We start from the raw sequence: 57448 nt of genomic DNA on the forward strand, positions 1-57448 counted from the left end.
TCAGTGAAATAAAGCGGTGCGGCGGCGCGCAAATCGTCGATTGCCAAGCGCAGTCCGTCGAGATGGGCGCCGAGCGCTTCGACGCTGGCCTCGCGGTCGTGGACGGCAATGGCCTCCACGATGGCGTCGTGTTCGGCGATGACCTTGGCCATTTGGCCGGGCACGGGCAGGGTCAGGCGCCGGCAGCGGTCGACCTGCACCTTCACCTGTTCCACCAGCACCCAGAAGCCGGGGAATCCCGCGATCTCGGCGAGCAGGGCGTGGAAGCTCTCGTCGGCCTCGTGAAAGCCGTCGCGGTCGCAGGCGGCGCAGAGGTCGCGTTGCTCCTCCAGCGCTGCGCGCAGCTGGGCGATGTCGCCAGGGGTGGCGCGGATGGCGGCCATCCGCACGGTGGCCTCCTCCAGCGCCTTGCGGATCACCCCGGCCTCCGGCAGGGCGGCGACCGGGATCAGGGACACATAGGTGCCCGACTGCGGGAAGACGTCGATCAGCCCCTCGTCGGCCAGCCGCAGCACCGCCTCGTGCACGGGGGTGCGGCTGACGCCGTAGGCTGCGGCGATGCGCGCCTCGGCGATGGGCTCGCCGGGTCGTCGGCGCATCCCCAGGATGTCGTTCCGCAGGTCGCGGTAGATGGGAGAGGCGGAGCGCGGCGCGGGCCGGACCGTGGCAAGCCGGCGCTGCCGCGGCGCGGCGGCGGTGAGTGTGTCCGATGGCATGAGCCACCTCGTCAGACAGGCGGGTCGCGCGGACATGGGCCGGCGCCCCGGTGAACGTGTGAAAGCTAATATATTAGTGTTTGCGCCCGGTGCTGAGTGGCAAAGTGTGGGACACCCTGGGCGAAGTGTCGCACGTCTCCGCTTCGGCCCGGCGGCGCGTCTCGCGGATCAGGATCAGCAGGCCGCTGGTGATGACGATGGCGGCCCCGGCCAGCACATGGGTTCCCGGCCAGTCGCCCCAGAACAGCCAGCCGAACAGGCAGGCCCAGAGGATTCCGGCGTAGTTGAACGGGCTGATGACCGCAGCGGGGGCCAGGGCGTAGGCGCGGGTGGCGAAATATTGCGCGCCGCCGCCGACCAGCCCCATCGCCGCCATCAGCGCGAAGCCCTCTGCCGTCGGCATCGTCCAGACGAAGGGCAGGGCGAAGGCGCTGAGCAGCGTGGAGAAGGCGGTGAAGTAGAAGACGGTGGTGACCGGCGCCTCCGTCCGCCCCAGCTGCCGCATCGCCATCATGGCGAAGGCGTAGGCGACGGCGGCGCTCAGCCCGACCAGCGCGCCGGTGTTCAGCATGCCGCTTCCCGGCTGCACGATGACCAGCACCCCGGCGAAGCCCACCGCCACCGCCCCCCAGCGGTAAGGGCCGACCCGCTCCCCCAGCACCGGCACGGACAGCGCGGTCAGGAACAGCGGGGCGGAGAAGGACAGCGCCACCGCGTCGGCCATCGGCATCAGGTGGTAGGAGAGGAACAGCAGGACCATCGAGGTCAGGCCGATCGCCGCCCGCCAGAAATGACCGCCGAGATGCTCCGTGCGCAGGCTGCGCCAGCCGCCGGCGCGGGCCAGCATGGCGGTGGCGGGCAGCAGGGCGAAGGCGTTGCGGAAGAAGGTCACCTCGGCCAGCGGGTAGTCCGCCGCGAGATGCTTCGCCAGCGCGTTCAGCACCGCGTAGAGGAACACCGCCAGCAGCATGGAGACGATGCCGCTGCGCGCCTGGAGATGGCTGGGGATGGGCTGGGCCATGGGTGCCCCGGGGGGTGAAGGAATGGGTTGACCTTGCCCCCACCCTGACCCTCCCCCGCTGACGCAGGGGAGGGAGAATGGTCCCCTCCCCTGCGGAGCGGGGGAGGGTCAGGGTGGGGGCAAACAACGCCGCTCAATGCGCCGTGCGGCGGCTCGGGCGGCGGTAGATGAACCAGTAGACGGCGCCGACCAGCACCGCTCCGCCGAACCAGTTGCCGAGCGTCACCGCGGCGAGGTTCAGCAGGAACTGCCCGACCGGGATCACCGGCGCAGCGCGGCCCAGATCGGCCCAGAAGGAGGCGGGGGCGCCCCATTCGATCAGCAGGCCCAGCGGCACGAAATACATGTTGGCGACGCAGTGCTCGAAGCCCGCGGCGACGAAGGCGCTGACCGGGAAGACGATCGCCATGATCTTGTCGGTCACGCTGCGCGCGCCGAGCGCCAGCCACACCGCCAGGCAGACCAGCACGTTGCACAGGATGCCGAGGAAGAAGGCCTGCCCGGCGGGCAGCCCGGCCTTGGCCGTGGCGAAGTAGAGCGCCGAGGCGCCCACCGCCCCGTGGCCGAAGGCGTACTGCCCGGACAGAAAGACCAGCAGCGCCGTGCCGGCGGCGCCGACGAAGTTGCCGAGCCACACCATGGTCCAGACCTGGAGCATCCGCCCGGTCTTCACCCGGCCGCTGGCCCAGGCCATGACCATCAGTGCGTCGCCCGTGAAGAGCTGCGCGCCGCCGACGATGACCAGGATCAACCCGAGCGAGAAGACCAGACCGCCGAGCAGCCGGGTCACCCCATAGGGCAGCATGCCCTCCGCCCCCGACATAGCGACGGTGGCGAACAGGCCGCCCAGCGCGATGAAGGCGCCGGCCAGGACGGCCAGGGCGAACAGCGTCGCACCGTCGTAGTTGGCCTTCTTGACGCCCAGATTCTCCGCCGCGAGCGCGATGGCGTCGGGCATCAGCGCGTCGAGGGAGGACGCGGGCGGGGCGGCGGCAGGGGAGATGGCCGGGGAGGCGTGTGGGTTCGCCTCCGGAAAGGAATGCGTGTCCATGAAGGTGCTCCTCGTCTCGTACGGCGTCTCACACGACCTTCAGGCCCTGCGTCCGGAAGATGCCGCGCACCCGCTCGGTCAGCTCCGGCGGGGGAGGTTCGGTGTTGGCCAGCGCGTAGGGCAGGCCGAGCTGCTTCCATTTGAACTCGCCCATCTTGTGGAAGGGCAGGACGTCCACCCGCTCCACCACCTCCAGGCCGGCGGCGAATTCCGCCAGCCCTTCGATCTCGTCGAGATGGTCGGTCAGACCGGGGACCAGCACGTAGCGCAGCCAGACCGGCTTGCGCATCTCGGACAGCCGCTCGGCGAATTCCAGGGTCGGGCGCAGCGGCACGCCGGTCACCGCGCGGTATGTGGCCTCCTTGAACGCCTTGATGTCCAGAAGCACCAGATCGACGTCGGCCAACAGATGGTCGTCGGCGTGGCTGCCGAGGAAGCCCGAGGTGTCCAGCGCGGTGTGCAGGCCGAGCTGCTTGGCGCCGCGGTAGATGGCCGCGCAGAATTCCGGCTGGACCAGCGGCTCGCCGCCGCTGATGGTCAGGCCGCCATGGGCGCGGTGCAGGAAGTCGGCGTAGGTGGCGATGTCGGCCAGCACGTCCGAGGACTGGGCCGGCGACCCGTCGTGCATGTGGCGGGTGTCGGGGTTGTGGCAGTACTGGCAGCGCAGCGGGCATCCGGCCAGGAACAGGACGTAGCGCAAACCCGGCCCATCGACCGTGCCGCCCGTCTCCACCGAATGGACCCAGCCGCGGACCGATGCGCCCGTCCCGGCGGCGTGCGCGGGTTGGGGGGTAATCGGGCTGAGCATGAGGCACCTCGTGAATGGGCGCCGGTGTCCGCTTCATTGCGACACCGGCGCTGTGTGCCATCCTATGTCAGGCCCCGGCGTCGGCCATGACCGGGGTCAATTGATCTGACCGGGACTCCTGCGCGTACTGCGAGTATCCGGCCCCCGAATGGATGGGCGGAAGAACGGGGCGCTCCACCCAGGCGATGCGCAGGATGTTGGTCGAGCCCGCCATGCCGAAGGGCACGCCCGCGGTGATGACCAGCCGTTGCCCGTCCTCCGCCAGACCGTGGGCGTAGGCGATGCGGGTCGCCTTGTGCACCATGTCGGAGAAGTTCTGGATGTCCTCGGTCAGAACGCTGTGCACGCCGTAGGCCAGCACCAGACGGCGCGAGGCGGCGACGGTCGCGGTCAGGCAGAGGATCGGCACCTCCGGCCGCTCGCGGGCGGCGCGCAGGGTGGTCGACCCGCTGGTGGTGTAGGTGACGATGGCCGCCGCGTGGATGGTGTGGGCGACCTGCCGCGCCGCCGCGGTGATGGCGTCGGCGGCCGTCTCCTGCGGGTCGGCGTGCTGGGCGTCCATCATCGTGCGGTAGAGGTCGTCGTGCTCGACCCGACGGGCGATGCGGTCCATCATCGACACCGCCTCCACCGGGTAGGAGCCCGACGCGGTTTCCGCCGACAGCATCACCGCGTCGGCCCCGTCGAAGACGGCGGTGGCGACGTCCGACGCCTCGGCGCGGGTCGGGGCCGGGGCGCCGATCATCGACTCGAGCATCTGGGTGGCGACGATCACCGGCTTTCCGGCCTTGCGCGCCTCGCGGATGATCCTCTTCTGGATGCTCGGAACGTCCTCCGGCGGCATTTCCACGCCGAGGTCGCCGCGGGCGACCATGACGCCGTCCGACAGCTCGACGATGCGCTCCAGATGCTGGATGGCCTGCGGCTTCTCCATCTTCGACAGCAGGGCGGCCCGCCCGGCGACCAGCTTGCGCGCCTCCGCCACGTCCTCCGGCCGCTGCACGAAGGACAAGGCCACCCAGTCGACCCCCTGGTCGAGCGCGAAGACGAGGTCGGCGCGGTCCTTCGCGGTCAGCGGCGACAGCGGCAGCAGCACGTCGGGCACGTTCACGCCCTTGCGGTCGGAGAGCTTGGTGCCGGCCACGACGACGGTGTCGGCGTGGTCCGGGCTGCAAGCGGCGATGCGCAGCCGCACCTTGCCGTCGTCCAGCAGCAGGTCGGTGCCGGGGCGCAGGGCGGCGAAGATTTCCGGATGGGGCATGCCGACGCGGGTCGCGTCGCCCGGTTCGGTGGAGAGGTCGAGGCGGAAGGGCTGGCCCACCGTCAGTTCCACCGCACCGTTGGCGAAGCGGCCGAGCCGCAGCTTCGGCCCCTGGAGGTCTGCCATGATGGCGATCGGCCGCTCCAGCTCGCGCTCCAGGGCGCGGATGGCGCGCACGCGGGCGCCGTGGTCGTCGTGGGAGCCGTGGCTGAAGTTCAGGCGGAAGACGTCCACGCCCGCCTCGAACAGCGAGCGGATCATGTCCGGCGAGGAGGAGGACGGACCCAGCGTGGCGACGATCTTCGTCTGCCGGAAGCGGCGGATCGGGGAGGTGGGGGCGGTCATATCGAAACGGGCTCCGCAAAAGAGGGCGGGGACGGTGGGCGCGGCGCGCGGGCGCTCATCGGTAAGACCGCCGCGCCAGGGCCGGCGTGACGGTGCGGCGCGCGGCGGTCGGTGCGGTTCTTGGGGATGCGCTCGCGGCGCGGGCGGGCTTGGGCCGGCCGGGCTGCGCGTCTGTCCTTCGCAAAATAAAATACTAGTATATCAGATTGAAAGGCAAGCCTGTTTCGCGGGGCGGGGCGGCCCTTCGGCCAAAATGCCGCAGGCACACCCGCCCAATGGATTGGCCGGCGTGTAGGGCTTTTTGCCGAGGGGGATGGTATTGGACCCCCTTCGATTTTGGATTATTTTACCGACACGACGTGCTTTAAGACCGCTTCGGTGTGTTGGCATGGAATAAGCCAAGGGATCGGCAAATCATCGGCCCACCCGGATGCATGGGACAAATTTGAGGAACGCCGGAACAATGACGATGGTGACCGAATGACGCGGGTGGTGCGGCTATGAACGGTGGCGTAGACTTGAGCAATTGCGACCGGGAGCCGATCCATCTCGTCGGGTCCATCCAACCGAGCGGATTCCTGATCGCGCTGTCGACGGATTGGATCGTCAAGCACGCCTCGTCCAACATCGGGGCGTGGCTGGGGGTGGAGCCCGACGCTCTGCTGGGGCTTCCCCTGAGCGAGGTGATGGACGAGGAGGCGCTGCACGCCATCCGCGGGCGGCTCCAGCTCTCCCTCATCAACGGGTCGGTGGAGCGCGCCTTCCGGGTGAAGCTGTCGGCCAACGCGCTGCCGCTGGACATCGCGGTCCATTTGTCCGGCCAGTCGATCATCGTCGAGGCGGAGCCGAGCGAGCCGGACAGCGAACTGGACGTCGGTTCCATGGTCCGCGCGATGATCGGACGGCTCCAGCGCACCCCCGATTTCGACTCCTGCTGCCGGGAGGCGGCGCGGCAGCTGCGGTCGCTGACCGGCTTCGACCGGGTGATGATCTACCGCTTCGACCGCGACGGCGCGGGGGAGGTGATCGCGGAATCCGCGGTGCGCGGCATGCCCTCCTATCTGGGGCTGCGCTACCCGGCCTCGGACATCCCGAAGCAGGCCCGCGCGCTGTACGAACGGAACTGGCTGCGCTGCATCAACGACGTGGACGCCCCGTCCGCGGCCATCCTGCCGCCCCTCGGACCGGAGGGCGAACCGCTCGACCTGTCGATGAGCGTTCTGCGCAGCGTGTCGCCCATCCATTGCGAATATTTGCGCAACATGGGCGTCGCCGCCTCGATGTCGGTGTCGATCCTGCGCCGCGGCAAGCTGTGGGGTCTGTTCGCCTGCCACAACATGGTGCCGCGGCGGCTGTCGCTGGAGCGGCGCACGGCGGCCGAGCTGTACGGACAGATGTTCTCCTTCCTTCTGGAGGGCGTCGAGCGCGACCGCGAGGAGGCCTACGAGGCCAAGGCGCATCTGCTCCACACCCGCATCATGGCGGTGATGGCGGACGGCGCCTCCTCCATGGAGAATCTGGAGCGGTTGCGCGGCGAGGTCGGCCACTACATCCGCAGCGACGGCTTCGCCATCGTGCTGGGCGGTCAGACCCTTGTGGACGGCAGCACCCCGACGCCGGAGGAGTTGCTCGGGCTGGTGCGCATGCTCAACCGGGCACACGCCAGCCGCGTCTTCGCCACCAGCGAAATCGCGCAGGTCCACCAGCCCGGCGTGGACTTCGCCGAGCGCGCCGCCGGCATGCTGGCCATCCCGGTATCGCGCAAGCCGCGTGACTACATCATCTTCTTCCGCAAGGAGTCGGTCCGCACCGTCACCTGGGCCGGCAACCCGGACAAGCCGGTGGAAGCCGGTCCCAACGGGCAGCGGCTGACCCCGCGCAAGAGCTTCGAGGCGTGGAAGGAGACGGTCCTCGGCCAGTCGGAGCCCTGGACGGAGGCCGACCTGCGCATCGCCGACTCCCTGCGGATCACGCTGATGGAGGTGGTGCTGCGGCTGGCCGACCAGGCGGAGGAGGAACGCCGAACGGCCCGCGAGCGGCAGGAGCTGCTGATCGCCGAGCTGAACCACCGCGTGCGCAACATCCTCAGCCTCGTCCGCGCGCTGCTGGTCCAGAGCCGGGCCGGGGTCACGCGTGTCGAGGAGTTCGCGGAGATCGTCGGCGGTCGCATCCAGGCGTTGGCGCGCGCACACGACCAGCTGACGGCGGAGAACTGGAAACCCTCCCCCCTGCGCCCCCTGATCGCGGCGGAGGTCGATGCCTATCTGGGCCACCGGGCGGAGCGGGTGGTCCTGTCGGGGCCGGAGGTGCTGCTGTCGCCGCCGGCCCTGTCGGTGATGGCGCTGATCATGCACGAGCTGGTGACCAACGCCGCCAAATACGGCGCCTTCGCCGACAGCGGCGGCCGGGTGAAGGTCCATTGGAGCCTGGACGACCGGGACGCATTGGAACTCTGCTGGGAGGAAAGCGGCGGCCCGCCCGTGCAGGCGCCGACGCGCCAGGGCTTCGGCACCACCATCATCGAGCGTTCGGTCCCGCACGAGCTGAAGGGCGAGGCGACGGTGACCTACGCCCTGGCCGGTCTGAAGGCGCGCTTCACCATACCGGCCATCCATGTCAGCTTGGCGCCGGAACGCCCGGCGGCGGTGATCGAAGCGGCGGTGACGCCCTGCGCGGCGGCAGACATCCCGCTGGGCGGGACGGTGCTGCTTCTGGAAGACAACATGATCATCGCGATGAGCGCGGAGGACATGCTGCTGAAGCTGGGCGCCGAGCGGGTGGAGACGGTGGCGAGCGTCCGTCAGGCGCTGGTCGCCATCGCCGACGACCCGCCGGGCATGGCGCTTCTCGACGTCAATCTGGGAACCGAGACCTCCTTCCCGGTGGCGGAGCGGCTGCGCGAGCTGGGCATCCCCTTCCTGTTCGCCACCGGCTACGGCGAGTCCGCGATCTTCCCAGAGGAGTTCCGCGACGTGCTGGTCCTGCGCAAGCCCTACGATTCGGAGCAAGTGCGGCGGGGGCTCCAGACGGTGCGGGGGCTGTAGCCGGTCGTCGGGAGGACTGGTCGTCGGGAGATTCGGCCCGCTCCGCACCGTCAGGCGGCGGTGCCGGTCTGGCGGGTCAGAGCCTCCTGGAGCAGGCGGGCGGTCACCGGCTTGAACATCACGCCGATCCCGTGCCGTTCGGCCTCCTGCATCACGTCGGGGCCGGAATCGCCGGTCAGCAGGACGGCGGGGACCGGCGCCCCGGCCAGTTCGCGGATCTTCAGGATGGCCTCGGTGCCCACCTTGCGCTCGCGCAGGCGGTAGTCGGCGACCATCACGTCGGGCCGCCGACCCGCCGCCCGTAGCCGCTCCAGCGCCTCCTCGGTGGATGAGGCGACGATGGTGTCGTAGCCCCAGTCCTGGAAGATCGAGCGCAGCCCCATCAGGACGATGGCGTCGTCGTCGATCAGGACGGCCAGCCGCCCGTGCTCCGTTTCGCGGGGTGGAAGCACCGGAGCCGGGCTTTCCGTGGCGTCGCCGAGGGGAACGGAGATGCGGAACACCGACCCCTTGCCGAGTTCGGAGCGCACCTCCACCGGGTGGCCGAGCAGGGCCGACAGCTTCTGCACGATGGCGAGGCCGAGGCCGAGCCCCTGGTTGCGGTCCCGCTCGGGGTTGCCGACCTGATAGAACTCCTCGAAGATCCAGGACATCTGCTCGCCGGAGATGCCGATGCCGGTGTCGCGCACCTGGATGCCGGCGTGACCGTCCAGGGGGTGGCATTCCAGGCGGATCACCCCGCGCTCGGTGTAGCGGATGGCGTTCTCCACCAGATTGCGGACCATCCGCCCCAGCAGGTTGCGGTCGCTGCGCACGGTCAGGTCATGGTGGTTCACCACCTGGAGATCCAGACCCTTGGCGGCGGCGACCGGGGCATAGGCGGACCCGATGTCGTCGAGCAGCGGCTTGACGGGAATGTCCTCGATCCGCGGCTCGATCACCCCGGCGTCCAGCTGCGAGACGTCGAGCAGGCTGTCGAGCAGGCCCTTCAGCGTCTCCATCCCGCGCTCCAGCATCGCCAGGGCGTCGCGCCCGCGCGGGGAGTGGACGTGGCTGTGCAGCGCCTCGGCGAAGAAGAACATGGACTGCATTGGCTGGCGCAGATCGTGGCTGGCGGCGGCCAGGAAGCGGCTCTTGGAGCGGTCGGCCTGCTCCGCCGCCTCGCGGGCCATGCGGCTGTCGTGCACGTCCACCGCGGTGCCGACCCAGGCGATGATCTGGTCGTTCTGGCGCATCGGGTTGATCCGGCAGACGTGCCAGCGGTAAACCCCGTCGTGGCGTTGCATGCGCACGTCGAAGCCATAGGATTCGCCCGCGGCGATGCCACGCTCGCGGCAGTCGAGCAGCCGGGGGTAGTCGGCGGGGTGGATGTAGGACCAGCGCTCCCCCTGCTCCAGGCTGCGCCCGGTGTAGGAGCGCCAAGCGGCGTTGTAGTACTCCCGGCCGCCGTCCGGCCGGTTGATCCACATCATCACCGGGGTGTTCTCGACCAGCTCGCGGAAGCGGGTCTCGCTCCGCCGCAGGGCTTCCTCGCCGGCCTTGCGCTCGGTGATGTCGGTCAGGGTGACGACGGCCAGCGTGATGCAGCCGTCGGGGTCGCGCACCGGCTCGGCGTCGGCCAAGCAGGTGATCGGGCCAGCGGGGGTATCGCGGCGCAGCTCCTCCTGCCGCACCACCGCGCCGTCGCGCAGGGCGCGGACCAGCGGCAGCTCCGGAGAAGCCTCCACAAGGCCGCCTGTGAAGGGGCGGGGATAGTCCTCGATGCGGTCGATCCGGCCCAGGGGCTGGCCGATCAGCCGTTCCGCCGCGCTGTTGTGCAGGATCACCCGCCCGGTTGGCGCCTCGGCCACCACCACGCCGGCGCGCAGATGCTCCAGCACCGCCTTCAGCAGCGACCGCTCCGTCTCGCGCTGGCGGGTCAGGCGCCCGATGGCCCAGGCGGTTCCGGTCAGGGTGAGCAGCAGGATGAGCAGGAAGGGGAACCACGACCACAGGGTGGCCACGTCGACGGTGCGCAGCGCGGCGGCCCGGTCGATCCCCACGGCGATGGCGAGACCGCTGCCGTTGGCGCCGGGTGGGGAGTAGGCGGTGACGCGGGGCGTCCCGTCCAGCCCCTCGGTCAGCGCCGTCGCCGTCTCCGCGCCGCTGAGGTACAGGCCGAGCCGCTCGGGAAGCGGCTGGCCGACGATTCCCTGAAGGTCCGGCACGCGGACGAGGACGGTGCCGGCGCGGTCGGCCAAAAGGACGGTCACGTTCGGCGGCAGGGGTTTGCGCGCCTGATACTGGCGCAGCCAATCGAGGTCGAGCAGGGCGGTGACGACCGCCGGTCCGCTCCCACCCTCCTTGCCGCTCTCGCCGCCGCCCCGTGCGTAGGGCAGGGCGAAGGGCAGGACGCGGTGGTGCGGTCCTTCGGTGGCGACATACTCCCCCACCGAGAAGAGGCCGGAGGACAGGGCCTGCCGGACCTGCGGCTGGTCGGCGCTTCCGGTCCCGACGGTCCGACGGTCGGTGGAGCACAGGACGATCCCCGACCGGTCGGCGAAACCCAGCGTCAGGTAGCTGGGCAGGCGCTGGCGCAACCGCTCCATCGTCTCCTGGCAGGCCGGGCCGGCGATGTCCGCTTCCGCCAGTGTGGCCAGGATGTGTTCGATGTCGTCGACGATCCGCTGCTGTTCGGTCTGGATCAGGTCGAGCAGGCGCAACGCCTCCTGACCGAGTTCGGCCTCCCGCTCCGCCCGCAGCCGGGTGTGGGAATAGACCTCGAACCCGATCAGCGGGGCCAGGGTGAAGACGAGCAGCAGAAGCCAGCGAACCATGGACACGATCGACCGTCCCGGCCCGGGGGCCGATGGGATGAAGGAAGCGATCGTGTGAACCCTAACATACCGCAGTATGTTGCAATGCCTGTCCTTCGGTCCTAACGCTTTCCTGCGCCCGGCTGCGCCGTCCTCAGCCCAAGGTCAGTGCTCCGCAATGGGGCGGGCGCCCGTCAGGAAGAGGGCGACGGCCCGTCCGATGTAACGCTCAACCTCCTCCCTGGAGAAGGATTGTTCCGGCAGGATCAGGCGGCGCAGCAGGATGTTGCCGGTGATCATGCCGATGAAGCCGCGGGCGGCGGCTTCCGGTTCCGCGACGGACAAGGCGCCGGCGGCGGTCTGCCGTGCCAGATAGTCGGCCAGCCGCCGCTGGGCGGTTTCCGGGCCGATGCGGAAGAAGGCTTCGGCGATGTCGGGGATGCGCCCGCCTTCCGACACCAGCACGCGGACGATGGCCATGGTGCGGTCGTCGAACAGCGCCGCGACGAGGTGCAGGGCGAAGCGGGTCAGCCCGTCCTCCGGTGCCGCGCGCTCGTCGGCCTGGATGGCGGCAAGCCCTTCCTGGATGCGGGCGCTGTTCTCCTCCATCATCGCGCGGAACAGCCCCTCCTTGTCGCCGAAATGCTCGTAGAGGGTGGCGCGGGAGCCGCCGGCCCGGCCGATGATGTCGGTCAGCGTGGTCTTCTCGAAGCCCTTCTCGACGAACAGCGCCGCCGCCGCGTCGAGCAGGGCCTGCCGGCGCGCCCGACCGCGCGGGCCGACCGTGGATGTGTCCTTGTCGATCAATTCCCTGGCGTTTCCCCGGTCCATCGGTTTTTTCCTTAGGCGCTGGCAGCCCTTGCCCCCACCCCGGCCCTCCCCCGCTGGGCGGGGGAGGGAGAATATGTCCCCTCCCCTGCGAAGCGGGGGAGGGTTAGGGTGGGGGCAGCCGCTGCCAGCGCGCGCATCGTCGCGGGAGCTATGACCCGTGCCGCCCCCGCTGGCAAGACGGCAATACGCCGCTCTCCCCACAATCACCGTCCACGGTCAGGGCCGCGTCCCTGCGAGGAACAACCGCACGGACTGACGGACGTAACGCTCCAATTCCTCCATCGAGACGGGTTCGTCCGGAAGGATCAGCCGCTTGGTCAGCAGGTCGCCGACCACCATGCCGATGAAGGCGTGGGCGGCCCCCTCCGGATCGTCGATGCGCAGGCGCCCCGCCTCGGACAGTTCACGGAAGCAGTCGGCGAGCCAGCCGATGGTCTTCTCCGGGCCGACCTGGAAAAAAGCCTGGGCGATGTCGGGGATGCGCCCGCCTTCCGACACCAGGATGCGCAGGATGGCGGTGGTTTCCGGCATGGTCAGCGTGCCGGCGATGTGCAGGCCGACGCGGTACAGATTCTCTTCAAGCTCCTCGGCCATCGCCGCCGGGCCGGCGGCGCGCATCGCCGACATCTCCTCCAGCACGCGGTCGCAGTGCCGCTCCATCACCGCGCGGAACAGCCCCTCCTTGTCGCCGAAATGCTCGTAGAGCGTGGTGCGCGACCCGCCGGCCTGCCGCAGGATGTCGGACAGCGAGGTCAGCGCGAATCCCTTCTCCACGAACAGCGCCGCCGCCGCGTCGAGCAGCGCCCGGCAACGCGCCTGGCCGCGCGGGCCGCAGCCGGGCGTGTCGAAGCTGTTGATGCCGAGGCTGGCGATTCCTCCTCCAGCGATTCCGCCCTGGAACGGTGTGGATGCCCCCTTGTCGGGCATTGCGGTTCCCCCTTGCGCGAACGGTCATTCTGAATGTATCGTCCGGTACAGTGTACTGTATGAGACAGTACGAATAAAGGGGTCATTTCGCACCGTCCGCACGCACCGGCCTTTTCCGCCGGTCCCGAAAAAAGCCGGGCGGAACGTGGGAGATTCCCGGCTCATTAGGACATTTCATCGCCGCATCACGGCGTTTTCACGAGGAACGGATGTTCAACAGGAACGCATTTCTGTCTCTTGCCGTGGCGGCCTCCCTGACCGTGGTGCTGGGCGCCTGCCAGGACAAGAAGCACGCCGCCGGGGGCCAGCCGGCGCCCGGTCCGGCGGAGGTCGCGGTGGCGACCATCCAGCCGCAGAGCCTGTCCGTCACCACCGAGCTGCCGGGCCGCACCGCGGCCTTCCGCGTGGCGGAGATCCGCCCGCAGGTCAGCGGCATCGTGCTGAAGCGCTTCTTCACCGAGGGGGGTGACGTCAAGGCGGGCGACCAGCTCTACCAGATCGACCCGGCCACCTACGAGGCCAACCTCGCCGTCGCCCAGGCCGACATCCAGAAGGCGGAGGCCAACCTGCAGGCCGCCCGCAACAAGGCGGCCCGCTACAACGACCTCGTCAAGAACAGCGTCGTCAGCAAGCAGGACTACGACGACGCCATGGCCTCGCTGAAGCAGAACGAGGCGCAGCTCGCCGCCGCCAAGGCCGCCCACAATCTGGCGCGCATCAATCTGGACTACACCAAGGTCTTCGCCCCCATCTCCGGCCGCATCGGCAAGTCCGCCGTGACGGAAGGCGCGCTGGTCACCGCCAACCAGGCGACGGCGCTCGCCACCGTCCAGCAGCTCGACCCGATCTTTGTGGACGTGACCCAGACCGCCTCGCAGCTCATGCAGCTCCGCCAGGACATGGAGAGCGGGCGCATCCGCCCGGCCGAGCCCGGCAAGATCCCCGTCTCGCTGTTCCTGCACGCGGCGGAGGCCCCCTATCCCCAGCGCGGCGAGCTTCAGTTCTCCGACGTGTCGGTCGATCCGGGCACCAGCTCGGTCCAGCTCCGCGCGGTGTTCCCGAACCCGAACCAGGAGCTGCTGCCCGGCCTGTTCGTGCGCGCCCGCGTCGAGCAGGGCGTCGCCCAGAACGCGCTGGCCGTGCCGCAGGAGGCGGTCCAGCGCGGTCCGGACGGTTCGGCCCGCGTCTGGGTGGTCGGCGATGACAACAAGGTCAACCCGCGCACCATCAAGACCGAGCGGGCGATCAACAACGCCTGGCTGGTCTCCGACGGTCTGAAGGCGGGCGAGCGCATCGTGGTCGAGGGGCTGCAGAAGGTGAAGCCGGGGGGTGAGGTCAAGCCGGTGCCGGCCCAGGCCGCCGTGGCGGCCCTGCCCGGACCGCAGGCGCGCTGAGACCGAGGACCGATCCATGTCGAAATACTTCATCGACCGGCCCGTCTTCGCCTGGGTCATCGCCATCGTCATCATGCTGGCGGGCGGTCTGGCGATCCTGGGCCTGCCCGTCGAGCAATACCCGAAGATCGCCCCGCCGACGGTGTCCATCACCGCCAGCTACCCCGGCGCGTCCGCGAAGACGCTGGAGGACACGGTCACCCAGGTCATCGAGCAGAAGATGACCGGGCTCGACCACTTCCGCTACATGTCCTCGAACAGCGATTCGTCGGGCAACGTCACCATCACCCTGACCTTCGAGCCGGAGGCCAACCCGGACATCGCCCAGGTCCAGGTGCAGAACAAGCTCCAGCTCGCCACGCCGCTCCTGCCGCAGGAGGTGCAGCAGCGCGGCCTCCAGGTGTCGAAGGCCGGCAATGACTTCCTGATGGTCGCCGGCTTCGTGTCCAGCGACGGACGGCTGAGCCAGGGCGACATCGCCGACTATGTGGCCTCCAACCTCCAGGACACGATCAGCCGCGTCGAGGGCGTGGGCGACATCACCGTGTTCGGTCCGCAGCACGCCATGCGGATCTGGCTGGACCCCGACGCGCTGAACAGCCACCAGCTGACCACCATCGACGTCACCAACGCCATCAAGGCGGAGAACGCGCAGGTGTCGGCGGGCCAGCTCGGCGGCGCCCCCGCCGTGCCCGGCCAGCGGATCAACGCCACCATCATGGCGCAGTCGCGCATGCAGACGCCGGAGGAGTTCGGCGCCATCCTGCTGCGCGTCAACCCCGACGGCGGCCAGGTGCGGCTGCGCGACGTCGCGCGCATCGAGATCGGGCAGGAAACCTACGAGATCACCGCCCGCTACAACGGCAAGCCGGCGGCTGGCCTGGGCGTCAAGCTGGCGACCGGGGCCAACGCGCTGGACACCGCCGCGGCGGTGAAGGCGCGCATCGCGGAGCTGTCGGCCTTCTTCCCGGAAGGGCTGGAGGTCATCTACCCCTACGACACGACGCCCTTCGTCGAGCTGTCGATCCACGAGGTTGTCAAGACGCTGATCGAGGCGATCATCCTCGTCTTCGCCGTGATGTACCTGTTCCTGCAGAACTTCCGGGCGACGCTGATCCCGACCATCGCGGTTCCCGTGGTGCTTCTCGGCACCTTCGGCGTGCTGTCGCTGTTCGGCTTCTCGATCAACACGCTGACCATGTTCGGCATGGTGCTGGCCATCGGCCTGCTGGTCGACGACGCCATCGTGGTGGTGGAGAACGTCGAGCGCGTGATGAGCGAGGACGGGCTGCCCCCGCGCGAGGCGACCCGCAAGTCGATGGGCCAGATCACCGGCGCGCTGATCGGCATCGCGCTGGTGCTGTCCGCCGTGTTCGTCCCCATGGCCTTCTTCGGCGGCTCCGCCGGCGCCATCTACCGCCAGTTCTCGCTGACCATCGTGTCGGCGATGGCGCTGTCGGTGCTGGTCGCCCTGGTGCTGACCCCGGCGCTCTGCGCCACCATCCTGAAGCCGGTGGCGAAGGGCCACGGCCACCCCAAGCGCGGCTTCTTCGGCCTGTTCAACCGCGGCTTCGACGCCAGCAGCCGCGTCTATCTGCGCGGCGTGCGCGGGGCGGTGTCGCGGCTCGGGCGCTACGGCCTCGCCTACGCGCTGATCGTCGGCGGTCTGGCCTACCTGTTCCTCCAGATGCCCTCCTCCTTCCTGCCGCAGGAGGACCGTGGGACCATGTTCGTGCTGTGGTCGGCCCCGCCAAACGCCAGCATCGAGCGCACGATGGAGACCACCAAGCAGGTCGAGACCTATTTCCTGGAGCAGGAGAAGGACAGCGTCGAGGGCCTGTTCACCATTGCCGGCTTCAACTTCGCGGGCCGTGGCCAGAACGCCGGCATGGCCTTCGTCCGGCTGCGCGACTGGAGCGAGCGCGAGTCCGCCGACCGTAAGCCGACGGCCATCGCTGGGCGCGCCATGGGCGCCCTGTCGAAGGCCAAGGACGCGGTGGTCTTCGCCTTCATGCCGCCCTCGGTTCCGGGTCTCGGCAACGCCACCGGCTTCGACCTGCAGCTTGTGGACCGGGGTGGCGTCGGCCACGACCGGCTGATGCAGGCGCGCAACCAGCTTCTGGGCCTCGCGGCGCAGAACGCCAAGCTGGTCGGCGTCCGCCCGAACGGTCTGGAGGACACGCCGCAGTTCAAGCTGACGGTGGACCGCGAGAAGGCCAGCGCGCTCGGCCTGTCGCTGAACGACGTCAACACGACCCTGACGGCGGCCTGGGGTTCTTCCTACGTCAACGACTTCATCGACCAGGGGCGCGTGAAGCGCGTCTATCTCCAGGCGGACGCCCCCTACCGCATGCAGCCGAGCGACGTCGACCGCTGGTACGTGCGCAACGGCATGGGGCAGATGGTGCCGTTCTCCGCCTTCACCACGGCGCAGTGGACCTACGGTTCGCCGAAGCTGGAGCGGTACAACGGCATGTCGTCGCTCAACATCCAGGGCTCCGCGGCGCCGGGCGTCAGCTCCGGCGAGGCGATGCAGGAGATGGAGGCGATGATGGCCAAGCTGCCGCCGGGCGTCGGCTATGAATGGACCGGCCTGTCCTACGAGGAGCGGTTGAGCGGGTCGCAGGCGCCGGCGCTCTACGCCCTGTCCATGCTGATCGTCTTCCTCTGCCTGGCCGCGCTCTACGAGAGCTGGTCGGTGCCGGTGTCGGTCATCCTGGTGGTGCCGCTGGGCGTCATCGGTGCCGTGCTCGCCGCCACGCTGCGCGGTCTGCCGAGCGACGTCTACTTCCAGGTTGGCCTGCTGACGACCATCGGCCTGTCGGCGAAGAACGCCATCCTGATCGTGGAGTTCGCCAAGGCGCTGTACGACGAGGGCATGGAGCTGAAGGACGCCGCCATCGAGGCGTGCCGCCAGCGCTTGCGCCCGATCATCATGACCTCGCTGGCCTTCGTGCTGGGCGTGCTGCCGCTGGCGACCAGCAGCGGCGCCGGCTCGGAAAGCCAGAACGCCATCGGCGTCGGCGTGATGGGCGGCATGATCTCCGCCACCGTGCTGGCGATCCTGTTCGTCCCGGTCTTCTTCGTCGCGGTCTACCGTCTGTTCGGCAGCAAGCGCGCCGGCGCCCACCCCCCGCAGGGTGCCGAGCCGATGCACGCCGGCGACTGACGGTTCGGCTGCGGCTGGAAGTGGAAAGCCCGGTCCCGGAAACGGGGCTGGGCTTTTTGCTGCGTGGGTGCCTTTTGCGTGGGGTCGCTGCGGCAGAACGGCACAGGACGTGCGGCACCCAGCAGAGCGCTTTGCCCTCAAACTAATATACTAGTATTTATTGCTCTCGGGGGTGACGGCTGAGCGCCTGCTTGTGGCGTTCCAGCCGCTCCCGCAGGGCGTCGCCTTTGCGCAGCGCCACGGCAATCGACAGTATGTCGCCGAGGACCAGATGGCTGATGCGCGACGTCATGGGCGAGTGGATGTCGAAGTCTTCCGCGACGTCGGCGAGCAGGCTGACCGTGGCGAACTGCGCCAGCGGCGAGCCGGAGCGGGTGATGGCGACGACCATGGCCCCGGCGGACAGCGCGTTCTGCACGGCCTCCAGCATGTCGCGGGTGCCGCCCGAACTGGACACGGCGACCACCGCGTCGCCGGGGGAGAGCGACAGGGCCGACACGAAATAGACGTGGGCGTCGCTGTAGGCGACCGTGGGGATGCCCAGCCGGAAGAAGCGGCGCTGGATGTCCTGCGCCACCGTGCCGGAGTTGCCGGAGCCGTAGAACTCGATCCGCCGCGCCCCGGCCAGCAGGTCGGCGGCGCGGTCCACCGCCTCCGCCGACAGGTTGTTGCGCACCTGCATGAGCGTCGCCAGGGTGCGGTCGAACACCTTGCCCGCGATGCCCGCCGCGCGGTCGTCCGGGCTGACCTCCTGGTCGATGAAGGGCATGCCGGCGGCGATGTCCTGGGCCAGCTTGATCTTGAACTCGCGGAAGCCGCTGCAGCCCAGCGCCCCGCAGAAGCGGGCGATGGTCGGCTCGCTGACTCCGGCGCGTTCCGCCATGTCGGCCATCGACAGGGTGATGACCTCGCCCGGCTGGGCCAGCACGCAGTCCGCCAGCTTCCGTTCCGAAGGACGGAGCCCGTCGCGCACCGCCATGATCCTCGCCAGCATCGACCTGTTCCCCCGTTCCATCCGTCCGCCACTGTAGCACGGATAGTAAAACTACATGGCCCGATAGAAGGGCGCTATCGTCGGCGCTGTCCCACATACCGGGACCGCCGACGATGCGGCGTTCCGTCACAGTAAATTCATCAAAGAACGTGGAAAATCAACCGCTTTTGCCTTGCGCGCCCCGTGGTTCCGGTTTATGTAGCAAAACTACAGAATGGCTTTTGGCCCTGCCGGCTTCACAGCCCGTTGCCAAACCGCCGCTTCCGCCCTGACCGGGCTCCGGCGGTCTTCCGACCCCTCCACTGGGGGGCCTCCAGGGCCGATCAGCGACGCGGCGCGTGCCGCCCAGACGCCTTTTCGTGAGGAGACATCATGGACACCCTGCTGAGAGACGGACTCGTCGAGACCCCGGAACAGCAAGCCGAGCGCCCCTGGCGCCGCTTCGTTCCGGGCGTCTGGCAGCAAGAGGTCAACGTCCGCGACTTCATCGTCCGCAACGTCCACCCCTACGCCGGGGATTCGCGCTTCCTGACCGGCCCGACCGGACGGACCAAGGCCCTGTGGGACAAGGTCACCGCCCTGCTGAAGGAGGAGCGCGCGGCCAAGGGCGGCGTTCTCGACGCCGACACGGAGGTCTTCGGCTCGATCACCGCCCACGCGCCGGGCTACATCGACCGGGAGCTTGAACTCGTCGTCGGGCTTCAGACGGACAAGCCGTTGAAGCGCGCGATCATGCCCTTCGGCGGCTGGCGGATGGTCAAGAACGGGCTGGAGGCCTACGGCTTCACACCCTCGCCCAAGCTGGAGGAGGTCTTCCCCGGCCTGCGCAAGTCGCACAACGACGGCGTCTTCGACGTCTACACCGAGGAGATGCTGCGCTGCCGCAAGTCGGGCGTCATCACCGGCCTGCCGGACGCCTACGGGCGCGGGCGCATCATCGGCGACTACCGCCGGCTGGCCCTCTACGGCGCGACCTTCCTGACCGAGGACAAGAAGGCGCAGTACAAGAGCCTGGAAGTCGACCGCATCGACGAGCACACGCTGCGCCTGCGCGAGGAGATCACCGAGCAGATCAAGGCGCTGAAGGAGCTGGCCGCCATGGCCAAGTCCTACGGCTTCGACGTGTCGCGCCCCGCCGCCAACGCCCGCGAGGCGGTGCAGTGGACCTATCTGGCCTATCTGGCCGCGGTGAAGGAGGCCAATGGGGCGGCCATGTCGCTCGGCCGCGTCTCCAGCTTCCTCGACGTCTACGTCGAGCGCGACCTGCGCGACGGTTTGCTGACCGAGGAGGAAGCGCAGGAACTGATCGACCAGTTCGTGACCAAGCTGCGCATCGTCCGCTTCCTGCGCACGCCGGAATACGATCAGCTGTTCTCGGGCGACCCGACCTGGGTGACGGAGTGCATCGGCGGCATGGCGCTCGACGGGCGCACGCTGGTGACGAAGAACAGCTTCCGCATGCTCCAGACCCTGAACAATCTCGGGCCGGCGCCGGAACCGAACCTGACCGTGCTGTGGTCGGAAAGCCTGCCGGAGGGCTTCAAGAAATTCTGCGCCGAGACCTCCATCAAGACCTGCTCGGTGCAGTACGAGAACGACGACCTGATGCGGCCCTACTGGGGCGACGACTACGGCATCGCCTGCTGCGTCTCGGCCATGCGCATCGGCAAGCAGATGCAGTTCTTCGGCGCCCGCGCCAACCTCGCCAAGACGCTGCTCTACGCCATCAACGGCGGCCGCGACGAGGTGTCGGGCGAGCAGGTCGGCCCGGCCTTCGCGCCGATCACCGGCGACGTGCTCGACCACGACACGGTGGTCGCCCGCCTGCTGCCGATGATGGAATGGCTGGCCCGCGCCTACATGAACACGCTCAACGCCATCCACTTCATGCACGACAAGTACATGTACGAGCGGTTGGAGATGGCCCTGCACGACCGCGACGTGCTGCGCACCATGGCCTGCGGCATCGCCGGCCTGAGCGTGGTCGCGGACAGCCTGTCGGCGATCAAGCACGCCACGGTCAAGGTGGTCCGCGACGAGCGTGGCCTCGCCACCGACTTCGTCATCGAGGGCGACTATCCGGCCTTCGGCAACAACGACGACCGGGTCGACGGGATCGCGGTGTGGCTGGTCGAGACCTTCATGGGTCTGCTGCGCAAGCAGAAGGCCTACCGCGACGCGGTGCCCACCCAGTCGGTGCTGACGATCACGTCGAACGTGGTCTACGGCAAGAAGACGGGCAACACGCCGGACGGGCGCAAGGCCGGCCAGCCCTTCGCGCCGGGAGCCAACCCGATGCACGGGCGCGACCGCAAGGGGGCCATCGCCTCGATGGCGTCGGTGGCGAAGCTGCCCTACGCCCACGCCCAGGACGGCATCAGCTACACCTTCACCATCGTTCCCGGCGCGCTGGGCCCGACCGAGGGCGAGCGGGTGGACAATCTGGTGGGCATGCTGGACGGCTATTTCGGCCAGGGCGGCCACCACATCAACGTGAACGTCTTCGACCGCGAGACGCTGCTGCACGCCATGGACCATCCGGAGCTGTACCCGCAGCTGACCATCCGGGTGTCGGGCTACGCGGTGAATTTCATCAAGCTGACCCGCGAGCAGCAGATGGACGTCATCAGCCGCACCTTCCATGGCGCGCATTGAGGCGTAGCAGAGCTGTTAAGTCGCGACGTGTTGCCCCCTCCCTCGACCCTCCCCCGCTTCGCAGGGGAGGGGATGAACTCCCTCTCCTGCGTCAGCGGGGGAGGGAAGGGGCCCACGGCGGAGCCGTGGGAAGGGTGGGGGCCCGCCACGACCACTTCCCCAAAGAATCCACCCTCCCACACAAGGCCATCCTCCCCCATGAGCGCCATCACCGAAATCCACGCCCGCGAGATCCTCGACAGCCGTGGGAACCCGACCGTCGAGGTGGACGTCCTGCTCGAATCCGGCGCCTTCGGCCGCGCCGCCGTTCCGTCGGGCGCCTCGACCGGCGCGCACGAGGCGGTGGAGCTGCGCGACGGCGACAAGTCTCGCTACGGCGGCAAGGGCGTGCTGAAGGCCGTGGAGTCGGTCAACGGCGAGATCTTCGACGCCATCGCCGGCCTCGACGGCTCCAACCAGCGCGCCCTCGACCTCGCCATGATCGAGCTGGACGGCACCCCCAACAAGGGCCGCCTCGGCGCCAACGCCATCCTCGGCGTCTCGCTCGCCGTCGCCAAGGCCTCGGCGGAAGAGGCGGCCCTGCCGCTGTTCCGCTACGTCGGCGGCGCCTTCGCCAACCTGCTGCCGGTGCCGATGATGAACATCATCAACGGCGGCGCCCACGCCGACAATCCGATCGACATCCAGGAGTTCATGGTCATGCCGGTCGGCGCCGAGACCGGCGCCGAGGCCATCCGCATGGGCTCGGAGATCTTCCAGGCGCTCAAGAAGAAGCTCAAGGACGCCGGCCACAACACCAACGTCGGCGACGAGGGCGGCTTCGCCCCCAACCTCGCCTCGACCGAGGACGCGCTGGGCTTCGTGATGAAGGCCATCGAGGCCGCCGGCTACAAGCCGGGCGACGACGTCATGCTGGCCATCGACGCCGCCTCGACCGAGTTCTTCAAGAACGGCAAGTACGAGCTGGCCGGCGAGGGCAAGTCGCTGGCGTCGGAGCAGATGGTCTCCTACTGGGCCGATCTGGTCGGCCGCTACCCGATCATCTCGATCGAGGACGGCATGGCCGAGGACGACTGGGAGGGCTGGAAGGCGCTGACCGACGCCATCGGCAGCAAGGTGCAGCTGGTCGGCGACGACCTGTTCGTGACCAACCCGGCGCGTCTGGCCGACGGCATCAAGAAGGGCGTGGGCAACTCGATCCTGGTCAAGGTCAACCAGATCGGCACGCTGTCGGAGACGCTGGAAGCCGTCGACATGGCGCACAAGGCCGGCTACACGGCCGTGCTGTCGCACCGCTCGGGCGAGACCGAGGACAGCACCATCGCCGATCTGGCGGTCGCCACCAACTGCGGCCAGATCAAGACCGGCTCGCTGTCGCGCTCCGACCGGCTGGCCAAGTACAACCAGCTGATCCGCATCGAGGAGATGCTCGGCGCAGCATCCCGCTTCGCCGGGCGCGGCATCCTCAAGGCGTAACGGCCCAACGGAAGGCGGCTGCGGCAAAGTGTCCGGTGATGCCGGATTTGCTGCGCCGCACCGCCTTTTCCGCTAATATATCAGTACACAAAAAGACGCTCACAGAAGAAGACGGCAAGACGCGCTTCCCCCTTCAGCAAGGCGCGCGCCGGGAGGGATCGGCTGAAACGGGCAGCATCATGCCTATTTCTCTTATCCGGAGTGTTCTGCAATGACTGCCAATGGTGAAACCAGCGGCGACCTCCCCGCGGCCCCTGTTGACGCGGCCCCGATCGAAAACGTCACCTTCGACGAGATCGTGGTCGGGCAGTCCGCCAGCATCGCGCGGCAACTGACCGTCATGGACGTCGAGCTGTTCGCCACCGTCTCCGGCAACATCGATCCGGTTCATCTGGACGCGAAATTCGCCGCCGACAGCCGCTTTCAAAAGGTGATCGGGCATGGCATGTGGTCCGGCGCGCTGATCTCCGGCGTGCTGGGGACCCGGCTGCCCGGCGCCGGCACCGTCTACGCCGGCCAGGATCTGCGCTTCCGCCGCCCGGTCGGGCTGGGCGACGTCATCACCGCCACCGTCACCGTGCGCGAGAAGCGGACCGACACGAACATCGTCGTCTTCGACTGCCTGTGCACCAACCAGGATGGCGAGGTCGTGGTGACCGGCACCGCGGAGGTGGTGGCGCCGACCCGCAAGGTCCGCCGCGCCGCCCACGCGCTGCCGCAGATCCAGATGATCCGCCACGACAAGCACGACGCGCTGCTGCGCAAGTGCGACGGGCTGGAGCCGGTCGCCACGGCGGTCGCCCATCCCTGCGACGAAAGTTCGCTGAAGGGCGCGGTGGAGGCGGCGGAAGCCGGCCTGATCGACCCCATCCTGATCGGCCCGGCGGCGAAGATCCGCGCGCTGGCCACGGCCCACGGGCTGGACATCGCCCGCTACCGTCTGGTCGACGTCGAGCACAGCCACGCCGCCGCCGCGGCGGCCGTCGCGCTGGCTCGCAGCGGCGAGGCCGAGGCGGTGATGAAGGGCAGCCTGCACACCGACGAGCTGATGGCCGAGGTCGTCCGCAAGGACACCGGCCTGCGCACCAGCCGCCGCATCAGCCACGTCTTCGTGATGAACGTGCCCACATACCCGCGGGCGCTGCTCATCACCGACGCGGCGATCAACATCTACCCGACGCTGGAGGACAAGGTCCACATCGTCCAGAACGCCATCGATCTCGCCAAGGTGCTGGGCGTCGAGACGCCGCGCGTCGCCATCCTGTCGGCGGTGGAAACGCTCAACCCGAAGATCGCCACCACGCTGGAAGCCGCCGCACTCTGCAAGATGGCCGACCGCGGCCAGATCACCGGTGGCATCCTCGACGGCCCGCTGGCCTTCGACAACGCCATCAGCGCCGAGGCCGCGCGCATCAAGGGCATCAAATCCCCCGTCTCCGGGCAGGCCGACATCCTGCTCGTCCCCGACTTGGAAGCCGGCAACATGCTGGCCAAGCAGCTCTCCTTCCTCGCCAACGCCGACGCGGCGGGCATCGTTCTCGGCGCGCGGGTCCCGGTCATCCTGACCAGCCGCGCCGACAACGTCCGCACCCGCCTCGCCTCCTGCGCCGTGGCGGCGCTGGTGGCCGCCGCGCGCCGTCCCGCCCTCGCGCTCAACGCCGTTGCCGCTCCCCTGGCTGCCCCCCTGGCTGCGGAGTGAGGATCACACCATGTCGCACCGTGACGCCTGTCTCGTCATCAACGCGGGCTCCTCCAGCCTGAAATTCTCGGTCTTCTGCGGCGCCGGGAGGCACGATCTGGAGGCCGTCCTGACCGGCCAGATCTCCGGCATCGGCACCGCCCCCCGCTTCGAGGCCAAGGACGCGGCCCGCCACGTCCTGGCCGACGGCATCCTGGACGAGGTCGGCCCCGGCGATCGCGCCGGGCTGCTCGGCTTCCTGCTGACCTGGATGCGGCACGAACTGCGCGACGTGCGGCTGGTCGCCGCCGGCCACCGGGTCGTGCATGGCGGCACCCGCTTCGACGCGCCGGTCCGGCTGACCCCGGCGGTGCTGGCGGAACTGGAGGCCCTGGTCCCGCTGGCCCCGCTGCACCAGCCGCACAACATCGCGGCGATGACCGCGCTGGCCGAGGTCTATCCGGAGCTGCCGCAGGTCGCTTGCTTCGACACCGCCTTCCACAGCACGCGGCCCTGGCAGGCCCAGATGTTCGCCCTGCCGCGCGAGCTGACCGACGAGGGCGTGCGCCGCTACGGCTTCCACGGCCTGTCCTACGAGTACATCGCACAGCGCCTGCCGCAGATCGCGCCGGAGCTGGCCGAGGCTCGCGTCGTCGTCTGCCATCTCGGCAGCGGGTCCAGCCTGTGCGGCATGCGCGCGGGCCGCAGCGTCGACACCACCATGGGCTTCACCGCGCTGGACGGCCTGCCCATGGGCACGCGCCCCGGCGTCCTCGATCCCGGCGTGCTGATCTATCTGATGCGCGAGAAGGGCATGGGCCCGGACGAGCTGGAGCGGCTGCTCTACCACAAGTCCGGGCTGCTCGGCGTCTCCGGCGTCTCCAACGACATGCGAGCCCTGCTGGACAGCGAGAATCCGCAGGCGGCGGAGGCGGTGGAGCTGTTCTGCTTCCAGGTCGCCAAGCAGGCGGCGGGGCTGGCTGCCTCCATGGGCGGGCTGGACGCGGTGGTCTTCACCGCCGGCGTCGGCGAGAACTCCGCCCCGGTGCGGGCGCGGGTGGCGGAGAAGCTGGGCTGGCTCGGCGTCCATCTCGACGGGGCGGCGAACCGCGCCCGCGCCACGCGCATCTCGGCCGCCGACAGCCGTGTGCCGGTCTTCGTCATCCCCACCGACGAGGAGCGGATGATCGCCAGCCACACGCTGGGCATCCTGGCGCATAGCGCGGTGCTGTCGCCCCTGGCGGCCTGAGCGGACGCCTCAAAGTCCGTCCAGAAAACTCCGGATCGCGTCGAGGACGAGCGCTTCCTGTTCGCGGTGCGGCACATGGCCGGTGTCGGGAAGAAGCCTTGCGGCTCCCCGCCCGGCCGCGATGCGTTCGGGGTGGGCGGCGGAGCCGTACTCGTCGCGGTCGCCGTGCAGGGCCAGAACCGGGCAGCGCACCGCCGCCAGGGCACGGTCGAGGGTCCAGTCGGCGAAAGCGGGCGACAGCCACGTTTCCGTCCAGGCGTCCAGGACCCAGCGGGCCTTGTCGCCGTGATACCGCGCCAGACGCGCGACGTTGGCGGGGTCCTGGAAGTCGCGCTTGGCGTCGCGGATGCCAGCGAGGGTTCTTTCTTCCACGAAGGCTTGTGCGGCGATGGTCACGAGTGCGCGGCAGCGCTCGGGAAAACGCGCCGCCGTCTCGACGGCCATGCCGCCCCCGACACTGTGGCCACAGGCGACGAACTCCGTCACGCCGAGCTGGTCGCACAGCGGCGGGATGCTGTCCCGCGCCTCCGTGGCGACGAAATCCAGGGCGAGCTGCCCCGGATGGGCGTCCGAACGCCCGAAGCCGAGCCGGTCGTAGGCGATGACGCGGCGGTTCGTCTCGGCCGCCAGCCGCTGCGGGAAGTCGCGCCACAAATCCACGCTGCCGAGGGAGTCGTGGAAGAGGATGATCGGCACGGCGTCGACGGCTTCCGGAGTCCAGCTTCTCGCGTAGAGGGCTCCCTTCGCGGTCCGGATCGACCATTCCGTTTCGGTCACGGGGGCTTCGTTTGGCGTCGGCATGGCGGGTGGCGTTGCGGTCCTGGGGACTTCCGTTATGCCGTGAAGCGCCGAGGAACGCCCGTGGAAACGTATCGGCGCTGCCTTTGCCCCCTCCCTTACCTCCCCCGCTGCGCAGGGGAGGGGACTGCCGCCGCTTCGCAAAAGGCACCCTCTCCCGCGAAGCGGGGGAGGGCCGGGGAGGGGGCAAGGCTCACCGCGAACCACCACACGAAAAAAAGCCGGGCGCCATTCCAGACGCCCGGCTTCGTCACTCAAACGGAACCACCCCGCCTCAGCGGGCGAGCCAGCCTCCGTCCACCGGCAGAACCGTACCGTGGACGTAGTCCGACGCGTCGGAGGCCAGGAACACCGCCGGGCCGCCCATGTCGGAGGGAACGCTCCAGCGGCCCGCCGGAATGCGGCCCAGGATCTCGGCGCTGCGCTGCTCGTCGGCGCGGATCGCCGCCGTGTTGTTGGTGGCGACGTAGCCCGGCGCGATGGCGTTCACGTTGATGCCCTTGCCCGCCCATTCGTTGGCGAGCAGGCGGGTGATGCCGGCCACGCCGCTCTTGGAGGCGGTGTAGGAGGGCACGCGGATGCCGCCCTGGAAGGACAGCATGGAGGCGATGTTGATGATCTTGCCCTTGCGGCCCTGGCCGATGGCGTAGCGCCCGAAGGCCTGGCAGAGGAAGAAGACCGTCTTGATGTTGATGTTCATCACGAGGTCCCAGTCGGCCTCGGTGAAGTCCACGGCGTCGGCGCGGCGGATCATTCCGGCGTTGTTGACCAGAATGTCCAGCCCGCCGAGCGCGCCCACCGCCTCCTCCACCAGAGCCTGCACCGGGGCGATGCTGGTCAGGTCGGCCGTCATGGCGTGGAAGCGGCGGCCCTCGGCTTCGACGAGAGCCTTGGTCTCGTCGAGGGGAATGACATCCACCGCTGCGATGTCGGCGCCGGCCTGGGCCAGCGCCAGGGCGATGCCCTGGCCGATGCCGGTGTGGGCGCCGGTCACCAGGGCGACCTTGCCGGTGAGATCGAAGGGATGTGCCTGAGCCATTGTCCTGCTCCTTATTCTTGGGTTCTTATTCTTGGCTTGCGGGGATCAGCGCAGGTCTTCCATGGGGATGAAGTCCATGTCGGTGAAGTCCTGGTTGTCGCCGGCCATGGCCCAGATGAAGGTGTAGTTGCGCGTGCCGACGCCGGAATGGATCGACCAGCTCGGCGAGATCACCGCCTGCTCGTTGGCGACGACGACATGGCGCGTTTCGGTGGGCTCGCCCATGAAGTGGAAGACGCGGGCCGGCTCCGGCAGGTCGAAGTAGAAATAGACCTCGCAGCGGCGGTCGTGCGTGTGGCACGGCATCGTGTTCCACATGTTGTTCGGCTTCAGCACGGTCATGCCGAGCACGAGCTGCGCGGTGCGGCAGACGTCCGGGTGGATCATCTGATAGATGGTGCGCTCGTTCGACTGGGCCGGATCGCCCATGTGCACGGCCTTGGCCTGGGCGATGGAGATCTTCATCGTCTCGAAGCGGGCGTGGGCCGGGGCGCTGTTCAGGTAGAACTTCGCCGGGTTGGCCGGGTCCAGGCTCTCGAAACGGACGTCCAGGCTGCCCATGGTGATGTAGAGGCAGTCGCGCGGAGCCAGCTCGAACACCGCGCCGTCCACCGTGATGCGCCCCGGGCCGCCGACGTTGACGGCACCCAGCTCGCGCCGGTCGAGGAAGTTGGCCGAGCCGATGGCCTTGGCGGACTCCAGCTTCAGCGGGCCGGAGACCGGCATGGCGCCGCCGACCACGAAGCGGTCGATGTGGCTGTAGGTGAGGACGATGTCGTCCGCCTCGAAGATGGACGGGACGAGGAAATGGTCGCGCAGCTTGGTGGTGTCGTAGCTGCGGACGTCATCCTGGTGTGACGCGTGGCGGACGGTGATCTTCATGGCGATGTCCTCGTGTGTGTTTTTCGGGGCCGATGGGGGGCCAATTCAGGGGCCAATTCAGGGACCGGTGAAGAAGAACGGGTTCGCCCCCTGGGCCTGGGGGATCGAGGTCAGCAGGCCGTCGAGGTGGACGGCCATGCGGTCGGCGGCCAGCGCCGGGTCGGCGTCGGCGATGGCGTCCACGATCGCCGCGTGCTCGGCCAGCACATGGGTGAGGCGTCCCGGCTCCGGCAGGGTCAGGCGGCGGTAGCGGTCCACCTGCACCTTCACCTGCTGCGCCATGCTCCACAGGCCGGGATAGCCGGCGATCTCGGCGATCAGGGCGTGGAACCGCTCGTCGGCCTCGTGGAAGGCGTTGAGGTCGCCATCTTCTACCGTCTCCTGCTGGAGCAGCAGATTGGCGCGCAGCCCGGCGATCTGGCTGCCGGTGGCGCGCTGCGCCGCGTAGCGGACGGCGGTGCCCTCCAGCGAGGTGCGGATGACGATGGCCTCGGGCAGGGCGTTCACCGGGATGCGGGCGACGAAGGTGCCGACCTGCGGGAAGATCTCGATCAGCCCCTCGTCGGCCAGCCGCTGCAGCGCCTCGCGCACCGGGGTGCGGCTGACGCCGAAGGCTTCGGCGATGTGCTTCTCGACGATGGGCTCGCCCGGATTGCGGCGCATCTCCACGATCTCGGCGCGCAGCGACCGGTGGATCGCCGCCATGGTGGAGGCGCCCCGCGCCGGCCCGCGGGAGGGCTTCACCGCACTCCGCTGAGTGGCGGGGCGGTCGTTGCTGGCGTCGGGCGTCGGGGTGGTCGGCATGTCCATGGCTGCACCTGTTGCGCCGGCTCGGCCGGTCCTAAGAGAGCATATTAGTATATCAGTGCCGCGGTGCAAGCCGGAAATCGCGGGGTCCGCAATCTCCGGCTTTCGTCCGGGATGGAGCGGCGCTCAGCCGGTCGCCGTCACTCGGCGGGGGCGGGCTGGGCCGGCAGGGGCTGCGCTTCGGTGTTCTCTTGGGCGGCCTTCTGGGCGGCCAGATAGCGCGGGGAGAGGACGCCGAACCGGCGGGCCCACCAAGCGGTCAGGATCGGGGTGAGAAGCGAGGTGACGACGACGCTGGTGGCGACCAGGGCGGTGGCGGCCGGGGCGCTCGGGGCGAAACTCGGCTCGATGGAGGCGATGATCGGCGGGACGGTCACGGCCGCACCGGCGGTGGAGGCGGCGCCGATGCCGGCGGTGCCGTTGCCTTTGGCGAGCAGGATGTCGGCGACGACCAGCGTGAAGCCGGTGATGGCGATGACCGAGAGGCCGAGGACGATGCCGAGCAGGCCGGTGTTCAGAATGACCGCGAAGTTCAGGTTGTTGCCGAGTGCAAAGGCGAAGAAGGGCACCATCACCGGCACGGCCTGGCCGAAGAACTTGCGGAAGTCCTGGTCCAGGTTGCCGAGCGCGAAGCCGATCAGGAAGGGCAGCAGCGCGCCGACCATGGTCTGCCAGGGGAAGGCGGCCAGACCGGCCAGACCCAGCGTCGCCATCGTCATGAAGGGGCCGGATTCCAGGCACATCAGGCAGAAGGCGCCGGATTCCTCCTTTGTGCCGTACTGCTGCATCAGCGCCATGTACATGCCGCCGTTGGTGTCGTTCATGGCGGCGATGATCGCCAACACCGACAGGCCGGTGAAGAAGCCCGAACTGACGCCCTCGTGCGGGATGAACCAGGAGGCGACGATGCCCATGGCGGCGGCGGTGAGGATCTTCACGGTGACGAGCACGCCGCTCTTGCGCAGGACCAGCGGGGTGGCCTTCAGGCTGATGCTGGCGCCGATGCAGAAGAACCAGACGGAGAGGATCGGCAGGGTGCCGGTGATCAGGCCGTTGGTGAAGGACCCGAAGAACTTGCCCGTGTTCGGCGCGAAGGTGTTCAGGCAGGCGCCGAGGAACAGGGGAAGGATCATCATCCCGCCGGGAATGCGGTCGATCCTGGATTTGATGTTCATAGTCGGTACTCCTGGGGCGGTCCGACTGGGCCGTCGATGAAATGTCCGGGAAAAGTCCGGGGTGGTGGCTGCCGGTTGCGGCGCAGGAAGGGGGAGCGTGCCGCGCATTCCCTGCGGGGCGGCGCCGGTCCGGTGGCCTTCGGGCCTGTCCGAGGATCGCGCCGTCGATGGAGTGGATACTAGTATATTAGCGCTGCGAGGCAAGTCAGGAGAACTGCGTACCCCGTCGGATGACACTCTGTCGCACGTCCTGCGGCGGTGGTTCGGTGGTGCCGTTCCCGTGCGCCGGGAAACCCGGCTCCGTGTCGGAAAGCGCAAGCGTGGCAACGGCTTGCAGCGCCTCATGGACGCGGTGGTAGGCGCCCTCGATGCGCTGGGCGGCCTGTTCGCCACCGGCCGATCGGGCGGTTTCCCGGAAGAGGGCGAGGGCGGTGCGTCCGAAATCTTCGAAGCGCGCGTGCAGGCCGTGGTCGTCCAGGGCGAAGATCGGCGTGGTCAGGAAGGCCCGCCGCAGGGCGTCGGCGTCGCGCTCCAGGGCGGCGATGCGCGCGGTCGGCGGGTCGGAGGTCCGGGGCATGCCGCGGCTCCTTCAGAGGGAGTTTTCAAAAAGCGGGGTTTTGAAAACTGGTATTTTAGTTTTTGAGGGGCGGGAGCGGCATGGCCCCCTCCCTAACCCTCCCCCGCTTCGCAGGGGAGGGGACTGCCGCCGCTTCGCAACAATCTCCCTCCCCTGCAAAGCGGGGGAGGGCCGGGGTGGGGGCAATGCGGCTCCGCCCTTACTTGGCGTTGGCCATGGCGACGGCGGTGTCGCTCATGCGGTTGGAGAAGCCCCATTCGTTGTCATACCAAGTCATGATGCGGACGAAGTTGCCGTCGATGACCTTGGTCTCGTTCAGCGCGAAGATCGAGCTGTGCGGGTCGTGGTTGAAGTCGGTGGAGACCAGTTCCTCGGTGTAGGCGCCCAGGATGCCCTTGAGCGGGCCGTTGGCGGCCTCGGCGATCGCCTTGGTGATCTCCTCCACCGAGGTGGCGCGCTTGGCGGTGAACTTGAAGTCGACCACCGAGACGTTGGGCGTCGGCACGCGCATGGCGGTGCCGTCCAGCTTGCCCTTCAGCTCGGGCAGCACCTTGCCCACCGCCTTGGCCGCCCCGGTCGAGGTCGGGATCATGTTCAGCGCCGCGGCGCGGGCGCGGTGCAGATCCTTGTGGTTGGTGTCGACGATGCGCTGATCCCCCGTGTAGGAGTGGATCGTCGTCATGAAGCCCTTCTCGATGCCGATCAGCTTGTTCAGCACGAAGGCCACCGGGGCCAGGCAGTTCGTGGTGCACGACGCGTTCGAGACGATGCGGTGCTCGGCCTTGAGCTGGTCGTGGTTGACGCCGTAGACCACCGTGATGTCCTCGTCGGTGGCCGGGGCGGAGATCAGCACCTTCTCGGCACCCGCTTCCAGATGCTTGGCGGCGTCGGCGTGCTTGGTGAAGATGCCCGAGCATTCCATGGCGATCTGGATGCCCAGATCCTTCCACGGCAGCTTGGCCGGGTCACGCTCCTGCACGACCTTGATCGAGTGGCCGTTGACGATCAGGGCGCCGTCCTTGACCTCCACGGTGCCGGGGAAGCGGCCATGGACGCTGTCGTACTTCAGCAGGTGGGCGTTGGCCTTGAGGTCGGCCAAGTCGTTGATCGCCACGACCTCCACGTCGTTGCGGCCGCTCTCGTAGATGGCCCGCAGAACCAGACGGCCGATGCGGCCAAAACCGTTGATCGCTACCTTCACGGACATGCTGTTCTCCGCTGGTGTTCGCGGCCCCGGATGGGATCGGGGGCGGCGCCGGCCAGGGCCGGTGGGAAAGGGGCACCGGATCGGGCGGCCCGCCGCGGCAGGGCATGGGCGCTTCCGGTCTTCGCCCAGATATATACTAGTATATTAGATTAGCATGCAAGAGCGGAGGGCGGAGTGGCCGGTCCTCCGGACAAAATGTCGCGCTTGCTGCGTTGCAAGACAAACCGCTCCCGGCGCTGTTGGCCTGGGTTGGACCCGTGAACCGGACCGCTCCAAAGGTCTTTCCCGACAACCGGAACCGCCAGAGGACGATGACTTCCGACGACCGTGCCCCACGGCTTTCCGCCGCCCGCTTCCGCGCCTTCCGCGCCTTGCGCGGCCTTCTCGCCCTCCTTCTCCTGCTGACCGCCGCGCTGGGGGGAATCGCGACCCCGGCGTCGGCGCAGATCCCGACGCCCGCCCCGCCGGCCCAGGCCGAGGCGGCGCCCGATCCGGAGGAGATCGCCCGCCTGCGCCAGACGCTGGAGGACCCGGAGCGCCGCGCCGCCCTGCTCGGCCAGCTCCGCGCCCTGGAGCAGGCGGAGGCCGCCACAGCACCGGCGGAGCCGGACGGGATCGGCACCCGTCTGCTCAGCCTGCTGTCGAACCGGCTCGATGGGCTGGGGCAGGAGGCCGCGCTGGCCGGCGACGCCCTGCTGAACGCGCCGCAGGGGCTGCATTGGCTGGAGCGGCAGGTCTCCGACCCGGCGCAGCGCGCCGCCTGGGGCTGGCTGGCCGCCGAACTGGTGTTGGTGGTGGTGGTTGGGCAGGGCGCCCGGCTGATCGCCATCCGCACGCTGCGGCGTCCGCGGGCGATGCTGGCGGCGCGGCCCATCCATTCCACACTCGCCAAGGTGCCGCTGCTGCTGGTGCGGTCGCTGTTCGATCTGGCGCCCATCGTGGCCTTCGCCGCCGCCGGCTTCGGCGTGCTGGCGCTGTTCGACCCGCCGCCGGTGGTGCGGGTTCTCGGCGTCACCTTCCTCAACGCCAGCATCTTCGTGCAGATCGTGCTTCTGGTGGTCCGGGCGCTGCTGGCGCCCGCCTCGCCCAACCTGCGGCTGATCCCGATGAGCGACGGCTCGGCCCTGCGGTTGCTGCGCTGGTGCCGGACCATCGCCATCACCACGCTCTACGGCATGTTCCTGGCCGAGGCGGCTCGGCGGCTCGGCCTGCCAGCGCAGAGCTACAGCGCGCTTGTGACCCTGGTCGGTCTGGTCGTCGCCGTCATGCTGGCGGTGCTGGTGCTGCAAAGCCGGGAGGCGGTGGCCGCGCGCCTGCGCGGCGGGATCGCGGCGGCACAGCCGCTGTCCGACGTGGTGTCGCCGGTTCCGCCCGGACGGCGCGCCGCCGGGGCGGGGCGGATGCTGCGCGCCGCCGGCCGTCGCGTGGCCGATGTCTGGCATGCCATCGCCATCCTCTACATCATCGTCCTGTTCGGCATCTGGGCGCTGGAGATCAGCGGCGGGCTGCTGTTCGTGGTCCAGGCGACGGCGGTGACGCTGGTGGTCGCCGGGGTCGCGCGGCTGATCGGGCGGGGGATCACCCGCGCCGCTGCGGCGATTCTGGAGCGCATGGACCGCCGTCGGGGACACTCGGCCTGGGCGGCGGGGCGGCTGCGCCGCTACGTCGCTCCAATGGCGCGGCTTCTGCACGCGGCGGTGGCCGTGCTGGGCGGGCTGGTGGTTCTGAGCGCCTGGGGGCTGGACGTCTGGGGCTGGCTGCAAACGGCCATCGGCCTGCGCATCGTGGCGTCGGGCCTGTCGCTCCTGCTGGTCGGCGCCATCGCGCTCGCCGTGTGGGAGGTGACCAACGGGCTGATCGAGCGCCATCTGGCGACGACGGACCGCAACGGGCGGGCCATCCAGCGCAGCGCGCGGGTGCGCACCCTGTTGCCGCTGCTGCGCAGCGCCCTGCTGGTGGTCCTGCTGACGCTGGTCACGCTGATTACCCTGTCGGAGCTGGGGCTGAACATCGGGCCGCTGCTGGCCGGTGCCGGCGTGGTCGGCCTTGCCGTCGGCTTCGGCGCGCAGACGCTGGTCAAGGACGTCATCACCGGCCTGTTCATCCTGTTCGAGGACACCATCTCGGTCGGTGACGTGGTCAATGTCGGCGGCAAGGGCGGTCTGGTGGAGGGGATGAACATCCGCACCATCCGCCTGCGCGACTTCGACGGGACGGTGCACACCATCCCCTTCAGCGCGGTCACCAGCGTGTCGAACATGACGAAGGACTTCAGCTACTACGTGTTCGACGTGGCGATTCCCTATCACGAGAACGCCGACCGAGTGGTGTCCGTGCTGCACGGCATCGGCGACGAACTGCGCAAGGACCCGCGCTTCGCACCGCTGATCCTGGAGCCGCTGGAGGTTCTGGGCGTCGATTCCTTCCAGGAGTCCGCGGCGGTCATCAAGGCGCGCATCAAGACGCTGCCCATCCAGCAATGGAACGTCGGGCGGGAGTTCAACGGCCGCATGAAGGCGCGCTTCATCGAGCTGGGAATCGACTTCCCGCTGCCGCAGCGCACGCTGCACATCGCCCGCGGCGCGGCGGAGATGCTGGCCGGGATGGGGGGCGAGGCGGGCCCCGCCAACGCTGGGCGGATGCGCCATGCCGGGGCGGCGGAGTAGGGGAGTGGCGGGGGGCTTGGCGCCCCCTCCCGCGGTCTTGCAAAAAAGTGACGGGGCCATGTCGATTTCGCTTGAGCCCCGCCGGCCGCACGGCTATATCAGCGCTCCCGCGTCACCCCAAGAGATGCGGGGTGCAAGAGTAGACAAAGCGCTTGTGGCGGAATTGGTAGACGCGCTAGGTTCAGGTCCTAGTGGCTGAAAGGCCGTGGGGGTTCGAGTCCCTCCAAGCGCACCAACACTTCTTGTGTTGGTCTGAGACTATAGTGGGGCCATAGCTCAGCTGGGAGAGCGCTACAATGGCATTGTAGAGGTCAGGAGTTCGATCCTCCTTGGCTCCACCATCATGAAGCCAGCAACCTTGACGGGTTGCTGGCTTTTCCCATTTCACGGCTCTCGTTCCCAGCCCCAGGCGATGGGGGGCGGGTAGGTGGGGAAAATACCCCAATTGCCGATTGTTTGAAGGCCTTGCTAAAGCTCCAGGTTGAAGATCCCCCAATTGGACCGGGGCATTCATCCAGGAGAAGGCTTGATGAAATTGTTCCCTATGCTGACCGCAACAGCGGCGTGCGCCGGCCTCCTTCTGGGGTGTACCGCGCATGGCGCTGCGTCGCGGTCGGGTGGCGGCGCCAAGGATTCGGCGAACGAAAAAGCCACGGCCGATAAAGCGAAATTCACCTTCACCAACAAGTTCGTCGACCGGTCTGGCGGCGCTTACCTTTTCACAAAAGGAAGCGACATTTATATCATCGGCGAAGTGTCGGACAACTCAAGCATTGTTCCGTATCTTGTGGCTTATGACTTTTACAATGTCACGAAAGGAACCAGCGGCCGGCACCGCGCTCCGGAAAAAAGATGCAAGGATACGAACGAGTGCGTCAGCCTCGCGGCGGGTTCGGAGGGGTGGGAGAAGGTCGAGCATTTGATGAACGAAGGGTCCGGCCGGTTCAGGACGGCCGGTTCGGTTTTCAATTACAACTACACATTCAAGGAAAAATTTCTCAAGATCAACTTTGTCGATCTTGAGGAGGAAAGGCGCCAAAAGGCTCAGGCGGAGTCGTCATCCGGTGATTCCCCGACCAGAAAGACGGAAATCAAACTCCCAACCATTCCGTACGTGACCACGCTGTATTACGATGGAAAAGACATCTACGGGACATCGACCTACGAGGAGCACGTCGCCAGCAAATATCATTTGCTGTTTGGTCTCACCAATGAATTCAACAAAACGGTAAGCTACCACAATTTTTCCTACCCGGACGGGGCGCTCAAATATTTCGCGAAGACTGGAAGCCTGAAGAAAATCGAGACGATTCGCGGCAGCTCGGCAGGGACCGCGGTGTTCAGCGACGGGGGAACGACATACGACATCCAGTACAGCATCGGCGGCAAGGGCGCGACGTTCCAGGTCACCAACAATTCGAACAAACTCTCCTCGTGGCGGGATGACCTCAAAGCGGCCCGTGCGGCGGAGACGCCGGACGCCCTCCTGCAATTCATCGACAGCCATCCGAAAAGCCCGGATCTGGATGCGGTGCGCAAGGCCGTCGTCACCGACCATTTCAACGTCCGGGTGGTGAATTCCAGCGAATCCCCGCAGCGCGAGGTGTCGGACAAATCCCTGATGACGTCCACGACCGGCGCCTGCAAGGACATCGGAAAGACGATCGAGATTTCGCCGAAACGCGCCGTCCCGTCGCGCGCCGTGACGCTGACCCTTTCCTACACCCTGAACCGCACATACGAGCCTCACCTGATCGCCGAAGCCGGCGACCCGATCCGGAAGACCGCCACCTACACGCTGAATGCGGCCAATGGTTTCAAGGTCCGCGACACGATCACCTACGACTGCGTCCTGACGTCGGGCCGTTTCCATTCGGCCAGCCTCAGCCTGCTGGGCAAGCTGGCGGGCGTCGATCCCAAGGACGCCGGCGTCAGCACGACGCTGACGAAAACATCCTTCTCCCTCGACATCGACAGTCTGAGGTAACGGGCGATCAATGGAGGGGACGATGCGCGTCTTTGCGGCTGTGTTGTGCGGAGTGATGTGGATCGTCCCTGCCTGGGCGGGGGGCATCCTTCTGGAGGAGAAGGCCGAAAGCGCGAAGGATCAGGCGCAGGCCCGGCATCTTCGTGACGGCAAGGCCGCGCCGAACAGCCTGCTGGGGGATGTCGGCGTCGGCATGGGCAAGGCCATGGCGGAGGGCATGGACAGCAGCCGGGTGCGCGGCGCCACCGTCGCCACCGCCTTGCCGAGCCATCACGGCGGGAAATGCAGCGATGGCAAGTCAACCGACCCGGTGAAGCACGACGTCCGCTTCAGCAACGGCGAACATGGCCTCGTCGTGCTCCAATGCAACCGTGGCTGCTGGCAGGTCAGCGTGTACCCCGGAGGGCGCCTGGCAAACAACTGCGGCGAGTTCCAGTCGGGTGGCTGGGCGACGGCCTCCGGGGCGCTGAACCAGTACGGCGCCCGTCTGGTGGATGTGGTGAACTTCCTCAACAACTTCTGACGTCACCTTTTACGTCATCCGCCATGATATCGCCGGAAAGCGGCTTCGGCGGACGTCGCGCGCCGCGGCATCTGAAATGGCGAAGTTCGACCGCCGACCATGCCTTTCCCGCATGGTTCGAACGCATACCCCTACCTCCAATGCGTTTTTGTGCATAATCTACAGCTTTGGCGCCATGCCGACGGCTCTGGTTCCCTTGGAGCCGGAGCCTTCGGGCAGGAACACGCCACCGCACCATGACGCAGGGGGCACCGGGGACTGTGACCGCCCATCTGAAGATGACCGTTCTATCGGCCACCGTTGCCGCCGCCGCCGCCGCGGCCGGGGCCTCCTACGCCTACGTCGATCTTTCGCTCCACCGGATGGGCGCCTCGGCCACCGCAATCGGGCTGAACGCCGCCATGCCGGCCTTGGCATGGCTGCTGACGACGCCGTTGATGCCGACACTTTTGCGCCGCTTCGACCCGGGAGCGGTGTTGAGAGCCTTGCTGGTGGTCGCCATGCTCTCCCCGCTCGGCTTCGTGCTGTCGGCCGACCAGGATGTGTGGATGGCGCTGCGCTTCCTGTTCGGCGGCAGCCTGGGCATGGTGTTCCGCCTGACCGAGTACTGGATCAGCGCCGCCTCGCCGGACGACCGGCGGGGGTTCAACGTCGGTCTTTACGCCAGCGCGTTCTGCGCCGGGGCCGCCGTGGGAGCGGCTCTCGTCCCGCTCACGGGAACCGAGGGCTGGCCGACGATCCTGCTGATCCAGGCGCTGGTCGGCGTCGCGCTGGTCATGCTGACCGTTGCGAAGGCCGCGCCGCCGCGGATCACCGGGGCGCCCCGGATTTCGCTGGCCAAGCTGAGCGCTTCCGTCGCCGTGATGACGGCGCTGATCTTCGGGCTGTTCGAATCGGTCCCCTACACGCTGATGCCGGTCTACGCGGTGACGGCCGGCCTGTCGGAGGACTGGGCGGCGGGGACGGTCAGCGCCTTCCTGATCGGCGCGCTGCTGTTCCCGATCCCGGTCGGTGCGCTCGCCGATCGCGTCGGCAAGCCCGGGGTGCTGGCCGCCTGCGGGGTCGCCGGGCTGGCGGTCCCCCTGATCCTGCCGGCCACGCTGGACGTGCCGCAAGCGCTGATGGCCGCCATGCTCGTCTGGGGTGGCGCGGCCGGCAGCCTGTACACCGTGGCGCTGGCCATGCTGGCCGACCGCTTCCGGGGCGTCGACCTCGCCACCGCCAACGTCGCCTTCGGCACGTTGTACGCCTTCGGTGCGCTGGTCGGGCCGCTTCTGCACGGCATGGCCATGGACTGGCACCCTCCGCAAGGGCTGATGGAAAGCAGCTTTCTGCTGTTCCTCGTTTACCTGAGCACGATGCTCTGGAGTTTCCGCCGCATGGGAAGCCGGCCATGACCCCCGCTCACGACATGCCCGGCCGTGTGCTGGGGGAGGCTGCCGAGGACTTCCAGCAGGCGGCCGACGTGGACGATCTGTGGGCGCGGCTGCACCGCCATCTGGCGGGCTTCGGCGTCACCGCCCTGGTGTACGGCGCCGAAGCGTTCGCCGACACCGGGCGCACGCACGACATCATGCTGACCAGCTTCGGCGGCGCCTACATGGACGCCAAGATGTCCGGCGGGCTGTACTGGTGCGACGAGTTCGTGCGGGCGGCCAGGGTGGAAACCGCCCCCCTGCTGTGGAGCGACACCTCCCGCTTGGACGGGATCAGCCCGGCGGGCAAACGCTCGCTCGACATCGATTGGGCCTTCGGTATGACCACGGGCGTCACGCTTCCCATGCGCTTCAACAACGGGTTGGGAGTCAGCGCGCTTGGCCTGTGCGCGGCGCACCTGTCCTGGGCCGGGTTCGACCGAATCTGGTGGGAGAACAGCCGGGCGATTTCCGGCATCGTCCACGCCTTCGACGTCCGCCTGCGCGAAGGGTGTGTGCGCGACGCCCTCCCGCTGGCCCCCCGCGAGCGCGAGTGCTTGCTGTGGTTGGCCGTCGGCCTGCGCCCGCAGCAGATCGCCCACCGGCTCGGCACGCATGTGAAGACGGTGGAGAAGCAGATCGAATCCGCCCGACGCAAACTCAACGCGGCCACCACCATCCAGGCGGTTTCCACCGCGCTGGCCTACGGCCTGATCACGCTGTGACGCGCGCCGCCGGTTCGGCAACCGGCAGGGCTAATCCATAGGGGCCTTTGCCGCGGCGGCGTTATCGGTTGGATGATGGCTTACCCAATCGAACGAATCCCCGGAGCCCGTCCGCCATGCCGACACCGCCGCACGGAACGCCCGACCGCGGGCTGAAGCCGTTCATCCTCGCCATTCATCGCGAAGCGCTGGACACCGCCGCGACCAAGGGGCTGACCGGCACGCTGGCGCAGGTCGCCGCGCTCCAGGACACCGCCAGCCTCGCCTCGGCCAGGGCCGGGCGCCCCGTCACGGAGGAGGAGGTGATGCGCCTGCTTCTGCGGGAGCGCCGCGCCCGCAACATCCATGAGGCGGCGGGGACGGCTCCGGTGACTCCGATCCGGAAGCCGGCGGCCGCACCCTCCCGATTCCATCTGGGGCGCTGGCGGAGCGTGGCGATGGGAATGGCCCGCTCGGCGTCCGCCGGGCCGGCTGGAAAGGCCCGCTTGTAGGAAACGGGCGGCGCTCCGTACGCCGGTACCGAGTGAGTACGCCCATTGCCCTGTTGAGTGAGGCGCGGGGCGCACTGAGGCTGTCGCTTCCCCGCTGTTCGGCACGAAACACACAATGGGAGGTCTCATGTCCGTTCGCCTGGATCGCCGCCAATTGCTGCTCTCCGCCGGAGCCGCCGCGCTGGTGCTGGCCGTGGCGCCGCGCTTCGTCCTGGCCCAAACAACAGGGGGCCAAACTCCGGCTGGCCAAACTCCGGGCGGCAAGGGATTCACGCTGCCGCCGCTGCCCTACGCGCCCGCCGCGCTGGAGCCGCACATCGACGCGACGACCATGAGCGTGCATCACGACAAGCACCATCAGGCTTACGTCGACAACCTCAACAAGGCGCTCGCCAACCACGGCAACCTTCAGGCGATGCCGCTGGCCGACCTGCTGAAGCGTGTGCCGGAACTGCCGGAAAGCATCCGCACCGCGGTGCGCAACAACGGCGGCGGTCACGCGAACCACAGCATGTTCTGGAGCATCATGGGACCGAACGCCGGCGGCGCCCCGGACGGTGAGGTGGGGGCTGCCATCACGCGCGACTTCGGCGGCTTCGACGATTTCAAGGCGCGGTTCAACACGGCGGGCGCCGGGCAGTTCGGCAGCGGTTGGGTCTTCGTCACCGCCGACCCGTCGTCGGGCAAGCTTGCCATCGCCGCCCGCCCGAACCAGGATTCGCCGGCCATGGAGGGCGTGCCCGTGCTGATGGGCAACGATGTATGGGAGCACGCCTATTACCTGAAGTACCAGAACCGCCGCGCCGACTATCTGGCGGCTTGGTGGAACGTCGTCGACTGGGGCGCGGTGAACCGCCGCTACGCGGCGATCCGCAAGGGCGAGCTGGTGATCTGACCGGTCCGCTGACCTGAAACGGAAAAGGGCGGCGGGTCATCCCCGCCGCCCTTCCTGCGAACCATCCGGTCCGAGGCGCCGGTCAGGCGCCCTGGTGCAGGCGGATGTTGAACAGCGGGCCCTGGCTCTGGCGGCGCAGCGCCTTGGCGACGGCCAGCACGGCGAGGTCGGCCAGCGGCTCGACGATGATGACGGTCATGTAGGCGGCGCCGAAGGAGGCGACTTCCGTCATGGTCTCGGCGGTGAAGCCGTGGCCGTAGAAGGCCCAGAAGGCCACCCAGGCGACGATGCCGCCCTGGTAGGCGGTGGAAAGGGCCAGCGCCTGCGAGTACTTCAGGTCGACATAGGGGGTGGCGTCGGGAACGATCCGCTTCGCCAGCAGGCTGATGCCCCACAGCGGGACCAGCAGCGTGGTGACGTTCATGCCGTACTGCGGCAGGTCGAACGGCGCGAAGAACAGGCCCTGGATCAGCAGGCCGGCGGCGAGGCCGATGGAGGCCGCACCGGCGCCGAACAGCAGGAGCAGCGTCGAACCGAGGATCAGGTGAACCTCCGACACGCCCACGGGGTGGTGCGGGAACACCTCGAAGAAGCTGAAGACCAGCGCGGTGGCGATCAGGCTGCGCAGCACCAGCGGCGCGACCCCGCCGTTGTTGCGGACGTCGTCGCGCGCCAGCTTGCCGGCCATCGCGAAGCCGCCGGCGGCCGTCGCGTAGCTGAGAGCGATCTTGGCGCCGTCCACGACGCCGGGTTCGATGTGCATGCTCTATGCCCTTTCCGAGTCTGCCATGCGTTGGGAGGGGCGTCGTTGCTGGCAGGCACCGGCATCGCAACCCCCTTGGTCCCCTTGGATGGGCGCACCGGAGGGACGGCTTGCGGAAGACGGGCGGCCGTCGGACCGGACATCGGCAAGCGACCACCGGGGCACCCCGCCCGAGGACGTACGTTCGGTTACGGCAGGTCTCCTGGCTTGCGGGTCAAGGCGGCATCGTCCGGCCTTCCCGGCGCCCGTTCCCGCAGGCGGCGCCAGTGACACGGAAAGGACGAGGCCGCTCACCGCTCACAGTTGCGGGGGCAGCGCCGGATTGACCGTTTCTCCCCCTGCGGGGCGGCGCACCGGCTTCCCTCTTAGCCCCGCGACCGGAGGGCGCGGGGAACCATAACCGGCGCCAGGGTAGGGGCGGGGTCCCCCGCCGTCAAGAGGGGGATGGCGACCCATCGGGGGAGTCGCACGGCTTCCTTGACACCGCTCCCACGGAACCGACAAGGTCCGGCGGACTGCGCGAGGCCGGATCAACGGGCGAAGGACGGGGTTGCGGGCATGCTACCGGTTCATTTCCTGACCATCGTGCTGAACGGCGATCCCTTCATTCGTTACCACTTGGAGGTGTTCCGCCAACTGCCCTTCCCCTGGCATTGGCACGTCGTGGAAGGGGTGGCGGAGCAGGTCCGCGACTCCTCCTGGTGCGCGCAGCGGGGTGGGCGCGTTCCGCAGGATCTTCACCGCGACGGCCGCAGCAGCGACGGGACGTCGCAGTATCTCGACCGCATCGCCGCGGAGGAGCCCGGGCGCGTGTCGGTCTACCGCAAGCCGCCCGGCATGTTCTGGCAAGGCAAGGTGGAAATGGTGACCGCGCCGCTGGCCGCCATGACGGAGGACTGCCTGCTCTGGCAGATCGATGCGGACGAGCTGTGGACGGCGGAGCAGATCACCCGGGCGCGCCGGATGTTCCTCGATTCGCCGTCGCGCACGGCGGCTCTCTACCTCTGCCACTTCTTCGTCGGCCCGTCCCTGGTCCTCGACCGGCTGGACCAGTACGGCAATTACCGCGCCTACGAATGGTTACGCACCTGGCGGTACCGGCCGGGGGATTTCTGGCACTCGCACGTTCCGCCCCGGCTGATGCGCCCGCAGCCCGACGGGTCGGACCTCGAACTCGGCGCGGCCAACCCCTTCCTGCACGAGGAGACGGCGGCGGGCGGGCTGGTTTTCCAGCATTTCGCCTACGCGACGCGGGAGCAGGTCGCGTTCAAGGAAATCTATTACGGCTACGACGGCGCGGTCGGTCGGTGGGACGCCCTGCAGGCGGCGGGCCGAGCGGTCGGCAACGGCACCCTCCCGCTGCGCGATTTCTTCCCCTGGGTGACCGACGCGGCGACCGTCTCGCGGGCTGAGCATGCCATGGTGGAGCCGCTGGCGCGCCCGGATGCCGAGGGAACCTGGGGCTTCGTGCCGCCGGCGCGGGGCGCCTCGACCGCCCCGGCGGTGGCGCTGCTGCGGAACTCCGGACCCGCCGTTCGCCGCCGCACGCTCGTCCCCGGTGAACCGCCGCCCTTCCCGACCGACCTGATCCGCAGCGTCGGCGTGTTCCTGCCGGACGGGGTGGGGGGCGTGCTGGGGGCGTCCGGCGTCCTGCGGGAGCTGCGGCGGGCCTTGCCGCTGGCCCGGATCACCGTTTTCGCGACGCCGGACGCGGAGGCGGCGTTTGCCCTCTGCCCCTACGTCAACCAGCGCGTCACCCTCCCACCGCTGAAGGGGCGAGCGCCCGACGACGCGCTGGTGACCGCCGTGCGCCAGGAGATCGGCCAGCAGTTCAGCGGCGCCTTCGACCTCACGATCAATCCCCACCGGGGCGAGGATGCCAGCTTCGCCAACCGCCTGATGCAGGATACAGGGGCGCCGCTCCGCCTTGGTTGCAGGGTCGGTCGGCCGGTGCGCGGCTATTACGCCGACGCCTTCCTGACCCACGTCGCGGCGACTCCCGCCGGGCTGCTGGGGGCGCTGACCACCGGGGAGCCGGACCCCGCCACGGAGGTCTGGACCTCCCCCGCCGGCGAGCGCGCCGCCGCCGCGCTTCTGGCCGAGGGCGTTCCGGCGCGCTGGCGTTGCGCGGTCGGCCTCTCCGCGTCCGTCGGCACCGGCAGCCTGTCGGAGCTGTGCCGCCGGCTTGCCGTGCGGGGCGACACCGCCCTGATCCTGGTCGGCGATGAGGCCGCCCGGGGGGCCGCGGCGCGCATCGCCGGGGAAACCGGAAGCGCCTGCCTGAACGCGGTGGGGCGGCTGGGTTTCGACGGGCTGTGCGCCCTGCTGCGGCGCTGCGACCTGTTCGTCGGAACCGGCGCGCCGGCGGAGGACATCGCCGTGGCGGCCCGGCTTCCCATGGTCGGAACCGGGCCGGAGCACGGCGATCCGACCGCCGAGGCGATGGAGAGCGCCATCGCGGCCTGGCTTGCCGACCGCGCTTGGTGACGGGCGTCCCCACCCGCCCTGTGGGATCCGCGAGGGGAAGCGTGGAAAAACGGAGGGGCAGGCGCGCAAGGCGCTTGTGTTGGCGCGTTTGCGCCGCAATGATCCGCCCCCACCGAATCCCGGACGGCCGCAAGCGGCGCGCCGCAGCGGGGCAAAACCATGGATTGAATCCGGCGGCCCGGTAAGCACACGATGCGCAGAGCAGTCATGAAACCCCGTGCGGATTGGCGTCCGGGGCTCCGCAAATACCCCTACGGCGTCCGTGCCATGAGCGCCGGCGCCTTCTGGCGCGAGGATGTGCGGTACGAGTTCTCCGCCCATCAGATCGACCTGATCGAAAGCGTCGCCGACGAGTTGCACACCATGCTGCGCGAGGCGCTGCGCGCGACGGTGGATGGGCGGGCGCTGGCCCGGCTGGGGGTCCGTGGCGGCGTGGGGCGGCTGCTGGAGGCCTCCTGGAACGACTATTGGGCCGCGGGGCGGCTGAACGAACGGGCCGGCGCGCTGATCGGGCGGCTGACGCTGGCCTATGACGGGCGCGATTCGGTCAAGCTGCTGGCCTGCAACTACGACACGCCGGAGGGGCTGTTCGCCGCCTCAATCATCCAGCGCAACTGGCGCGAGGCCCTGATGGGCGACGCCAACCAGTTCAACGGCCTGCACGAGGGGCTGGTGGAGCGCTGGGAGGAGCTGGCGGCGGGCATGCCGGGCCGCGGCCTCGTCCATCTCGCTTGCGCCACCCCCGACCCGATGCGCGAGAGCGAGCTGGTCTATCTGGCCGCCACCGCGGCGGAGGCCGGGATCGCCACGCATCTGCTGCCGCTGCAGAGCCTGGGCTGGGACGGCCAGCGCTTCGTCGACGACGAGGGGCGGGCGGCCTCCTGGCTGGCCAAGATCTACCCCTGGCAGGGGCTGGCCGACGACGCCTTCCTGCAGAAGCTGCGGATGGGCGGCATGAGCATGCTGTCGCCGCTGTGGTGCTGGCCGATGTCGAACCACGGGCTGCTGGCGACGCTGTGGTCGCTCTACCCGCGCCACCCGAACCTGTGCCGCGCCGCGCTCGACCCCGAGGAGCTGGCCGGCTGCGATGCGGTGACCGAGCGCAGCCTGTTCGGGCTCGACGACGCGGCCCAGCGCATGACGGCGCACGGACGCACCATTTCGGACACCGGCAGCGCCGAGTATCCGGGAGGGCGGGTCTGGCTGGAAACCCCGCCGATCTTCGAGGAGGAGGGCGTCCACGCGCTCCTGCACTGCTGGATCATCGGGGACAAGTGCCTGGGCATGTCGGTTCGTGAATCGGCGGACCCGCGGGTCGGCTCCGACGCGGCGATGGTGCCGCACATCTTCCGCGGCTGATGCCCGTTCACGGGGTGGAAGGAGCCCGCCCTGTTCCAACGAGGCGCAGGGCGGGCGCTTCGGCAGCGATCAACCGGCAGTCCTCAGCGGCCGCGGCCCGGCGCAAAGGGATTGGGCAACGGCGAGCCGAACGCCGCCCGGCGGGCGTCCCGCCACGCGACGTCGTTGCCGACGCCGCTGTGGTTGGCCGAAACCGACACCACCTGACTCTGGTGGCGCAGCCAGCCGCGCAGCTTTTCTTCGAACCGTTGGGCGTCCTGGGCGTCCGCAACCTCCAGTTCCATCGACATCTGCAGCTCGGTCTTCATGGCGTTCCTCCTCTGGACCGTTCCGTTGGACAAACAGCCGGGCGGGCCACTGGTGCCGAAAAAACAGAAAAGGGCGGGGAACTTTCCCCGCCCTGCGCTGCAACGCCGTGAACGCGATGGCCGTCGATGCGATTGGCGGCGCCGCCGCTCACTTCCCTTCGGGCTTTGCCGGGCGGGCCGGCTTGGCGATGCTGGCGATCTGCTTCTGCAGGTCGTCGATCTGCTTCTGAAGCTCTTCATAGGTGTGGCTGGCCGCCGCGGCCGCGCCGTTGGGCGGAACGGCGGACGGGCCGGGGGCCGCCGGGCGGGGCGGGGCGGCGGGCTGCTCGCCGGGCTGCCCGTCCTCGGCGCCGCCGAAGGGCGAGAACATGCGCATGGCCCGTTCGAACATCGCCATGTTCTGCTTGCCGACCTCTTCCAGCCGGCCGAAGGGGAACATCCCGCCCAGCGTGTTCTGGAAATAGTCGCGCATCTGCTCCTGGTTGCGCGAGAAGGACTGCATCGAATATTCGAGGTAGCGCGGCACCATCCACTGCATGTTGTCGCCGTAGAAGCCGATGAGCTGGCGCAGGAAGCTGATCGGCAGCAGGTTCTGGCCCTTGCTCTCCTCCTCCACGATGATCTGCGTCAGCACCGAGCGGGTAATGTCCTCCCCGGTCTTCGCGTCATAGACCACAAAGTCGAGCCCGTCCTTGACCATCTGACAGAGATGGTCGAGCGTCACGTAGCTGCTGGTCGCCGTGTTGTAGAGCCGCCGGTTGGCGTACTTCTTGATCGTGATCGTCGCGGACTTCTGGTCTTCCTTGTCGGCCATCGCTGTTTCTTTCAAGAAGGGTCGTGCGGCGAGAATGTTCCAGATATAAGGACTACTCGAAGGAATGCACCCTGTCCAGTGCTGTGCCGCAGCGCTGCGACCCCAGATGGGCGCCGCCCCGATAATTCGGGATTTGCGGCATTTTCGATCGGTCCTTCGCGGCTCTGGTCAAGGGCACCGCCTCCCTCATATACTCCCGGCCATGGCCGAATCGTCCGAATCCGACACCCCGTCCCTGGAAACGCTCGCGCAACGGTACCTCGACCTGTGGCAGGAACAATGGGCGGCCTGCGCCGCCGATCCCGAGATGGCCGATGCCGCCGCCCGCCTGTTCCAGATGATGGCGCAGGGTGCTGCGGCGATGGCGCCCTTCGTCCTGGGGCCCGGCGGTTTCGCCTACACCAGCCCGCCGGGCACCGGCTGGAATCCGATGCCGGCCTCATCCCAGCCGGCCCCATCTCACCCGTCCTGCGAGGGAGAGCCGCGTGACCGGGGACAACGCCACGATCCCCCCGCACCCCACCGCACGGCTGGGGCCGCGGCCCCTGGCGCTGCATCTGGCGACGGTGGCGGCGACACTGCTCAGTTCCTCCGCCGCATTGCCGCACTTGAGGAACGGCTCGCTGCCGTGGAAGCCGCATCTGCGGGAGCGGGCGGAGGACCTGCGCCGGCGGATCGCCGCAACCGACGCGGACGCGTTCGCCCAGGCGGTTGACCGGGAGGTCCGCCGCCAACTCAACCTCGCCTTGACGGGGATCGAGCGCTACCGCCACCACCCCTACCGGCGCGACCTTCCCGACCCGCCCGTGCTGTGGACGGAAGGGGCCTCCCGCCTGCTCGACTACGGTGCCCTCGGCCCGGCGACCGGCGCGCCGGTGCTGTTCGTGCCGTCGCTGGTCAACCGCCATTACATCCTCGACCTGTCGGCGCGCAAAAGCCTGATGCGCTGGCTGGCCGCGCAGGGGCTGCGCCCCTTCCTGATCGACTGGGGCACGCCCGGCCCGCTGGAGCGGCGCTACAGCCTGACCGACTACATCGCCGGGCGGCTGGAGCGCGCGCTCGCCGCGGTGGTGGAGGTGGTGAGCCGGCCGGTTCCGGTGGTCGGCTACTGCATGGGCGGGCTGCTCGCCACCGCGCTGGCGCAGCGCCGCCCCAAGGAGGTTGCGGCGCTCGGCCTGCTCGCCACGCCCTGGGACTTCCACGCCGAGGACGCGGGCATGGCCCGCCGCGCCGCGAGCTTTTTCCAGCCCTTCGGCCCGCTGCTCGACGCCTGGGGGGAACTGCCGGTGGACGTTCTCCAGGGGCTGTTCGCCCAACTCGACCCGCTGCTGGCGCTGAAGAAGTTCTCGCAGTTCGCCCGCATGGAGCCGGACAGCCGCGCCGCGCTCGCCTTCGTGTCGCTGGAGGACTGGCTGAACGACGGGGTGCCGCTGGTCGCCGGGGTGGCGCGCGACACGCTGGCCGGCTGGTACGGGCGCAACGACACGGCGCGCGGCGAGTGGCTGGTCGCCGGCCAGCCGGTGGAGCCGGCGCGGTTGCGCATGCCGGTCCTGGCGCTGATCCCGGAGCGCGACCGCATCGTTCCGCCGTCCTCCGCGGTGGCCTTGGCAAGATCAATCGACAGCGCGCAAATGATCAGGCCGCCGCTCGGTCATATTGGCATGGTGGTCAGCGCCGGTGCCGAAACAGGCGTTTGGCGGCCCCTGGCCGAATGGCTTAGTGCGGCAGGATAACCGCAGCCAGTCAGGTGTCTTGCATTGTGGGAAATCCGCGCATAAGGTTTTTCCCACTCCGTGCGGCCCACTGACACGATAATAAAACTGACAAAATCTGAGGAGCGTCAACATGACCGAGGTTGTGATCGCCAGCGCAGCGCGTACTCCCATCGGAAGCTTCAACGGGGCGCTCAGCAGCGTGCCGGCCCATTACCTGGGTGAGATCGCCATCCGCGAAGCGCTCAGCCGCGCCAAGACCGACGCCGCGGAGGTGACCGAGGTCATCCTGGGCCAGATCCTGACCGCCGGTCAGGGCCAGAACCCGGCCCGCCAGGCCGCCGTCAATGCCGGCATCCCGGCCTCCGCCACCGCCTTCGGCATCAACCAGCTCTGCGGCTCGGGCCTGCGCTCGGTGGCGCTCGGCTATCAGGCGATCCGCAACGGCGACGCCGAGGTCATGGTCGTCGGCGGCCAGGAGAGCATGAGCCAGGCCCCGCACGTCATGCATCTGCGCAACGGCGTGAAGATGGGCGCCGCCGAGATGCTCGACACCATGCTGAAGGACGGCCTGATGGACGCCTTCAAGGGCTACCACATGGGCACGACGGCCGAGAACGTCGCCCAGAAGTGGCAGCTGACCCGCGAGGAGCAGGACGTCTTCGCCGCCGCCTCGCAGCAGAAGGCCGAGGCCGCCCAGAAGTCGGGCCGCTTCAAGGACGAGATCATCCCGGTCACCATCAAGGGCCGCAAGGGCGACATCATCGTCGCCGACGACGAGTATCCGAAGCACGGCACCACCGCGGAATCGCTGGCCAAGCTGCGCCCGGCCTTCTCCAAGGAGGGCACGGTGACCGCGGGCAACGCGTCGGGCATCAACGACGGCGCCGCCGCGCTGGTCCTGATGACCGCCGAGAACGCCGCCCGCCGCGGCCTGACCCCGCTGGCCCGCATCGTCTCCTGGGCGACCGCCGGCGTCGATCCGGCGATCATGGGCACCGGCCCGATCCCGGCCTCCCGCCTCGCGCTGGAGAAGGCCGGCTGGAAGCATGAGGACCTGGACCTGATCGAGGCGAACGAGGCCTTCGCCGCGCAGGCCCTGGCCGTCAACAAGGACCTTGGCTGGGACACCTCCAAGGTCAACGTCAACGGCGGCGCCATCGCGCTCGGCCACCCGGTCGGCGCGTCCGGCGCCCGCGTCCTGACCACCCTGCTCTATGAGATGCAGAAGCGCGACGCCAAGAAGGGCCTCGCCACCTTGTGCATCGGCGGTGGCATGGGCATCGCCCTCACCGTCGAGCGGGGCTGATGAAAAGCGGGCCGTTCCCTCCGGGGTGCGGCCCGTTTCGTATGTGTGCCTACAGAAACCGATAAAGAATCCAACACCAAGCTTTGGGGGAGGAGCCAATGGCTCGAGTTGCAGTCGTCACGGGCGGAACGCGCGGTATCGGCGAAGCCATCTCCGTCGCGTTGAAGGACGCCGGCTATGTCGTCGCCGCCAACTACGCCGGCAACGATGAGAAGGCGAAGGAATTCTCCGCCCGCACGGGCATCGCGGTCTACAAGTTCGATGTGTCGGACTTCGACGCCGTGAAGGATGGCATCGCGAAGATCACCGCCGAACTCGGGCCGGTGGACGTGGTGGTGAACAACGCGGGCATCACCCGCGACGGCGTGATCCACCGCATGACCCCGCAGCAGTGGAACGACGTCATCGCGACGAACCTCACCTCCTGCTTCAACCTCTGCCGCAACGTCATCGACGGCATGCGCGAGCGAGGCTTCGGCCGCATCGTCAACATCGGCTCGGTGAACGGCCAGGCCGGCCAGTACGGTCAGGTGAACTACGCCGCCGCCAAGTCGGGCATCCACGGCTTCACCAAGGCGCTGGCCCAGGAGGGTGCGGCCAAGGGCGTCACCGTCAACGCCATCGCGCCGGGCTACATCGACACCGACATGGTGCGCGCGGTGCCGCCCAACGTGCTGGAGAAGATCGTCGCCCGCATCCCGGTCGGCCGTCTCGGCAAGGCCGAGGAGATCGCCCGCGGCGTGCTGTTCCTGGTCGGCGACGACGCCGGCTTCATCACCGGCTCGACCCTGTCGATCAACGGCGGCCAGCACATGTACTGACCGTCCGGTGCATTGACTCCCAGGCCCTCGGGCCTGTTTGAAGCGACACGACGCCTTCACCCCTCTCCCGCACCCGCGGGGGAGGGGTTTTTCTTGGGGCGGTCAAGAAGACGGATCGCCGAGGGCATGGCGCGCGGCGTGGAAGGCCGAAAAAGCGAAACCCCCGCGCGGGGGGCGGGGGTTTCAGCGGTTGTGCCAGGACATCCGCAATGGTTGAGCCGTCTCAACGGCAATGTTCAGAAATGTGTGGCCGAACAGGTCGGCTTCCTCAAGTAAGCGCAGGTGGACTCATGATGATCACACCCTCCTGGCTACGGGAACATTTGCTGTGATGAGAAGCTGGCTTTTGGGCCAACTTGATGCGGTGTCCACCGCGTCTTCACCTCAACCAGTGTTGCTCTGAGAGGTAGCCTGCTCTTCCTTGCGGGGGTTGTCAATAGCCGAACTGCGGTCCCGTTACCGCTTGATGACGGGTTTGTGACGTCACTTGAACTGGAAGCCGACCGGGCGCTTGTCGTCCAGCGAGACCACCGCGCAGCCGCCCAGCGCCGGGCCGACCGACAACTCGCCGTAGGCGGTGACCGCCCCCTCTTCCTTCAGGCGTCCCACGAAGCCGCTGCCATCGCTGCGGGCGACCCAGGCGAAGGGAATCCAGGTCTGGCGCACCGGCTGGCCGCCGGCGCGGACCACCGCGGTGAAGGCCTCGGCGGTCGGCGTGCCCGGCGGGAAGACGGCCAGCACCGTGCCGCCGTCCTCCTCGTTGAGCGCCGCCTGTTTCAGCGCCACCCCCGTCACCACCGCCCAGACAACCAGCGCCAGCGCGCCGAGCGCCAGCGCGAAGCCGTGGCCGAAGCCGGGAGAAGAGGCGGGCGCCGGGTTCGTCATGGTCTTCAGGCCTTGGCTTCCGCCGCCAGGGCGGGGGCGGGCTTCTCGGCGATCGGCCAGTTCACCACCGCGGCGGCAAAGGCCAGCGCCACGCTGGCCCACCACACCACGTCGTAGGAGCCGACGCGCTCGTACAGCACGCCGCCCAGCCACACGCCGAGGAAGCCGCCCACCTGATGGCTGAGGAAGGCGAAGCCGTAGAGCATGCCGAGATAGCGCGTGCCGAACATCAGAACGACGAGGCCGGAGGTCGGCGGCACCGTGGACAGCCAGAGCAGGCCCATCGCCGCGGCGTAGAGGATCACCGAAACCGGGGTGACCGGCAGCAGGATGAAGAGCGCCGTGCACAGGCCGCGCAGCGTGTAGTTGGCGCAGAGCAGCAGGCGCTTGCTCATCTTGCCGCCCAGCACGCCCGACATGTAGGAGCCGACGACGTTGAACAGCCCGATCAGCGCCATTGCCCAGGAGGCGAGGCCGGGGCTGATCCCGGCGGCGGTCAGGTAGGGCGGCAGGTGCGTGGTGATGAAGGCGAGCTGGAAGCCGCAGACAAAGAAGCCGGTGACCAGCAGGACGTAGCTGCGGTGCTTGAAGGCCTGCCGGATCGTCGCGGCGAAGCCGATGTCGGCGCCGGTGACGGCCTGCGCGCTCTTCGACCCGCCCGCCCCGGCGAAGGAGGAGGCGAGCACCGGAATCATCAGCATCGAGGCGCCGAACAGGATCAGCGCCGTCTGCCAGCCATAGGCGGCGATGAAGGCCTGACCGGTGGGGGCGAACAGGAACTGGCCCATCGAGCCGGCGGCGGTGGCGACACCCATCGACCAGCTCCGCTTCTCCGGCGGGACGATGCGGCTGAAGCCGGCGATGACGATGCCGAAGGACGCCCCGGCCAAGCCCAGACCGATCAGCAGGCCGGAGCTGAGATGCAGCATCAGCGGCGTGTCGGCGTAGGGCATCAGCGCCAGCCCCAGCGCGTAGAGAACGCCGCTGATCCCCAGCACCAGCGCCGGGCCGTAGCGGTCGCAGAGCGCGCCGGCGAAGGGGGTGCCGATGCCCCAGACCAGATTCTGGATGGCGATCGACAGGGCGAAGACGTCGCGGCCCCAGCCGTGTGTCTCCGAAAGCGGTGCGGTGAACAGGCCCATGCTGGACCGCGGGCCGAACGCCAGCATGGCGATCAGGCAGCCGCAGGCGACGACGAATCCCGGCGTCCGCCAGGAGCGGGGCGACGGCGCCCCGCCCGCCCGGTTGCTGGTGTCCAAGTTATCCTCCCTCGGCGCGGGCTGTGGCCGGTGCGGCAACGCTGGCCCGCGTCTCATCAGGGTCACACGATAAGCGTGCGCCGGGCGTGCATCAAATTCACAATGGGAAAGAAGGTTATTCGGCCGCGGAATGGCAGGGCAGGGGCAAAGGCGCCTCTTCCGCCGGGGGCAGCAAGTCCAGCAAACTGTCCTCCAGCACGTCGAAGACGGGACCGATGCGCCCGGTGAAGCGGCCGCGCAGCAGCCACACCGCGACGGTCAGCGCAAAGTCCGGACACTCCAGCGGCCGCACCTGGGCGGCGTGCAGGGTCGAGGCGATCAGCCGCAGCGGGGCCAGCCCGAATCCGACACCGCGGGCGACCAGCGACAGCAGCAGCGACTGGTCGAACCCCTCCACCGTGACGTTCAGCGCCGGGCCGTGCTGGGCCATCGCCCGGCCCATGGCGGTCCGGTACTGGCAGCCGTCGGGCTGGAGCACCCAACCCACGGCGTTCATCGCCGGCAGCGTCCAATCCCGCTGCCCGGCCAGCTCGGCCGACGCGACGACCCGCACGGGCTCACGCGAGATGCAGACGGCGTCCAGGTCGTCGGGCGGCGTCTGGGCGTCGTGGGTCAGCACCAGCGCGCCGTCCAGCGTGCCGTTGCGCACCTGCTCGACCAGCGGCGTGCTCCAGTCCGAATGCAGGCGGACGGTCAGGCCGGGGAAGGCGGCCCGGAGCCGGTCCAGCGGATGGTGCGCGGCGATGGCGGTCAGCACATGGGCCACCCCCAGCCGCAGCAGCCCCTGGGGCTGGGCGGCCCCGGCGAAGGCGTCCGACAGCTCGTCCGTCGCCTTCAGCACCCGGTGCGCGTGGGCCAGCGCCATCTCGCCGTCGCGGGTCAGGACCAGCGGCTTGGTCTGGCGGTCGAACAGCGACACGCCAAGCTCCGCCTCCAGCCGCTGGATCAGGCGCGAGACGGCGGACTGGGTCAGCCCCAGCCGGTGCGCGGCCTCCTGCACCGACTGGGCTTCGGCCACGGCGACGAAGGTGCGGATTTCGTTGAGCTTCATGGCGGCGTCCGGGGCGGCGGTTCGTTCGGCCTCTTGGCCACTGGTATCCGACTGTCCCCCTGGGTTAGCGTCGGGTCAAGCGCAACGAGGAGCAACCATGTCCAGCACACCCCCCGCCGACCGTTCCGGCCGCGAATACCCCGACCGTCCCTGGGTGGGGGTGGGCGCCGTGGTGTGGCGCGGCGACCGGGTCCTGCTGATCCGCCGGGGCCGCCCGCCGCGGATGGGGCAGTGGAGCCTGCCCGGCGGCGCCCAGTCGGTGGGCGAGACGGTGTTCGAAACGGCGGTGCGCGAGGTGCTGGAGGAAACCGGCCTGCACGTCGTGCCGACGGAGGTGGTCACGGTGGTGGACGCCATGACGCTCGACGACGCCGGGGCCGTCCAGTACCACTACACCATCGTCGAGGTGGCGGCGGAGAGCCCGGAGGGCGAGGCGGTCTGCGCCGACGACGCCCTGGAGGCGCGCTGGGCCACCATCGACGAGGCCGCGGAACTGACCGAGTGGGACGAGACGGAGCGGGTCATCCGCCTGTCGGCGTCGCGGCGAGCCGGCGGATGAAGTCGGGGACCTGCGCCGTGTCCAGGGGCTTGGCCAGCAGATAGCCCTGAATGCGGTCGCAGCGGTAGGCGCGCAGGTAGAGAAGCTCGTCGTTGGTCTCCACCCCCTCGGCGATCGCCTGCATCCCCAGCGCGTGGGCGAGGTCGATGATGGCGCGCACGATGGCGGCGGCGTCGCGGTCCTGCACCATCGCCTGGGTGAAGTGCTTGTCGATCTTCAGCGCCTCGACCGGCACGCGGCGCAGCAGGGACAGCGAGGAATAGCCCGTCCCGAAATCGTCCAGCACCAGCCGCACCCCGGCGCCGCGCAACTGCGTCAGCACCTCGCGCGAGGACTCGCTGTGCTCGAACAGGGCGGTTTCGGTGAGTTCCAGCTTCAGGTTGGCGGCGGGCAGGCCGGTTTCGGCGAGGATGCCCAGAACGGTGCGGGCGAAGCCGGGGTCTTCCAATTGCCGCGCCGACAGGTTCACCGCCACCGGCACGTCGGCGACGCCGTCCTGCATCCAGCCTGCGGCGGTCTCGCAGGCGCGGCGCACCGTCCATTCGCCCAGGATGTTGATGGCGTCGCTGGTTTCCGCCATCGGGATGAAGACGTCGGGGGGGATCACCGTGCCGTCGTCGAGCCGCCAGCGCGACAGCGCCTCGAACCCGGTCAGCCGCCCGCTTTGGGTGTCGGCCTGCGGCTGGAAGGCCAAGCGCAACTCGCCGTGTCGGATGGCGTCGCGCACGCGGTCGGAGAAGGTGCCGGCACCCGGCGCGATGGTCGCGTTCTGGTTCACCGCCATATCCCCTCCGGTCCAGCCCTCGGTTGTCGCCCATTCCAGTGGGCTTAACAGCCGAAGCGAGGCTTGTTAACCATATCTCAGGGGTATTTAAGCGGTTTTTCTAGATTTACGAAAGAGTTAACGGATTTCTCGACGGTGATAAGATTGGGAGGCGTTAACCCTTCTCCCCCGGAGAGGAGAAGGGTTTCGCGGCTGCCCAATCAAACGTTGAAGCGGAAATGGAAGATGTCGCCATCGTTGACGACGTACTCCTTGCCTTCCTGCCGCATCTTGCCGTTGTCCTTGGCGCCCTGCTCGCCGCCCAGCGTGACGTAGCTGTCGAAGTCGATGGTCTCGGCCCGGATGAAGCCGCGCTCGAAATCGGTGTGGATGACGCCCGCCGCTTCCGGGGCCTTGGCGCCGCGGCGCACGGTCCAGGCGCGGGCTTCCTTCGGGCCGACGGTGAAGAAGGTGATGAGGTCGAGAAGCTGGAAGCCGGCGCGGATCAGCTTGTTGAGACCGGTCTCCTCCAGGCCGAGGGATTCCAGGAACTCCTGCTTCTCGGCGGCGTCGGAGAGCTGGGCGACCTCCGCCTCGATGGCGGCGGAGATGACGACCATGCCGGCGTTCTCGGCCTTGGCCTTCTCGGCAACCTTGGCGGTCAGGCTGTTGCCGGTGGCAGCAGACGCCTCCTCGACGTTGCAGACGTAGAGGACCGGCTTGGCGGTCAGCAGCATGAACTGCTTGAAGACCGGCTTCTCCTCCTCGCTGACCTCGACGACGCGGGCCGGCTTGCCGTCCTGGAGGACCTTCAGCGCGCGCTCCATCAGATCGGCCTTGATCTTGGAGTCCTTGTCGCCGCCCTTGGCCTTCTTCTGGAGGCTGGTGAGCTGGCGCTCCAGGCTCTCCATGTCGGCGAGCATCAGCTCCGTCTCGACCACCTCGGCGTCGCGCAGGGGATCGACGTTGCCTTCCACATGGGTGACGTCGTCGTCCTCGAAGCAGCGCAGGACGTGGACGATGGCGTCCACCTCGCGGATGTTGGCGAGGAACTGGTTGCCCAGCCCTTCACCCTTCGAGGCGCCGCGGATCAGGCCGGCGATGTCGACGAATTCGAGCTGGGTCGGGATGATCTTCTGCGACTTGGCGATGGCCGCCAGCTTGTCCAGCCGCGGGTCGGGCACGCCGACGCGGCCGACGTTCGGCTCCTTGGTGCAGAAGGGGAAGTTCGCCGCCTCGGCCGCCTGGGTGGCGGTCAGCGCGTTGAACAGGGTCGACTTGCCGACGTTCGGCAGGCCGACGATGCCGCAATTGAAGCCCATGGGGGTGCTCGCCGTCGGAAATCTCGGGAATTGGGGCGCTTTATCCTACGTGGAGCCGCAAAGCGCAAACGGGAAGTGGGGGTGGGCAGGGTTGAGCGCCGCTTCCGGCGCGCCGGAGTCACCGAGGGCGGAACAGGAAGGGCACGGAGAAGACGCGCTCCTCCGCCGTCAGGCCGGGCGGCGGGGTGGGGAAGGGCGACGCCTTGCGCACCGCGGCCAGGGCCGCCCGGTCCAGCGCCTCGTCGCCGCTCGACGCCAGGATGGAGGCGTCGAGCACCTCGCCCGCCGTGCCGAGGGTCAGCTTGACGGTGGCCTGCCCGCCGCCGACCACCTTCTCCGGCTTGTGCCGCCCGATCCAGGCCCAGACCTGCGCCCCGTAATCCACCATCGCGCCCCGGCTCGCCGAGACTGGCTCGACCGCCGCCGCCGCGTTGCGGCCGGCTCCGGCTTCGGCGGGCGGCGTCGGTGATGGGTTCGGACCGGGAGCGGCCTGCGGTTTCGGCGCCGCCTTGACGGGCGGCTTCAGCGCTGGCTTTGGCAGCGGCTTGGGTGGTGGTGGAGGGATAGGTTCCGGTGCAGGGTCCGGGGGCGGTTCCGCCACCGGGGGGGCCGGTTCGGGGATGGGCTCCGGTTCCGGTTCCGACACGGGGTCCTGCTGCGGCTCGCTTTCCGGCTCGCGTTCGGGTTCGGGCTCCGCTGTCGGCGGCGGGCCGTTGTCCGCCTCGGACGCCACCAGCATCACCTCGATCACCGGGGTGATGGTGTCGTTGAGGCTGACGGCGCCGGTCTCCTCCGTGACCGTGCCGGGGGCCGCTCCGGCGGCGGACAGGAGGACGGCCAGGACGCCGGCGTGCAGCGTCCCGGACAGGGCGAGCGCCCCCAGCGGCCGGCGGGCCGGCTGGGGACGCTCATGCAGGCGGATCGCGCGCAAGGCGGGGGCCTCGTCAGCCGGCCTTCATCAGAAGGCCATGGTCAGGCCGAGGTTGAAGGACCGCCCCATGCCGGCCAGCGCGCCGATCGGCTGGCGGTTGCCGCTGGCGCGGAAATCGCCGTAATCGACGCCGCCCAGCGGCAGGTAATACTGGGCGTCGAACAGGTTCTCGATTCCGACGTCGGCGCGCAGGTTGCCCCAGACGTAGCTGGTGCGCAGGTTGACCAGGGCGTAGCTGGGGGTTTCCGGCTCGTTCCGCCCGGAATCGACCAAGAACTTGCGCCCGACCATCTGGAACTCCAGGACGCTGCTCCAGTCGCCCAGCCGGTGGCCGAGGTCGATCGTCCCGTTCAGCGGCATGATGTGATAGAGATCGCGCCCGGTGTCGAGGTTGCGGCCGCGGACGTAGCTGACCACGGCGCCCACCGTGAACTCGCCCAGCCGCTCGTCCTGGTGGACGATGCTGCGGCCCTCGGCGTTGATGCCGTACAGCTCCGCGGTGTG

At 68.8% G+C, this 57448-nt stretch carries 47 protein-coding genes, 2 tRNA genes and 1 riboswitch (2 of these 50 running past the window's edge); of the genes, 23 read left to right on the forward strand and 26 right to left on the reverse strand.

The features are described from left to right. The 5 genes from ABAZ39_RS30070 to pyk form a co-directional block, all read right to left on the reverse strand. On the reverse strand, positions 1 to 716 hold the 5' portion of the coding sequence (locus ABAZ39_RS30070; RefSeq protein ID WP_040137959.1) for a GntR family transcriptional regulator. The gene continues 43 nt to the left of window position 1, outside the view; only the first 716 of its 759 coding nucleotides appear in the window; its start codon is at positions 714 to 716; the stop codon falls past the left edge of the window. 73 nt (positions 717 to 789) lie between these two features. Next, positions 790 to 1737 carry a DMT family transporter gene (locus ABAZ39_RS30075; RefSeq protein WP_040137961.1) on the reverse strand — a complete coding sequence of 316 codons (948 nt, stop codon included), beginning with the start codon at positions 1735 to 1737 and terminating at the stop codon, positions 790 to 792. A gap of 133 nt (positions 1738 to 1870) precedes the next feature. After that, positions 1871 to 2788, reverse strand: a complete 918-nt coding sequence (locus ABAZ39_RS30080; RefSeq protein ID WP_051658747.1) for a formate/nitrite transporter family protein — start codon at positions 2786 to 2788, stop codon at positions 1871 to 1873. 28 nt (positions 2789 to 2816) lie between these two features. Further along, a complete protein-coding gene (gene pflA, locus ABAZ39_RS30085) occupies positions 2817 to 3596 on the reverse strand; it encodes a pyruvate formate-lyase-activating protein (protein ID WP_051658748.1) in 780 nt (259 codons plus the stop codon). 67 nt (positions 3597 to 3663) lie between these two features. Beyond that, positions 3664 to 5202 carry a pyruvate kinase gene (pyk, locus tag ABAZ39_RS30090; protein WP_040137963.1) on the reverse strand — a complete coding sequence of 513 codons (1539 nt, stop codon included), beginning with the start codon at positions 5200 to 5202 and terminating at the stop codon, positions 3664 to 3666. Positions 5203 to 5720: 518 nt separating this feature from the next. Here pyk and ABAZ39_RS30095 point away from each other — a divergent pair. Then, complete coding sequence (locus ABAZ39_RS30095; protein ID WP_308217027.1) at positions 5721 to 8246, forward strand: HWE histidine kinase domain-containing protein; 2526 nt, start codon at positions 5721 to 5723, stop codon at positions 8244 to 8246. A gap of 50 nt (positions 8247 to 8296) precedes the next feature. On the opposite strand, the gene ABAZ39_RS35210 is transcribed toward ABAZ39_RS30095, so the two are convergent. The 3 genes from ABAZ39_RS35210 to ABAZ39_RS30110 all read right to left on the reverse strand — a co-directional run bounded on the left by ABAZ39_RS35210 (position 8297) and on the right by ABAZ39_RS30110 (position 12799). Beyond that, positions 8297 to 11062 carry a hybrid sensor histidine kinase/response regulator gene (locus ABAZ39_RS35210; RefSeq protein WP_081863442.1) on the reverse strand — a complete coding sequence of 922 codons (2766 nt, stop codon included), beginning with the start codon at positions 11060 to 11062 and terminating at the stop codon, positions 8297 to 8299. Between the two features lie 144 nt (positions 11063 to 11206). Next, the gene (locus ABAZ39_RS30105; RefSeq protein ID WP_040137967.1) at positions 11207 to 11872 is read right to left on the reverse strand and encodes a TetR/AcrR family transcriptional regulator; all 666 of its coding nucleotides are present in this window, start codon (positions 11870 to 11872) and stop codon (positions 11207 to 11209) included. Positions 11873 to 12088: 216 nt separating this feature from the next. Beyond that, positions 12089 to 12799 (reverse strand): TetR/AcrR family transcriptional regulator, encoded by a 711-nt coding sequence (locus ABAZ39_RS30110; protein WP_040137968.1) that lies wholly within the window; start codon positions 12797 to 12799, stop codon positions 12089 to 12091. A 209-nt stretch (positions 12800 to 13008) separates the two neighbouring features. On the opposite strand from ABAZ39_RS30110, the gene ABAZ39_RS30115 reads away from it, so the two are divergent. Together ABAZ39_RS30115 and ABAZ39_RS30120 are read left to right on the forward strand one after the other, a co-directional pair. After that, positions 13009 to 14193: an efflux RND transporter periplasmic adaptor subunit gene (locus tag ABAZ39_RS30115; RefSeq protein WP_040137970.1), complete on the forward strand. Its 1185-nt coding sequence runs from the start codon at positions 13009 to 13011 to the stop codon at positions 14191 to 14193. 16 nt (positions 14194 to 14209) lie between these two features. Beyond that, entirely contained in the window at positions 14210 to 17362 is a 3153-nt protein-coding gene (locus ABAZ39_RS30120) for an efflux RND transporter permease subunit (RefSeq protein WP_040137972.1), read from the forward strand. Positions 17363 to 17519: 157 nt separating this feature from the next. On the opposite strand, the gene ABAZ39_RS30125 is transcribed toward ABAZ39_RS30120, so the two are convergent. Beyond that, positions 17520 to 18356, reverse strand: coding sequence for a MurR/RpiR family transcriptional regulator (locus tag ABAZ39_RS30125; RefSeq protein ID WP_040137974.1), 837 nt, complete (start codon positions 18354 to 18356; stop codon positions 17520 to 17522). Positions 18357 to 18728: 372 nt separating this feature from the next. Between ABAZ39_RS30125 and pflB the strand changes: the two genes are divergently transcribed. The 5 genes from pflB (at position 18729) to ABAZ39_RS30145 (ending at position 25414) form a co-directional block, all read left to right on the forward strand. Further along, positions 18729 to 21011, forward strand: coding sequence for a formate C-acetyltransferase (gene pflB / locus ABAZ39_RS30130; protein ID WP_040137975.1), 2283 nt, complete (start codon positions 18729 to 18731; stop codon positions 21009 to 21011). 198 nt (positions 21012 to 21209) lie between these two features. Next, positions 21210 to 22487 carry a phosphopyruvate hydratase gene (gene eno / locus ABAZ39_RS30135; RefSeq protein ID WP_040137977.1) on the forward strand — a complete coding sequence of 426 codons (1278 nt, stop codon included), beginning with the start codon at positions 21210 to 21212 and terminating at the stop codon, positions 22485 to 22487. Between the two features lie 38 nt (positions 22488 to 22525). Next, positions 22526 to 22702, forward strand: coding sequence for a hypothetical protein (locus ABAZ39_RS36370; RefSeq protein ID WP_160174882.1), 177 nt, complete (start codon positions 22526 to 22528; stop codon positions 22700 to 22702). Continuing rightward, the gene (locus tag ABAZ39_RS30140) at positions 22699 to 24186 is read left to right on the forward strand and encodes a bifunctional enoyl-CoA hydratase/phosphate acetyltransferase (protein WP_051658749.1); all 1488 of its coding nucleotides are present in this window, start codon (positions 22699 to 22701) and stop codon (positions 24184 to 24186) included. The genes ABAZ39_RS36370 and ABAZ39_RS30140 overlap by 4 nt, the downstream gene beginning before the upstream one ends. Before the next feature lie 10 nt (positions 24187 to 24196). Further along, positions 24197 to 25414 carry an acetate/propionate family kinase gene (locus ABAZ39_RS30145; RefSeq protein WP_040137978.1) on the forward strand — a complete coding sequence of 406 codons (1218 nt, stop codon included), beginning with the start codon at positions 24197 to 24199 and terminating at the stop codon, positions 25412 to 25414. Positions 25415 to 25423: 9 nt separating this feature from the next. Here ABAZ39_RS30145 and ABAZ39_RS30150 read toward each other — a convergent pair whose 3' ends face one another. From ABAZ39_RS30150 to gap, 7 genes are all read right to left on the reverse strand, one after another. Further along, positions 25424 to 26215, reverse strand: coding sequence for an alpha/beta fold hydrolase (locus ABAZ39_RS30150; protein WP_040137979.1), 792 nt, complete (start codon positions 26213 to 26215; stop codon positions 25424 to 25426). Positions 26216 to 26486: 271 nt separating this feature from the next. After that, entirely contained in the window at positions 26487 to 27251 is a 765-nt protein-coding gene (kduD, locus tag ABAZ39_RS30155) for a 2-dehydro-3-deoxy-D-gluconate 5-dehydrogenase KduD (RefSeq protein WP_040137981.1), read from the reverse strand. A 45-nt stretch (positions 27252 to 27296) separates the two neighbouring features. Further along, positions 27297 to 28133, reverse strand: coding sequence for a 5-dehydro-4-deoxy-D-glucuronate isomerase (gene kduI, locus ABAZ39_RS30160; protein WP_040137983.1), 837 nt, complete (start codon positions 28131 to 28133; stop codon positions 27297 to 27299). Between the two features lie 57 nt (positions 28134 to 28190). After that, positions 28191 to 28943 carry a GntR family transcriptional regulator gene (locus tag ABAZ39_RS30165; RefSeq protein WP_014199720.1) on the reverse strand — a complete coding sequence of 251 codons (753 nt, stop codon included), beginning with the start codon at positions 28941 to 28943 and terminating at the stop codon, positions 28191 to 28193. Positions 28944 to 29080: 137 nt separating this feature from the next. Continuing rightward, positions 29081 to 30115, reverse strand: coding sequence for a 2-keto-3-deoxygluconate transporter (gene kdgT, locus ABAZ39_RS30170; RefSeq protein WP_040137984.1), 1035 nt, complete (start codon positions 30113 to 30115; stop codon positions 29081 to 29083). Between the two features lie 205 nt (positions 30116 to 30320). After that, complete coding sequence (locus ABAZ39_RS30175; protein WP_040137985.1) at positions 30321 to 30692, reverse strand: hypothetical protein; 372 nt, start codon at positions 30690 to 30692, stop codon at positions 30321 to 30323. A gap of 199 nt (positions 30693 to 30891) precedes the next feature. Next, entirely contained in the window at positions 30892 to 31899 is a 1008-nt protein-coding gene (gene gap / locus ABAZ39_RS30180) for a type I glyceraldehyde-3-phosphate dehydrogenase (protein ID WP_040137987.1), read from the reverse strand. Between the two features lie 311 nt (positions 31900 to 32210). Between gap and ABAZ39_RS30185 the strand changes: the two genes are divergently transcribed. The 9 genes from ABAZ39_RS30185 (at position 32211) to ABAZ39_RS30225 (ending at position 40601) form a co-directional block, all read left to right on the forward strand. Continuing rightward, positions 32211 to 34565 (forward strand): mechanosensitive ion channel domain-containing protein, encoded by a 2355-nt coding sequence (locus ABAZ39_RS30185; RefSeq protein WP_051658750.1) that lies wholly within the window; start codon positions 32211 to 32213, stop codon positions 34563 to 34565. A gap of 148 nt (positions 34566 to 34713) precedes the next feature. Beyond that, positions 34714 to 34800, forward strand: a tRNA-Leu gene (locus ABAZ39_RS30190). A gap of 30 nt (positions 34801 to 34830) precedes the next feature. After that, positions 34831 to 34906: transfer RNA gene (locus tag ABAZ39_RS30195), tRNA-Ala, on the forward strand. 188 nt (positions 34907 to 35094) lie between these two features. After that, positions 35095 to 36552 (forward strand): hypothetical protein, encoded by a 1458-nt coding sequence (locus ABAZ39_RS30200; RefSeq protein ID WP_144243674.1) that lies wholly within the window; start codon positions 35095 to 35097, stop codon positions 36550 to 36552. A 22-nt stretch (positions 36553 to 36574) separates the two neighbouring features. Further along, positions 36575 to 37075, forward strand: coding sequence for a hypothetical protein (locus tag ABAZ39_RS30205; protein WP_146041815.1), 501 nt, complete (start codon positions 36575 to 36577; stop codon positions 37073 to 37075). Positions 37076 to 37335: 260 nt separating this feature from the next. Continuing rightward, positions 37336 to 38472, forward strand: coding sequence for an MFS transporter (locus ABAZ39_RS30210; RefSeq protein WP_160174883.1), 1137 nt, complete (start codon positions 37336 to 37338; stop codon positions 38470 to 38472). Then, positions 38469 to 39215 carry a helix-turn-helix transcriptional regulator gene (locus ABAZ39_RS35220; RefSeq protein WP_081863444.1) on the forward strand — a complete coding sequence of 249 codons (747 nt, stop codon included), beginning with the start codon at positions 38469 to 38471 and terminating at the stop codon, positions 39213 to 39215. Before ABAZ39_RS30210 ends, ABAZ39_RS35220 begins: the two co-directional genes overlap by 4 nt. Before the next feature lie 116 nt (positions 39216 to 39331). Beyond that, entirely contained in the window at positions 39332 to 39706 is a 375-nt protein-coding gene (locus ABAZ39_RS33575) for a hypothetical protein (RefSeq protein ID WP_051658752.1), read from the forward strand. A gap of 127 nt (positions 39707 to 39833) precedes the next feature. After that, on the forward strand, positions 39834 to 40601 hold the full coding sequence (locus tag ABAZ39_RS30225; RefSeq protein ID WP_040137992.1) for a superoxide dismutase: 768 nt from the start codon (positions 39834 to 39836) through the stop codon (positions 40599 to 40601). Between the two features lie 82 nt (positions 40602 to 40683). Here the strand turns inward: ABAZ39_RS30225 and ABAZ39_RS30230 are convergent, their stop codons facing one another. Next, positions 40684 to 41364 carry an energy-coupling factor ABC transporter permease gene (locus tag ABAZ39_RS30230; RefSeq protein WP_040137994.1) on the reverse strand — a complete coding sequence of 227 codons (681 nt, stop codon included), beginning with the start codon at positions 41362 to 41364 and terminating at the stop codon, positions 40684 to 40686. A 175-nt stretch (positions 41365 to 41539) separates the two neighbouring features. Continuing rightward, positions 41540 to 41778, reverse strand: a riboswitch (cobalamin riboswitch). 144 nt (positions 41779 to 41922) lie between these two features. On the opposite strand from ABAZ39_RS30230, the gene ABAZ39_RS36375 reads away from it, so the two are divergent. Further along, a complete protein-coding gene (locus tag ABAZ39_RS36375) occupies positions 41923 to 43851 on the forward strand; it encodes a glycosyltransferase family protein (protein WP_040137995.1) in 1929 nt (642 codons plus the stop codon). A gap of 207 nt (positions 43852 to 44058) precedes the next feature. Further along, positions 44059 to 45210 carry a glutathionylspermidine synthase family protein gene (locus ABAZ39_RS30240; protein WP_081863446.1) on the forward strand — a complete coding sequence of 384 codons (1152 nt, stop codon included), beginning with the start codon at positions 44059 to 44061 and terminating at the stop codon, positions 45208 to 45210. Between the two features lie 83 nt (positions 45211 to 45293). Here the strand turns inward: ABAZ39_RS30240 and ABAZ39_RS30245 are convergent, their stop codons facing one another. Both ABAZ39_RS30245 and phaR read right to left on the reverse strand, forming a co-directional pair. Further along, positions 45294 to 45518 carry a hypothetical protein gene (locus ABAZ39_RS30245; protein ID WP_040137997.1) on the reverse strand — a complete coding sequence of 75 codons (225 nt, stop codon included), beginning with the start codon at positions 45516 to 45518 and terminating at the stop codon, positions 45294 to 45296. A gap of 148 nt (positions 45519 to 45666) precedes the next feature. Beyond that, positions 45667 to 46332 (reverse strand): polyhydroxyalkanoate synthesis repressor PhaR, encoded by a 666-nt coding sequence (gene phaR / locus ABAZ39_RS30250; protein WP_040137999.1) that lies wholly within the window; start codon positions 46330 to 46332, stop codon positions 45667 to 45669. Between the two features lie 485 nt (positions 46333 to 46817). Between phaR and ABAZ39_RS30255 the strand changes: the two genes are divergently transcribed. From ABAZ39_RS30255 to phbB, 3 genes are all read left to right on the forward strand, one after another. Beyond that, positions 46818 to 48065: an alpha/beta fold hydrolase gene (locus tag ABAZ39_RS30255; RefSeq protein ID WP_040138001.1), complete on the forward strand. Its 1248-nt coding sequence runs from the start codon at positions 46818 to 46820 to the stop codon at positions 48063 to 48065. 112 nt (positions 48066 to 48177) lie between these two features. After that, the gene (locus ABAZ39_RS30260; RefSeq protein WP_040138003.1) at positions 48178 to 49353 is read left to right on the forward strand and encodes an acetyl-CoA C-acetyltransferase; all 1176 of its coding nucleotides are present in this window, start codon (positions 48178 to 48180) and stop codon (positions 49351 to 49353) included. 98 nt (positions 49354 to 49451) lie between these two features. After that, positions 49452 to 50174 (forward strand): acetoacetyl-CoA reductase, encoded by a 723-nt coding sequence (phbB, locus tag ABAZ39_RS30265; RefSeq protein ID WP_040138004.1) that lies wholly within the window; start codon positions 49452 to 49454, stop codon positions 50172 to 50174. Between the two features lie 483 nt (positions 50175 to 50657). On the opposite strand, the gene ABAZ39_RS30270 is transcribed toward phbB, so the two are convergent. The 3 genes from ABAZ39_RS30270 to ABAZ39_RS30280 all read right to left on the reverse strand — a co-directional run bounded on the left by ABAZ39_RS30270 (position 50658) and on the right by ABAZ39_RS30280 (position 53369). After that, positions 50658 to 51059 (reverse strand): hypothetical protein, encoded by a 402-nt coding sequence (locus ABAZ39_RS30270; RefSeq protein WP_040138006.1) that lies wholly within the window; start codon positions 51057 to 51059, stop codon positions 50658 to 50660. A gap of 5 nt (positions 51060 to 51064) precedes the next feature. After that, entirely contained in the window at positions 51065 to 52318 is a 1254-nt protein-coding gene (locus ABAZ39_RS30275) for an MFS transporter (RefSeq protein ID WP_040138008.1), read from the reverse strand. Between the two features lie 115 nt (positions 52319 to 52433). Further along, positions 52434 to 53369, reverse strand: a complete 936-nt coding sequence (locus ABAZ39_RS30280; RefSeq protein ID WP_040138010.1) for a LysR family transcriptional regulator — start codon at positions 53367 to 53369, stop codon at positions 52434 to 52436. 97 nt (positions 53370 to 53466) lie between these two features. Between ABAZ39_RS30280 and ABAZ39_RS30285 the strand changes: the two genes are divergently transcribed. Continuing rightward, positions 53467 to 53928, forward strand: coding sequence for an NUDIX hydrolase (locus tag ABAZ39_RS30285; RefSeq protein WP_040138012.1), 462 nt, complete (start codon positions 53467 to 53469; stop codon positions 53926 to 53928). Here ABAZ39_RS30285 and ABAZ39_RS30290 read toward each other — a convergent pair. From ABAZ39_RS30290 to ABAZ39_RS30305, 4 genes are all read right to left on the reverse strand, one after another. Beyond that, positions 53891 to 54712, reverse strand: coding sequence for a putative bifunctional diguanylate cyclase/phosphodiesterase (locus ABAZ39_RS30290; protein WP_040138014.1), 822 nt, complete (start codon positions 54710 to 54712; stop codon positions 53891 to 53893). The genes ABAZ39_RS30285 and ABAZ39_RS30290 overlap by 38 nt on opposite strands. Before the next feature lie 200 nt (positions 54713 to 54912). After that, entirely contained in the window at positions 54913 to 56013 is a 1101-nt protein-coding gene (gene ychF, locus ABAZ39_RS30295; RefSeq protein ID WP_014199815.1) for a redox-regulated ATPase YchF, read from the reverse strand. Positions 56014 to 56131: 118 nt separating this feature from the next. Next, a complete protein-coding gene (locus tag ABAZ39_RS30300) occupies positions 56132 to 56944 on the reverse strand; it encodes an energy transducer TonB family protein (protein WP_040138016.1) in 813 nt (270 codons plus the stop codon). A 27-nt stretch (positions 56945 to 56971) separates the two neighbouring features. After that, a protein-coding gene (locus ABAZ39_RS30305; RefSeq protein WP_040138018.1) for a TonB-dependent receptor crosses the window boundary here: on the reverse strand, positions 56972 to 57448 show its 3' portion. It continues 1779 nt past the right edge of the window; the window shows 477 of its 2256 coding nt (coding positions 1780-2256); the start codon falls outside the window, past its right edge; its stop codon occupies positions 56972 to 56974.

It is taken from the genome of Azospirillum argentinense, assembly GCF_000632475.1.
Lineage (GTDB): Bacteria > Pseudomonadota > Alphaproteobacteria > Azospirillales > Azospirillaceae > Azospirillum > Azospirillum baldaniorum.

Coding starts and splice junctions, on each gene's coding strand:
- ABAZ39_RS30075 (WP_040137961.1), bottom strand. CDS start 1,737: ATGGCCCAGCCCATCCCCAGCCATCTCCAGGCGCGCAGCGGCATCGTC.
- ABAZ39_RS30080 (WP_051658747.1), bottom strand. CDS start 2,788: ATGGACACGCATTCCTTTCCGGAGGCGAACCCACACGCCTCCCCGGCC.
- pflA (WP_051658748.1), bottom strand. CDS start 3,596: ATGCTCAGCCCGATTACCCCCCAACCCGCGCACGCCGCCGGGACGGGC.
- pyk (WP_040137963.1), bottom strand. CDS start 5,202: ATGACCGCCCCCACCTCCCCGATCCGCCGCTTCCGGCAGACGAAGATC.
- ABAZ39_RS35210 (WP_081863442.1), bottom strand. CDS start 11,062: ATGGTTCGCTGGCTTCTGCTGCTCGTCTTCACCCTGGCCCCGCTGATC.
- ABAZ39_RS30105 (WP_040137967.1), bottom strand. CDS start 11,872: ATGGACCGGGGAAACGCCAGGGAATTGATCGACAAGGACACATCCACG.
- ABAZ39_RS30110 (WP_040137968.1), bottom strand. CDS start 12,799: ATGCCCGACAAGGGGGCATCCACACCGTTCCAGGGCGGAATCGCTGGA.
- ABAZ39_RS30115 (WP_040137970.1), top strand. CDS start 13,009: ATGTTCAACAGGAACGCATTTCTGTCTCTTGCCGTGGCGGCCTCCCTG.
- ABAZ39_RS30120 (WP_040137972.1), top strand. CDS start 14,210: ATGTCGAAATACTTCATCGACCGGCCCGTCTTCGCCTGGGTCATCGCC.
- ABAZ39_RS30125 (WP_040137974.1), bottom strand. CDS start 18,356: ATGCTGGCGAGGATCATGGCGGTGCGCGACGGGCTCCGTCCTTCGGAA.
- pflB (WP_040137975.1), top strand. CDS start 18,729: ATGGACACCCTGCTGAGAGACGGACTCGTCGAGACCCCGGAACAGCAA.
- eno (WP_040137977.1), top strand. CDS start 21,210: ATGAGCGCCATCACCGAAATCCACGCCCGCGAGATCCTCGACAGCCGT.
- ABAZ39_RS36370 (WP_160174882.1), top strand. CDS start 22,526: ATGCCGGATTTGCTGCGCCGCACCGCCTTTTCCGCTAATATATCAGTA.
- ABAZ39_RS30140 (WP_051658749.1), top strand. CDS start 22,699: ATGACTGCCAATGGTGAAACCAGCGGCGACCTCCCCGCGGCCCCTGTT.
- ABAZ39_RS30145 (WP_040137978.1), top strand. CDS start 24,197: ATGTCGCACCGTGACGCCTGTCTCGTCATCAACGCGGGCTCCTCCAGC.
- ABAZ39_RS30150 (WP_040137979.1), bottom strand. CDS start 26,215: ATGCCGACGCCAAACGAAGCCCCCGTGACCGAAACGGAATGGTCGATC.
- kduD (WP_040137981.1), bottom strand. CDS start 27,251: ATGGCTCAGGCACATCCCTTCGATCTCACCGGCAAGGTCGCCCTGGTG.
- kduI (WP_040137983.1), bottom strand. CDS start 28,133: ATGAAGATCACCGTCCGCCACGCGTCACACCAGGATGACGTCCGCAGC.
- ABAZ39_RS30165 (WP_014199720.1), bottom strand. CDS start 28,943: ATGGACATGCCGACCACCCCGACGCCCGACGCCAGCAACGACCGCCCC.
- kdgT (WP_040137984.1), bottom strand. CDS start 30,115: ATGAACATCAAATCCAGGATCGACCGCATTCCCGGCGGGATGATGATC.
- ABAZ39_RS30175 (WP_040137985.1), bottom strand. CDS start 30,692: ATGCCCCGGACCTCCGACCCGCCGACCGCGCGCATCGCCGCCCTGGAG.
- gap (WP_040137987.1), bottom strand. CDS start 31,899: ATGTCCGTGAAGGTAGCGATCAACGGTTTTGGCCGCATCGGCCGTCTG.
- ABAZ39_RS30185 (WP_051658750.1), top strand. CDS start 32,211: ATGACTTCCGACGACCGTGCCCCACGGCTTTCCGCCGCCCGCTTCCGC.
- ABAZ39_RS30200 (WP_144243674.1), top strand. CDS start 35,095: ATGAAATTGTTCCCTATGCTGACCGCAACAGCGGCGTGCGCCGGCCTC.
- ABAZ39_RS30205 (WP_146041815.1), top strand. CDS start 36,575: ATGCGCGTCTTTGCGGCTGTGTTGTGCGGAGTGATGTGGATCGTCCCT.
- ABAZ39_RS35220 (WP_081863444.1), top strand. CDS start 38,469: ATGACCCCCGCTCACGACATGCCCGGCCGTGTGCTGGGGGAGGCTGCC.
- ABAZ39_RS33575 (WP_051658752.1), top strand. CDS start 39,332: ATGCCGACACCGCCGCACGGAACGCCCGACCGCGGGCTGAAGCCGTTC.
- ABAZ39_RS30225 (WP_040137992.1), top strand. CDS start 39,834: ATGTCCGTTCGCCTGGATCGCCGCCAATTGCTGCTCTCCGCCGGAGCC.
- ABAZ39_RS30230 (WP_040137994.1), bottom strand. CDS start 41,364: ATGCACATCGAACCCGGCGTCGTGGACGGCGCCAAGATCGCTCTCAGC.
- ABAZ39_RS36375 (WP_040137995.1), top strand. CDS start 41,923: ATGCTACCGGTTCATTTCCTGACCATCGTGCTGAACGGCGATCCCTTC.
- ABAZ39_RS30240 (WP_081863446.1), top strand. CDS start 44,059: ATGAAACCCCGTGCGGATTGGCGTCCGGGGCTCCGCAAATACCCCTAC.
- ABAZ39_RS30245 (WP_040137997.1), bottom strand. CDS start 45,518: ATGAAGACCGAGCTGCAGATGTCGATGGAACTGGAGGTTGCGGACGCC.
- phaR (WP_040137999.1), bottom strand. CDS start 46,332: ATGGCCGACAAGGAAGACCAGAAGTCCGCGACGATCACGATCAAGAAG.
- ABAZ39_RS30260 (WP_040138003.1), top strand. CDS start 48,178: ATGACCGAGGTTGTGATCGCCAGCGCAGCGCGTACTCCCATCGGAAGC.
- phbB (WP_040138004.1), top strand. CDS start 49,452: ATGGCTCGAGTTGCAGTCGTCACGGGCGGAACGCGCGGTATCGGCGAA.
- ABAZ39_RS30270 (WP_040138006.1), bottom strand. CDS start 51,059: ATGACGAACCCGGCGCCCGCCTCTTCTCCCGGCTTCGGCCACGGCTTC.
- ABAZ39_RS30280 (WP_040138010.1), bottom strand. CDS start 53,369: ATGAAGCTCAACGAAATCCGCACCTTCGTCGCCGTGGCCGAAGCCCAG.
- ABAZ39_RS30285 (WP_040138012.1), top strand. CDS start 53,467: ATGTCCAGCACACCCCCCGCCGACCGTTCCGGCCGCGAATACCCCGAC.
- ABAZ39_RS30290 (WP_040138014.1), bottom strand. CDS start 54,712: ATGGCGGTGAACCAGAACGCGACCATCGCGCCGGGTGCCGGCACCTTC.
- ychF (WP_014199815.1), bottom strand. CDS start 56,013: ATGGGCTTCAATTGCGGCATCGTCGGCCTGCCGAACGTCGGCAAGTCG.